The sequence below is a fragment of the Paenarthrobacter sp. R1 genome (genome assembly GCF_030264015.1).
GTDB lineage: Bacteria > Actinomycetota > Actinomycetes > Actinomycetales > Micrococcaceae > Arthrobacter > Arthrobacter ureafaciens.
This window is the reverse complement of the sequence record NZ_CP127116.1, coordinates 1-56,249: the sequence shown is the minus strand read 5'-3', so window position 1 is coordinate 56,249 and position 56,249 is coordinate 1. Positions and strand designations below refer to the sequence as shown.

At 61.9% G+C, this 56,249-nt stretch carries 52 protein-coding genes and 6 pseudogenes (1 of these 58 running past the window's edge); 27 read left to right on the top strand and 31 right to left on the bottom strand.

All coding sequences use genetic code 11. From position 1 onward, the window contains the following. The 3 genes from QN084_RS22940 to QN084_RS22930 all read left to right on the top strand — a co-directional run. Positions 1 to 523: the 3' portion of an ATP-dependent 6-phosphofructokinase gene (locus QN084_RS22940; protein ID WP_028271809.1), read on the top strand. Its footprint begins 503 nt before the window's first position; 523 of the gene's 1,026 nt are visible here — the last part of the coding sequence; its start codon lies beyond the left edge, outside the window; its stop codon occupies positions 521 to 523. Positions 524 to 592: 69 nt separating this feature from the next. After that, positions 593 to 865, top strand: coding sequence for a hypothetical protein (locus QN084_RS22935; protein WP_166842944.1), 273 nt, complete (start codon positions 593 to 595; stop codon positions 863 to 865). A gap of 225 nt (positions 866 to 1,090) precedes the next feature. Next, a complete protein-coding gene (locus QN084_RS22930; RefSeq protein WP_142940118.1) occupies positions 1,091 to 1,657 on the top strand; it encodes a recombinase family protein in 567 nt (188 codons plus the stop codon). 194 nt (positions 1,658 to 1,851) lie between these two features. Here QN084_RS22930 and QN084_RS22925 read toward each other — a convergent pair whose 3' ends face one another. The 3 genes from QN084_RS22925 to QN084_RS22915 all read right to left on the bottom strand — a co-directional run bounded on the left by QN084_RS22925 (position 1,852) and on the right by QN084_RS22915 (position 4,784). Beyond that, positions 1,852 to 2,919 (bottom strand): site-specific integrase, encoded by a 1,068-nt coding sequence (locus QN084_RS22925; protein ID WP_243753404.1) that lies wholly within the window; start codon positions 2,917 to 2,919, stop codon positions 1,852 to 1,854. A 435-nt stretch (positions 2,920 to 3,354) separates the two neighbouring features. Continuing rightward, positions 3,355 to 3,693: a helix-turn-helix domain-containing protein gene (locus tag QN084_RS22920; protein ID WP_166842945.1), complete on the bottom strand. Its 339-nt coding sequence runs from the start codon at positions 3,691 to 3,693 to the stop codon at positions 3,355 to 3,357. Beyond that, entirely contained in the window at positions 3,690 to 4,784 is a 1,095-nt protein-coding gene (locus QN084_RS22915; RefSeq protein ID WP_166842946.1) for a tyrosine-type recombinase/integrase, read from the bottom strand. The genes QN084_RS22920 and QN084_RS22915 overlap by 4 nt, the downstream gene beginning before the upstream one ends. Before the next feature lie 555 nt (positions 4,785 to 5,339). Between QN084_RS22915 and QN084_RS22910 the strand changes: the two genes are divergently transcribed. Next, positions 5,340 to 6,506, top strand: a complete 1,167-nt coding sequence (locus QN084_RS22910) for a hypothetical protein (RefSeq protein ID WP_166842947.1) — start codon at positions 5,340 to 5,342, stop codon at positions 6,504 to 6,506. 106 nt (positions 6,507 to 6,612) lie between these two features. Here the strand turns inward: QN084_RS22910 and QN084_RS22905 are convergent, their stop codons facing one another. The 11 genes from QN084_RS22905 to QN084_RS22855 form a co-directional block, all read right to left on the bottom strand. Then, on the bottom strand, positions 6,613 to 7,788 hold the full coding sequence (locus QN084_RS22905; protein ID WP_166842948.1) for a DUF4062 domain-containing protein: 1,176 nt from the start codon (positions 7,786 to 7,788) through the stop codon (positions 6,613 to 6,615). 189 nt (positions 7,789 to 7,977) lie between these two features. Beyond that, positions 7,978 to 8,562, bottom strand: a complete 585-nt coding sequence (locus tag QN084_RS22900) for a hypothetical protein (protein WP_166842949.1) — start codon at positions 8,560 to 8,562, stop codon at positions 7,978 to 7,980. Further along, positions 8,559 to 9,638: a peptidoglycan DD-metalloendopeptidase family protein gene (locus QN084_RS22895; protein WP_166842950.1), complete on the bottom strand. Its 1,080-nt coding sequence runs from the start codon at positions 9,636 to 9,638 to the stop codon at positions 8,559 to 8,561. Before QN084_RS22895 ends, QN084_RS22900 begins: the two co-directional genes overlap by 4 nt. Continuing rightward, complete coding sequence (locus tag QN084_RS22890; RefSeq protein WP_166842951.1) at positions 9,631 to 10,299, bottom strand: hypothetical protein; 669 nt, start codon at positions 10,297 to 10,299, stop codon at positions 9,631 to 9,633. The genes QN084_RS22895 and QN084_RS22890 overlap by 8 nt, the downstream gene beginning before the upstream one ends. Next, complete coding sequence (locus QN084_RS22885; RefSeq protein WP_166842952.1) at positions 10,296 to 12,119, bottom strand: type IV secretory system conjugative DNA transfer family protein; 1,824 nt, start codon at positions 12,117 to 12,119, stop codon at positions 10,296 to 10,298. The genes QN084_RS22890 and QN084_RS22885 overlap by 4 nt, the downstream gene beginning before the upstream one ends. Positions 12,120 to 12,130: 11 nt before the next feature. After that, positions 12,131 to 13,714, bottom strand: a complete 1,584-nt coding sequence (locus tag QN084_RS22880; RefSeq protein ID WP_166842953.1) for a putative type IV secretion/conjugal transfer ATPase — start codon at positions 13,712 to 13,714, stop codon at positions 12,131 to 12,133. Next, entirely contained in the window at positions 13,714 to 15,333 is a 1,620-nt protein-coding gene (locus QN084_RS22875) for a hypothetical protein (RefSeq protein WP_166842954.1), read from the bottom strand. The genes QN084_RS22880 and QN084_RS22875 overlap by 1 nt, the downstream gene beginning before the upstream one ends. 3 nt (positions 15,334 to 15,336) lie before the next feature. Further along, positions 15,337 to 16,854 (bottom strand): hypothetical protein, encoded by a 1,518-nt coding sequence (locus QN084_RS22870; protein ID WP_166842955.1) that lies wholly within the window; start codon positions 16,852 to 16,854, stop codon positions 15,337 to 15,339. 21 nt (positions 16,855 to 16,875) lie between these two features. Beyond that, the gene (locus QN084_RS22865) at positions 16,876 to 17,544 is read right to left on the bottom strand and encodes a hypothetical protein (protein ID WP_166842956.1); all 669 of its coding nucleotides are present in this window, start codon (positions 17,542 to 17,544) and stop codon (positions 16,876 to 16,878) included. Continuing rightward, positions 17,544 to 17,903: a hypothetical protein gene (locus tag QN084_RS22860; RefSeq protein WP_243753405.1), complete on the bottom strand. Its 360-nt coding sequence runs from the start codon at positions 17,901 to 17,903 to the stop codon at positions 17,544 to 17,546. The genes QN084_RS22865 and QN084_RS22860 overlap by 1 nt, the downstream gene beginning before the upstream one ends. Continuing rightward, positions 17,900 to 19,069, bottom strand: a complete 1,170-nt coding sequence (locus tag QN084_RS22855; protein WP_166842957.1) for a MinD/ParA family ATP-binding protein — start codon at positions 19,067 to 19,069, stop codon at positions 17,900 to 17,902. The genes QN084_RS22860 and QN084_RS22855 overlap by 4 nt, the downstream gene beginning before the upstream one ends. 312 nt (positions 19,070 to 19,381) lie before the next feature. On the opposite strand from QN084_RS22855, the gene QN084_RS22850 reads away from it, so the two are divergent. The 6 genes from QN084_RS22850 (at position 19,382) to QN084_RS22825 (ending at position 24,489) form a co-directional block, all read left to right on the top strand. Beyond that, a complete protein-coding gene (locus QN084_RS22850; RefSeq protein WP_166842958.1) occupies positions 19,382 to 19,657 on the top strand; it encodes an HTH domain-containing protein in 276 nt (91 codons plus the stop codon). A gap of 89 nt (positions 19,658 to 19,746) precedes the next feature. Further along, the gene (locus QN084_RS22845) at positions 19,747 to 19,980 is read left to right on the top strand and encodes a hypothetical protein (protein WP_166842959.1); all 234 of its coding nucleotides are present in this window, start codon (positions 19,747 to 19,749) and stop codon (positions 19,978 to 19,980) included. Positions 19,981 to 20,286: 306 nt separating this feature from the next. After that, the gene (locus QN084_RS22840) at positions 20,287 to 21,975 is read left to right on the top strand and encodes a hypothetical protein (RefSeq protein WP_285751961.1); all 1,689 of its coding nucleotides are present in this window, start codon (positions 20,287 to 20,289) and stop codon (positions 21,973 to 21,975) included. An 818-nt stretch (positions 21,976 to 22,793) separates the two neighbouring features. Then, positions 22,794 to 23,429, top strand: coding sequence for an AAA family ATPase (locus QN084_RS22835; protein ID WP_166842961.1), 636 nt, complete (start codon positions 22,794 to 22,796; stop codon positions 23,427 to 23,429). Further along, positions 23,423 to 23,710 (top strand): hypothetical protein, encoded by a 288-nt coding sequence (locus tag QN084_RS22830; RefSeq protein ID WP_166842962.1) that lies wholly within the window; start codon positions 23,423 to 23,425, stop codon positions 23,708 to 23,710. Before QN084_RS22835 ends, QN084_RS22830 begins: the two co-directional genes overlap by 7 nt. A 26-nt stretch (positions 23,711 to 23,736) precedes the next feature. After that, a complete protein-coding gene (locus tag QN084_RS22825) occupies positions 23,737 to 24,489 on the top strand; it encodes a hypothetical protein (protein ID WP_264450145.1) in 753 nt (250 codons plus the stop codon). Positions 24,490 to 24,704: 215 nt separating this feature from the next. On the opposite strand, the gene QN084_RS22820 is transcribed toward QN084_RS22825, so the two are convergent. The 3 genes from QN084_RS22820 to QN084_RS22810 are packed head-to-tail and all read right to left on the bottom strand — an operon-like array spanning position 24,705 to position 27,030. Further along, entirely contained in the window at positions 24,705 to 24,944 is a 240-nt protein-coding gene (locus QN084_RS22820) for a DUF3817 domain-containing protein (protein ID WP_069696258.1), read from the bottom strand. Further along, entirely contained in the window at positions 24,941 to 25,513 is a 573-nt protein-coding gene (locus QN084_RS22815) for a TetR/AcrR family transcriptional regulator (protein WP_069696259.1), read from the bottom strand. Before QN084_RS22815 ends, QN084_RS22820 begins: the two co-directional genes overlap by 4 nt. A gap of 17 nt (positions 25,514 to 25,530) precedes the next feature. Continuing rightward, positions 25,531 to 27,030 (bottom strand): MFS transporter, encoded by a 1,500-nt coding sequence (locus QN084_RS22810; protein ID WP_069696260.1) that lies wholly within the window; start codon positions 27,028 to 27,030, stop codon positions 25,531 to 25,533. A gap of 193 nt (positions 27,031 to 27,223) precedes the next feature. On the opposite strand from QN084_RS22810, the gene istA reads away from it, so the two are divergent. Then, entirely contained in the window at positions 27,224 to 28,918 is a 1,695-nt protein-coding gene (gene istA / locus QN084_RS22805; RefSeq protein ID WP_054686999.1) for an IS21 family transposase, read from the top strand. Then, positions 28,915 to 29,715, top strand: coding sequence for an IS21-like element helper ATPase IstB (istB, locus tag QN084_RS22800; RefSeq protein WP_054682946.1), 801 nt, complete (start codon positions 28,915 to 28,917; stop codon positions 29,713 to 29,715). Before istA ends, istB begins: the two co-directional genes overlap by 4 nt. 14 nt (positions 29,716 to 29,729) lie before the next feature. On the opposite strand, the gene QN084_RS22795 is transcribed toward istB, so the two are convergent. After that, on the bottom strand, positions 29,730 to 30,119 hold the full coding sequence (locus QN084_RS22795; protein WP_054682943.1) for a heavy metal-responsive transcriptional regulator: 390 nt from the start codon (positions 30,117 to 30,119) through the stop codon (positions 29,730 to 29,732). Positions 30,120 to 30,218: 99 nt separating this feature from the next. Here QN084_RS22795 and merA point away from each other — a divergent pair, with 99 nt between their 5' ends. Continuing rightward, complete coding sequence (gene merA, locus QN084_RS22790) at positions 30,219 to 31,595, top strand: mercury(II) reductase (RefSeq protein ID WP_069696261.1); 1,377 nt, start codon at positions 30,219 to 30,221, stop codon at positions 31,593 to 31,595. Between the two features lie 32 nt (positions 31,596 to 31,627). Here merA and QN084_RS22785 read toward each other — a convergent pair. Beyond that, positions 31,628 to 32,522, bottom strand: a protein-coding gene (locus QN084_RS22785; protein WP_182263965.1) for an IS5 family transposase whose coding sequence is annotated in 2 segments (ribosomal slippage) — positions 31,628 to 32,135 and positions 32,134 to 32,522 — 897 coding nt in all. Because the reading frame shifts where the segments join, the coding sequence is not laid out codon by codon here. A gap of 347 nt (positions 32,523 to 32,869) precedes the next feature. On the opposite strand from QN084_RS22785, the gene QN084_RS22780 reads away from it, so the two are divergent. The 3 genes and pseudogenes from QN084_RS22780 to QN084_RS22770 all read left to right on the top strand — a co-directional run. Next, positions 32,870 to 33,472: a recombinase family protein gene (locus tag QN084_RS22780; RefSeq protein WP_064847476.1), complete on the top strand. Its 603-nt coding sequence runs from the start codon at positions 32,870 to 32,872 to the stop codon at positions 33,470 to 33,472. A 1-nt stretch (position 33,473) separates the two neighbouring features. After that, positions 33,474 to 34,880 carry a TnsB C-terminal domain-containing protein gene (locus QN084_RS22775; RefSeq protein WP_139126915.1) on the top strand — a complete coding sequence of 469 codons (1,407 nt, stop codon included), beginning with the start codon at positions 33,474 to 33,476 and terminating at the stop codon, positions 34,878 to 34,880. Further along, positions 34,877 to 35,059, top strand: a pseudogene (locus QN084_RS22770) (AAA family ATPase); the annotation flags it as partial. The gene QN084_RS22775 and the pseudogene QN084_RS22770, both read left to right, overlap by 4 nt. A 145-nt stretch (positions 35,060 to 35,204) precedes the next feature. Here QN084_RS22770 and QN084_RS22765 read toward each other — a convergent pair. From QN084_RS22765 to sul1, 3 genes are all read right to left on the bottom strand, one after another. Next, complete coding sequence (locus QN084_RS22765) at positions 35,205 to 35,765, bottom strand: YceI family protein (protein ID WP_069696721.1); 561 nt, start codon at positions 35,763 to 35,765, stop codon at positions 35,205 to 35,207. Between the two features lie 218 nt (positions 35,766 to 35,983). Then, positions 35,984 to 36,748: an IS6-like element IS6100 family transposase gene (locus QN084_RS22760; protein ID WP_001389365.1), complete on the bottom strand. Its 765-nt coding sequence runs from the start codon at positions 36,746 to 36,748 to the stop codon at positions 35,984 to 35,986. Next, positions 36,714 to 37,631, bottom strand: a complete 918-nt coding sequence (gene sul1, locus QN084_RS22755) for a sulfonamide-resistant dihydropteroate synthase Sul1 (protein ID WP_264450154.1) — start codon at positions 37,629 to 37,631, stop codon at positions 36,714 to 36,716. Before sul1 ends, QN084_RS22760 begins: the two co-directional genes overlap by 35 nt. A 101-nt stretch (positions 37,632 to 37,732) precedes the next feature. On the opposite strand from sul1, the pseudogene intI1 reads away from it, so the two are divergent. Beyond that, positions 37,733 to 38,314, top strand: a pseudogene (intI1, locus tag QN084_RS22750) (class 1 integron integrase IntI1); the annotation flags it as partial. Positions 38,315 to 38,369: 55 nt separating this feature from the next. Here intI1 and QN084_RS22745 read toward each other — a convergent pair. Beyond that, positions 38,370 to 38,975, bottom strand: a pseudogene (locus tag QN084_RS22745) (IS6-like element IS6100 family transposase); the annotation flags it as partial. 150 nt (positions 38,976 to 39,125) lie between these two features. On the opposite strand from QN084_RS22745, the gene QN084_RS22740 reads away from it, so the two are divergent. Then, positions 39,126 to 40,364, top strand: a complete 1,239-nt coding sequence (locus QN084_RS22740) for an IS256 family transposase (protein ID WP_168529793.1) — start codon at positions 39,126 to 39,128, stop codon at positions 40,362 to 40,364. 120 nt (positions 40,365 to 40,484) lie between these two features. Next, positions 40,485 to 42,725 (top strand): class I SAM-dependent DNA methyltransferase, encoded by a 2,241-nt coding sequence (locus QN084_RS22735; RefSeq protein WP_069696669.1) that lies wholly within the window; start codon positions 40,485 to 40,487, stop codon positions 42,723 to 42,725. A gap of 53 nt (positions 42,726 to 42,778) precedes the next feature. Here QN084_RS22735 and QN084_RS22730 read toward each other — a convergent pair whose 3' ends face one another. The 3 genes from QN084_RS22730 to QN084_RS22720 form a co-directional block, all read right to left on the bottom strand. Then, positions 42,779 to 43,114: a hypothetical protein gene (locus tag QN084_RS22730; RefSeq protein ID WP_139126909.1), complete on the bottom strand. Its 336-nt coding sequence runs from the start codon at positions 43,112 to 43,114 to the stop codon at positions 42,779 to 42,781. Further along, positions 43,111 to 43,341, bottom strand: coding sequence for a hypothetical protein (locus tag QN084_RS22725; protein WP_069696671.1), 231 nt, complete (start codon positions 43,339 to 43,341; stop codon positions 43,111 to 43,113). Before QN084_RS22725 ends, QN084_RS22730 begins: the two co-directional genes overlap by 4 nt. A 73-nt stretch (positions 43,342 to 43,414) precedes the next feature. Next, positions 43,415 to 44,179 carry an IS6-like element IS6100 family transposase gene (locus QN084_RS22720; RefSeq protein WP_001389365.1) on the bottom strand — a complete coding sequence of 255 codons (765 nt, stop codon included), beginning with the start codon at positions 44,177 to 44,179 and terminating at the stop codon, positions 43,415 to 43,417. A gap of 491 nt (positions 44,180 to 44,670) precedes the next feature. On the opposite strand from QN084_RS22720, the gene QN084_RS22715 reads away from it, so the two are divergent. Both QN084_RS22715 and QN084_RS22710 read left to right on the top strand, forming a co-directional pair. Further along, a complete protein-coding gene (locus QN084_RS22715) occupies positions 44,671 to 45,915 on the top strand; it encodes an acyl-CoA dehydrogenase family protein (protein WP_083262059.1) in 1,245 nt (414 codons plus the stop codon). A 28-nt stretch (positions 45,916 to 45,943) separates the two neighbouring features. Further along, the gene (locus tag QN084_RS22710; protein ID WP_069694882.1) at positions 45,944 to 46,504 is read left to right on the top strand and encodes a YceI family protein; all 561 of its coding nucleotides are present in this window, start codon (positions 45,944 to 45,946) and stop codon (positions 46,502 to 46,504) included. Between the two features lie 154 nt (positions 46,505 to 46,658). Here the strand turns inward: QN084_RS22710 and QN084_RS22705 are convergent, their stop codons facing one another. After that, entirely contained in the window at positions 46,659 to 48,065 is a 1,407-nt protein-coding gene (locus QN084_RS22705) for an IS1380 family transposase (protein WP_069694881.1), read from the bottom strand. 55 nt (positions 48,066 to 48,120) lie between these two features. Between QN084_RS22705 and QN084_RS22700 the strand changes: the two genes are divergently transcribed. The 4 genes and pseudogenes from QN084_RS22700 to QN084_RS24210 form a co-directional block, all read left to right on the top strand. Further along, positions 48,121 to 49,134, top strand: coding sequence for a transposase (locus QN084_RS22700; RefSeq protein WP_318255052.1), 1,014 nt, complete (start codon positions 48,121 to 48,123; stop codon positions 49,132 to 49,134). A 25-nt stretch (positions 49,135 to 49,159) separates the two neighbouring features. Further along, positions 49,160 to 49,393: pseudogene (locus tag QN084_RS22695) on the top strand (IS3 family transposase); the annotation flags it as partial. Positions 49,394 to 49,457: 64 nt separating this feature from the next. Next, a complete protein-coding gene (locus QN084_RS22690) occupies positions 49,458 to 49,763 on the top strand; it encodes a transposase (RefSeq protein WP_069694883.1) in 306 nt (101 codons plus the stop codon). A 234-nt stretch (positions 49,764 to 49,997) separates the two neighbouring features. Then, a pseudogene (locus QN084_RS24210) lies at positions 49,998 to 50,189 on the top strand (IS3-like element ISAar24 family transposase); the annotation flags it as partial. A 98-nt stretch (positions 50,190 to 50,287) separates the two neighbouring features. Here the strand turns inward: QN084_RS24210 and QN084_RS22680 are convergent. Beyond that, entirely contained in the window at positions 50,288 to 51,052 is a 765-nt protein-coding gene (locus QN084_RS22680) for an IS6-like element IS6100 family transposase (RefSeq protein ID WP_001389365.1), read from the bottom strand. A gap of 150 nt (positions 51,053 to 51,202) precedes the next feature. Next, positions 51,203 to 51,967, bottom strand: coding sequence for an IS6-like element IS6100 family transposase (locus QN084_RS22675; RefSeq protein WP_001389365.1), 765 nt, complete (start codon positions 51,965 to 51,967; stop codon positions 51,203 to 51,205). A 491-nt stretch (positions 51,968 to 52,458) separates the two neighbouring features. On the opposite strand from QN084_RS22675, the gene QN084_RS22670 reads away from it, so the two are divergent. After that, positions 52,459 to 53,703, top strand: a complete 1,245-nt coding sequence (locus tag QN084_RS22670) for an acyl-CoA dehydrogenase family protein (protein ID WP_083262059.1) — start codon at positions 52,459 to 52,461, stop codon at positions 53,701 to 53,703. 28 nt (positions 53,704 to 53,731) lie between these two features. After that, entirely contained in the window at positions 53,732 to 54,292 is a 561-nt protein-coding gene (locus tag QN084_RS22665) for a YceI family protein (RefSeq protein WP_069694882.1), read from the top strand. A 154-nt stretch (positions 54,293 to 54,446) separates the two neighbouring features. On the opposite strand, the pseudogene QN084_RS22660 reads toward QN084_RS22665, so the two are convergent. Continuing rightward, positions 54,447 to 55,851: pseudogene (locus QN084_RS22660) on the bottom strand (IS1380 family transposase). Positions 55,852 to 55,929: 78 nt separating this feature from the next. Further along, the gene (locus QN084_RS22655) at positions 55,930 to 56,091 is read right to left on the bottom strand and encodes a hypothetical protein (protein WP_285751944.1); all 162 of its coding nucleotides are present in this window, start codon (positions 56,089 to 56,091) and stop codon (positions 55,930 to 55,932) included. Between the last annotated feature and the right edge of the window lie 158 nt (positions 56,092 to 56,249).

Sequence of the window (56,249 nt, the reverse complement as noted above, 5' to 3'; positions counted from 1 at the left end):
GATGGGCCGCCACGTGGGCTGGATCGCGCTGCACGCCGGCATGGCCGCAGGCGCCCACGCCATCCTGATCCCGGAACAAAAAGTCAGCATCGAGCAAATCACCCAGTGGGTAAAGGAAGCCCACCACCGCGGCCGCGCACCCCTGGTGGTCGTCGCCGAAGGCTTCGTTCCCGAGCATATGGATGAGGCCCATTCTGAACGGGGCCTGGACGCCTTCGGCCGCCCCCGGCTTGGCGGCATCGCGGACCAGCTGGTCCCGGAGCTGGAAGCCCGCACCGGCATCGAAACCCGTGCCACGATCCTTGGCCACATCCAGCGCGGCGGCGTCCCCTCAGCCTTCGACCGGGTCCTTGCCACCCGGCTGGGCATGGCCGCCATCGACTCCGTGGTCGAAGGCTACTGGGGCACCATGGTCGCCCTGAAGGGAACAGACATCCAACATGTCGCCTTCGAGGAGGCCCTGGGCCAGCTCAAGACCGTCCCACAAAACCGCTACGACGAAGCAGCCGTCCTGTTCGGCTAAGCGCTCAAAATACAAACATCATCCGAACGCTTTGCTACCCGTCACAAATTTGCTCAGCATCCTGCTGCTATGAAGCTCGAGGACGAGATGCCAACAAGCATGACGCCGAATCAAGACCAAACAAACATCCACTCTTTCGCATCGTGGCAGCCTATTGACGACTGGACTGTGCTGACCGGCCAAGACGTCGAAGTTCACACTCGCGGCAGCGTAACCGACCGCGGCCGCGTCGAAGCTGTCATGGCCGACGGATCTCTACTGTGGCTGATGCAGGACGGAGCCCACAGCCGGCGCGTCGTAGAACAACAACCAGGAACGTACATCCGCCGTACCTGGATCTGACGGCGATCGTGTTGGGGGGAACTAGATCTGCGCACTCAAGCTTCAACCGCCCGCGGCGCATTCGGATGGTGTAACTCCGAGGGCTTCTCGTCAGTGAAGGGCACACCCCAACCTGACGTCAGGCTGACGGCCCAGAGTGTCAGAATAGGATCATTCCTAACCTTCTTGACAGCATGTTGCGCGGCACCTAGATTCAAACCTGACACTGATTTGGGAGTGTGTACCATGGCTGGTCAGCGGATCGGGTACGTGAGAGTCAGCAGCTTGGATCAAAACGAGCAACGCCAGCTTGATGGGCAAGCCCTCGACAGAACCTTCACCGATAAGGCTTCGGGCAGGGACACCAACCGCCCAGAACTGGCCGAGTTGCTGCGATTCGCCCGCGAGGGAGACACCGTCGTTGTGCATAGTATGGACCGGCTGGCACGGAATCTGGATGACCTCCGCTTCGTCGTCAAAGCTCTCACGGGCAAGGGCGTGCAGGTAGAGTTCGTCAAGGAGCACTTGCTCTTCACCGGTGAGGACTCCCCCATGGCCAACCTCATGCTCTCCGTCATGGGGGCCTTCGCTGAGTTCGAACGCTCACTCATCAGGGAACGCCAAAGGGAAGGCATTGCCCTCGCCAAACAACGCGGAGCCTACCGTGGCCGCAGAAAGGCACTTACCCAAGACCAAGCCAACGAATTGGCAAGAAGGGCGGCTAGCGGAACACCTAAATCAATCCTCGCGAAGGACTACGGGATCAGCCGGGAAACGGTGTATCAATACCTGCGGCATGCCGTACCTTCCTGACTCTGCTGCTCCACCTTCAGTTAGGCCAATAGGCTACTGGCACCCCTGCGTATCTTATGTGGGCGTATTCCCACGCTGGACGCCATGGAAAGGGCTGAGTGGCATGCGGGATTCAGGTGCCATGCATTCAACGCGCTCAGGGAATCATGGGGTGGATATGTCGATCCTGTGGGCGTGGCCGATCGGGCCCTAGGTCAAGCGCGATTGGCGATGTAGCGGGACCACGTGTCACCAGCAGCTTCGGCATGCCGATGGGCGACTTCGTAGCTGTAACCGAGTGCGTCGGCGATCAAGGGCGCTGGTGTCGCGATGACGTGTTGGTCCAAGGCGGTGTTTCGAGCTCCACGCAGATCCAGACCGAGGTCGAGAAGACGCTCGGCGAGTGTGTTGGGGCTTAGGTGTTGGCCTGCCCGGCCTCCAGGGAAGAGCCAGGGGCTTTGAGCGCCTGTGCCTGTTCCTAGGTTGGGACGCTTTCGTATGTGTTGTTTGAGGAGTTCAGCGAATGGCTGTGGGACCGGCAGCGGGTGCTTACCTAACGTTATCCGGACCGCGCCTGTGATGTCGTTGACGGTGACGGCGCTTATCCGGAGCGCAGCCACTCTCGTGAGGGGCTGGGCATAGAGAAGTAACAGTATTCCGGCGATTCTGTAGGGCAGGGAATCACGGTTGTCTTCAAGTAATTCGCGTAACCAGTTGAGGCGTTGTTGGGGTGTTATGAAGGGCCGGTGGCTGGTGTCGTAGCGGCCAACGCGGATCTGTGTGTTTGCGCCGGTTTTCTTGGCGAATGTGAAGAATGTCCGGATGGCTTTCCTCGTTGTGGGTCCTGACGCTTGCCAGGTGTCTACGTCCTGTTGTGTGCAGCTGGCCGCGGTGCGTTCGTGGGTCTGCCAGAGCCATTTGAGGAATTTGATCGTCTCGGTGACCTCTTGTTTGGCTGAGTGCACTTGACGTTGGAGGTTGCGTTCCGGCGATTCCAAGGGGCGGATGCGTCGGAGATGGTGCCATTTGGCGAATTGTTCAACCGGTCTCGCGACTTCTGATGGTAGTAGGAGGATCTGGTTCTGGATCCAGAGCTCGAAACGAACCAGGTAGAGGTCTCGGTGCGGCAGAAGACCGTGGTGCATGAGTATGGCCCGTAAGTGGTTGGCCTCCCGGCCCGCTGTGCCCTGATGGCTGTCGAGACCTTCGTGTGTCAGAGGGGTCTGACCACTGAAGACAGACTCCAACAATGCCATGACCTTGGCTGAGCGTTTCCACGTCATGATGCTTTCCGGACGGGCCGCCAAGCAAAGAATTCCAACGAGTCGGGGTCCGGCTGCAGAACCATTTTGACTGCTGATCACCAGGGCATTGAGATCCTCCCGGAGGGCGCAACGCGCGCAGATGCCTTTGCGGTAGAACTCGCCCTCGTGACCGCAACGGCAACACCGGAAATCCTGAAGGATTCCAGCGCACGGGGCGCATCGCGGCGCCCCTCTACTCGGGGCGGGCGGCCCGGGCAGCAGTCTTTGATGACCACACTCGGGGCAGATGCCACTAGTTCGTGTCGCTGTTGTGAAACAGGGTCCGCAGATTCGGCCCTCGGGCCAATTCGCCCGCGTTCGACGGACGCCCGCCCGCATCGGGCACAGGTGACGGACCCCTCTGTGCGTGGTCGCCCGCGGACGATGTTGCGCGGGGTGAGTCCGTCTGGATTGTCACTTGTCATTGTTGATGATGCGCGCCCGGCGAGGGCGAACGGTTCGGTTGAGGTCCACAACCTTCGGCGAATTGACGGCGCCGGTCTTGCGGGCACGGACATCTGCTGCGGTCACGGTGATCAGGTCCTCGGGTCCGCAGGAGAAAATGTCGCAGATCGCGGCGATAACCTGTAACGAGACCCGTTCGGGTCGTTGATTGACCATGCGGTAAACCTGCGGCCGGGACAGATCAATTCCGCGTTCTGCCAGCAAAGGGATCAGATCTGTCGTGTTATGCAGGCCTCGGGCCGCCATCAACTCGGCGAGCCGCCACGTGTACTCAACCTGGCGTTTCATCGACCAGTCTCCAGAGCCTCTTCAACGGTGCGGTTCAGGGCCGACTGCAATGTCCGAACTCGAAAGTCATCGCTGACGAACTGATAGATACCTGTGGTGGACGCATACTCGTGCCCCATTTGATCCTGCACGAACCTAGAATGCCATCCATCCTCCGCCAGATGGGTGGCGTACGAACGTCGCAGGGAATGCAGGTCCAGTCCGTCCGAAGGCATGTCCAATTCTTCCAGATAACGACGGAGCCGCCTTAGCAGGGTTGATTCGACAATCAAGCCGCCACGTTCGCTGGGAAAAAGGTCCAGAGTGTGGAGCGTTCCGCGGCCGTTGGCAAGCCAATCCTCAAGGATGCCCGGCGTCCATTCGAAGACCGTCAGCACACTGCGGGACTTCGGCGGCGATCCTTTCCGGGACTTACCGAACCGGACCTTGCAGATACCTACCTTCCCGAATCGTCGCATATGCGGGTTGATGGCGAAATCCACGGTTTGCAGATGCCGCAGCTCATTGAACCTCAGCCCATAGGAGTAAGCGATCTTGAGCATTACGGAGTCGCGGTAGGCAGCTTTCCAGCCCTTCTTACCGGAGGCTTGAATGGCCTCGACTTGGTCGTCCGCGTAGTCGAAAAGTCTTTGCAGCTCTTCCTTGGTGAAGGGGCGTTTGCTGGGCCGGCCTTCGAACTCCTGAGCATGTGTTGCAGTGTTCCACTCATAGAAGACCTGGGCAGGATGGCTCCCAAACCTTTGCTCGCAAACAACGTCCCAACCGTAGTCGGGGTTGGCGACGTAAGAGTTGAATTGCCTGAGGGCAGACTGGTGGCCACGCAGCGTTGAGTGGCTCAATTTCCGAATCGAGCGCAGGTCTCCGAAGTACTCCTCAACATGGGCCGGAGTCCAATGCCAAGGGAACTCGTTGAGGTGCTCCATGAAGCGCTGAACATACCGAATGCGCTGATCAATCGTGCCGAACTGAAGATTCCGTGACAGTTGCTGATTGCGCCAGCCGCTCAGCATCTCCTCGAACGTCTGCTGCTCGGGATGAAGCAAAGGCAAAGAGCCCACGAGATAAACACGGCCCGATCCATCAACACTCATTTTGCCTCCAACATCGCTTTCAAATTTTGAATCAATGATTCATCAAATGCATCATTAATACAAACATGCAGGTCAGAGGCTCTTTAAGAGCTGGCCACGAGTGCCGGCCCTACATCCAAGCAAGCACGTGGAAAGGCCGCCATCGACACCGATGGCCCTGACTTGGCGCTAAAAAACAGGGAAAATGACCTGCCCCTGGCGCCAAGCCAAATATCCCAGGATTGATTCATCTGATGAGATACGCAGAGGAAAACGCGACATATGGGTGCTTATCGGCCTGAGGCGACTCGAACGCTAAAGCCCCCTGCTCGTGTAGACCACCTGCGGCTGGTTCTCTCGGTGGTTCGGCACCGGACTCTCCCCCACCGTGTGCTCGTCGTTCCACCGGCATCCCCAAGTGCCGTAAATGTGCCACAGCCTGTGGCACATTTGAGAGCTGCTTCCGCTGTTCAGCGCGACACATTTGAGTTGGTTAGAGGTTTCCGGCGAGGGACCGCCAAGGCTGGGGCCGGGCCGCCCGGTAGGCTGTAGGCTTCCGACGAAGAAGGCAGGGGCATGGGGGGAATGCATGGCTTTGGCCTCACGGACAAAGCCTTGGCAGAGTTGTATCGGACCACGACGGGGCCTGTGGCGTACATCGATGAGTCCTACCGGGAACCGCTGCACTCCGATGAACGGCCCTTCTATTCAATGTCGGCCGTCATCGTCGGCCGCGACCAGGGAGCCCTTGTCCGGGACGTCCTGATGGACATCCCTGGAAGCACCTACTGGCACACCACAGAGGCCTACCGCAGCGAGGCAGGCAAGCGCGTCATTAAAGAGATGATCGACTACATTGCCGACGCCGCGGAGTACAACATCGTCACGGTGCAGACGCAGATCCGCAAAGACGATCCGACCATGAAAACCGCGCGACATGAATGCCTGGGTGCTTTGACCAAGGAACTCACCCGCGGTTCAGGCCCGAACGCCGTAAGGCTCTTGGTGGTTGAGTCACGAAACGCGAGGGTCCACCCTCGCGGGGACGCTGATGACGCGCACGTGATCAAGCAGCTGCGGTCCGCGGGAAGTATCGATCGTAACGTCAATGTCCACCACACATCCCCAGGCAGGGAACCATTGCTGTGGGCCGCTGACCTGAGTGTGTGGGCTTTCAGACGGAACCTGGCCGTCGGAGACAAGCAATGGTTCGAACCCTTGCAGGGTATCTCCACGGTGCTGCACGTGGACGGAGCCGATGTGTCCGTTAAACGAAGCAACCCCCATCTGCCGCAGCCAAGTCCGGGGGTCCAGCAGACTGTCTCCCATGAATCCGGCCTTAGCCGGGGCAGAGGGCCCGCTGTTGCTTCTACCACCAGTGTAGTGTTTGACGGCTCCGAAAGCGAAGCTCTGGCACGGATACGGCGCATCGCCGGAGCCGCTGGGAAGAACGTTGAGCAGGAGGTGACGTTGGCCGTGGCCACCAACGAACCCCGGCGTCTTGTCGCGGCCGCGAACGCCTACCTAAGACAGTCACGCCAACCCGGCGCGCCAGCGAAACCGCGCACGGAAGAGGCCATCGACCAGGCGGCGCAGACCATTATGAAACCCGAAGGCTCTCAGAAGGTCAAAGCAGCGTTGGAGCAGCTGCGCCAGCAACGTGCGGCCGAGGCAGAGAGCCGCGGCATCGATCCAGCGGCCCCGAAACAGCAAAGAGACCACCGCCCCGGCTATCAGCGGTAACCGGGACGATGGACTCTATCCCTCCCTGTGACGGGAACATGAATGGCGAGAAGAAGATAGATTCATGCCGTTAGTGCCGAAACGCGCCCAACGAGGGCAAGAGACCTCAAACAGGGACCTGTTCCAGTTCTTCGGTCCCCGCCGATGTTTCGATTTCCGTCAGCGTTGAGCGGCGCTTGGCACGAAGCATGAGTAGCTGGTCGTGGCCACGGTCGGTGAGTTTCCAATATGTGCTGGTGTCACTCCCTAGCCGGCGCTTGCTGCCCTTTTCAATGAGGCGCAGCGCATTCAGATGCACCTTGACGTCGTTGAAGCTATCGAGGGTTATTTCTGCTTCGTAAATACGTCCTACGGCGCGGTCATCATCGTCACTTTCTTCGGGTTCTTCTGCGCCCTCAGAATCTTTGTCCTCAGTTTTGAGGAGCTCTTCACGCGCGAGCTTAAGGCAAAGCGTAGACAGGCTCTCTTTCATCAGGTCCTCCGTTGCCTCGTCCATCAGCTCGGGTCCTAAGTGCGTAAATACTTCGTTCCACGTGGGGAAAACTGTCCAAGCAGCCGTTGTCATGTTGGACGTGTAGGCCTTGCCGCTGTCGATGGTGTCCTGCCAGTGGAGGTCCAAGTGGCAAGTTATTTCTGCTTGTTCTTCCCCTTGGACTAGTTCGGAAGGATCAATAACGTTGCCTTGGTGCTTCTTGTCAGCTTCCAGTTCGGAAGTGAGCTCACGGACTCTTGCTCGCAGTTCTGCAAGTTCGGCCTTAACTTCCGGGGTCATTGCCTGACCAGCCCGAATCCACCCTTCGGCCGGATGTGTCTTGCGGATCTGCATGATCGCCAGGGCAACTTGGCCGGGAAGATCGCGTGGCTGGTGCCAATACTTCACCATTTTCTGTTCGATTTTGGCCCTGAACGCGTCCAGCTTCTTCCTATGGCCGGCATTCAGGTCGAGTTTCTCACCTGGAATCTTTCCAGGGTCGCCGTGAAGAAACCCGAGTACTGGTTTCTTTGTTTTCACGGCGTAATCGAATTCCATCTCGGTATACGAAAGCTGCTCTTGGGCATCAACGCTTCCGTAACGTCCGCCGACGATGACCACGTAGTAGTCGCAGAGGTCGATAACCCGCTTGATGAGGTCAAATTTCTCATCATCGGAGGCTGGGAATAACTCCATTCCGGCAGGAATGCAGTCAGCCTCAAGAAGTGTTTGAAGCACAGCGCGGCGTTCCTCGACTAAGTCCTTGAATGTGGAGCTGATGAAAACCTGTTCGCGCTTCTCTACAACCATAGGGCTGATTGTATCCAGCTGAGCTTCGCAGGACGGGGCTGCCTGCCTCTGTCGAATGCCTCTTAAGAAGAGACCATCGTCCCGGCTATCAGCGATAACCGGGACGATGGTCTCTACCCCTCCCTGTGACAGGAGAGGGACGAAGAGCCGGCAGAAGGTGGGATGGTGCCGGCCCTCCGGGACTATGGGTTAGGCGGTGAGGTCTTCAGTGACGTAGTCGGCCACCGACCACGCACCGTTGCTGCGCGTAAGGACCAGGAAGATGTTCCGTTTCCGTTCGTCCGCTTTGAGGTGCTTCCCGTCGGCGTCCTGCCATGTCCAGGTGGCGGTGAAGTTCCGGTAAGCCACGTCTTCGGTGTCTGTGCCTTCCTCGGCGTCCACCGGTACGCCGGGGCCGATCGTAGGTTCGGAGAACGCTCCCAGTGGTGCCAGCTCCAGCCACAACGCCTGTGAGGCGTTCCGCTGAGGCTCCACGGTCCGCTTGGCCAGATCCGGGATCATCAACGGGTGTGCACGTACCGCGGCGGCCGTTTCGGTCCTGTCTTTCGCAACATCCCAGCGCGTGATGAGCTCTGCGAATGCGGCAGCTACTTTGTCCGGGTGCGCCCGGTCGACGTCGAGCAGCTGCTTCACCGTGACGTCCATGGCGGCGGGTTTCGGTGTTGCCGTTGCAGTCGGTGACGGCGCTGGCTCTTGGTTGCTGCCCTGACCACACCCGGCCAGCGGCAGTGCCATTGCCAGAACGATGACGGCCAGTGTCTTGGGGAGCCTCATAGAACGCCCTTGCCTTTCAGGATGGGTGTCGGATCAATAGGTTTCACTTCGCCCAGCTTGGGATCCACCGCACCAAGACGGGGATCCACGGGTGCGCCGGAGTACATTTCGAAATGCAGGTGGCGTCCGGACACGTTGCCGGTGGCACCCTCAGTGCCCAGAGGTGTGCCAGCGGATACCGTGTCGCCTTCCTTCACCCGCAAAGATCCGGCTTCCATGTGCGAGTAGGTTGCCGTCAGCTTCCCATCAAGGCTGACCCCGGCGACCCAGGTTCCGCTGCTGGACTGCATCTCGTGGGCGACGACAATTTTCATGTCCATCACGGCCAGCACAGTTCCGCCAGCTCCCGGAGTGGAGAAGTCGATGCCGTAGTGGAAGTTCCCGCCGATGTTCAGCGTCCCAGGAGGCGTCGGGCGGGCACCATACCCGGAGGTAAACGTCGATCCCGGCAGCGGGTGGGACCACTTGCCGGTCAGCGCACCGATTTCAACGCCGCTAGCGGGGCAGGACTCGCCGTACTTCGTTTGGGCGGTGTCCATGATCTTGTCCACGTAAGCGCGGGTCTCCGCGAACGGCGGGATTCCCTTGTGGGTCTCGACCGCGCCGGGGCCGGCGTTGTAACCGGCCAAGGCAAGCTTGATGATGTCCGCGTTGCTGCTCTTGGCCAACGGAAGCAGCTGCTTGACCAGCGCTGCCATGTACCGGCCCTGCGCGGCGATTGCATGCTCCGGGTTCCGGACGTCCCCGCCTTCGCCGTAGCTGGCCCACGTCGCCGGCATGAACTGAGCCAAGCCCGAAGCCCCTACCTGAGAGGTCACGTTAGGGTTCCAGTTGCTTTCGGCTTCCAGCTGCGCGGCGAGGACGGACGCAGGCACACCGGCAACGCCGGCGGCCTTGGAAACGAGCGGTCCCCAACCGTTGGGCACTTCCTTCTCGTTGAAGGTTTTACCGTTGACGTTGACGCAGGCGGCGGCCTGCGCCGGGGAGGCGTTGCCGCCGACGGAAATCAGGGCAACACCGACCAGGCCTATGACAAGCAGGATCGGAAGTGCGAGAACGAAGAGGACTTTACGCATCAGCCGGTTCCGTCTGCTCGCTCTCGGAGACAGCTGTCTCCTCCTCCACGAACGCCGTGAAATCATCGCTTGCAGCAGTGAGTTCAAGCCCGGCACCGGTGGCATCGTAATGTCCCTGGTTTTCCATGCAGTTCTTGAAGGTCAAGCGCTTCTCGAAGGTTTCCATCGTTGGCCACAGTGCGCGGCTGAACCATTCGGTGAGTTCAAAACTCGGTTTCTTTGACTTGGCCCGGTAGGCAGCTTTGTGGGCCACCATCAACGCGGTCAACATTTCCACCGCGTCAGGGTGGCGGTACCAGCACGCAGGGACCCAGCCCGCCGAGTTTGACCAGTGACGCAGAATCCGGTTCTGCAGCCAAACCACAAAGCCGTCCAGCTCGGCCCACAGTTCCTTGCGTTGTTCAGAGTTCAGCTCTTCCCAGAACCACGGACCGCCAGCTGGGTAGCTTGTCAGTTCTTCAAACAGGTTCGCGGCCAGCTCTTCAACGCTGTCCATCCGGTCCAGGAGGTCGGGAAGGACCTCCAAACCGGGTGCATCCTCTGTCAATTCGCCAGTGTTGGTGTCCACCCCCGCCGGAGCCGGAGCCGGGGCCGCGTCCTGGGGCGGTATCCACTCTTCGTCCGGCATACCTTCGTCCTCGGGGAACGGTTCTCCGCTCATGAGGCAGCCGCCAGATTCGCTTCGGCGGCCGTCTCGGCCGCTGCGGCCTTTGCTGCGCTCTCAGCGGTGATGCCTTCCTGCTCCAGGCACCACACACGGGATGCCTTGAACTTCGCGCTGTCGGGCCGTTCCCACCAAGGAACAACGTTGACCACGGCTTCAATCTCGCGGTACATCAGCAAGACCTTGCCCTGGGAAAGCTTGCGGATCTCATCGACGCGCATCTTAGTATCGAGCTGCTTGGTCTTGGAGGTGCTGACCGATGGCACCCCATCCTTGCCGGTCGATGAGGACGTGGAGGTGTGTTCCACCCAGTGCTTCCCGATCAGATCGGAAATCTTGGTCAGGAACTTCACATCGGAGATACCACCGAAGATGGTCTTGGCGGCCGCCGAATCGAAGATCGTTTCCGCGCCTTCCTCGCCCCAACGGTTCACCAGCTGCGAATAGGTCTGGACGAACACGGAAGTGTGGATACCGTTGCCGCCACCTTCGGACATCAACGACGGCAGCGACGGCAGCGCACAGGTGTTCGCTGCCTCATCCAGGATCACGGACAGCGGAACGTTCAGTTTTCCAGACGCCATGGCACCGGACTTGCGGATCGCTGCCTGAACGAGGGACTCAACCAGCGCCGTAACGATCGGGGCGGTGGAGGCGTTCATCGAGACGCGGGTAAGGCAGTACAGGCTGTTTGGTGCGTCGGTGAAGGTGTTCAGGTCGATGCCGGGATCATCATCTGTGGCGCACAGCATGGAAAGAACGTTCTCGTTCTTCATCGGGCCGGTGATCTTGCCCAAAGTGGTCTTGGTGTTACCGATGGTGTCCGGGTTGTTCTGACGGCACCACTCATCAAGGTTCCCTGCCCAAGTCTTCACTGACGGTGACTTGGTGCGGAGGATGTTGGCCGGCTCGTGCTCGGCGAAGTTCTGCGACCAACGAATCACGTCACGCATGGAACCGCCTTCTTTCAGCGCGGCAGCGTGCAGAAGCGCTTCCAGAATCATCACGCAACCGGAATCAAAGTACCGGTCAGCTGAGGACGGCGCACCGGTCCTGGGCATGGCATTCACCATGGCCGAAGCACGTTCAGAGGCTACTTGCGGATCCTCGCAGCCACCCACCATGTGCCAGCGGAGCTTGTGCGGGTACTGGCTCAGGCCGTCGAAGTCAGCGACGTAAACCGTGCCCAGGTCCTTCCGCACACCCACCGTCAGGCGCAGCACGTCAGGACGGGTGCTGGTAGTGATCACAGCACCGGCAGCGTCAGCGACCATACCGGCAACCATGTACGTGGTCTTTCCCCACTTCGGCGGGGCCACAGTGCAGGCGGTGTCTTCGGTACGGATGGCGATCTCCATACCGTCGAGAACATACACCGCAGGAGCCAGGGAGGACTTCTCAGCGCCCTCGATGCGGCTCTTGAGCCCCTTGGCGGTGCTCAAGCCCTTTTCACCTGTCTTGGCCTTCTTGAGGCGGGCACGGAGGGCTTTGAGTCCAAACAGAGCCCCGATGTAGGCCGCGATGAGCAGCACTACAAGGATGATCCAAACGGTGACGGGCCAGCCCCACTGATCGGGCGGGTTGCCGTTCACGGCAACCGGAGACGTGGCCCTCTCGGGTGCGATCAGCCCGATGAGCGAGCCGATGAGTGCCTTCCAGGTCTCCATCCAATTGGAGAAGGCAAGACCCGTCGTCCAGACCAGGGCAACGTGCCACAGGCCGGCGGAGAGGATGGCCAGGACAATCATTTCACGCTCGGTCTTCTTGACTGTCGAGCCGGACGGGCTGTGCTTTTCCACGGTGATGTTCTCGGTCATGGTCTTCCCCTTTAGGCCACGTCCGCGTAAGCGGAGTCGGTTTCGCGTAGTGCCGAGTCGGTGTCGGTCATTTCCACTTCCCAAGCGGAACGGACGTGCTCAATCTCCACTTCGGGTGCGTCCGCGCCGGACTTGAGCAGGTGGTGGCCGTTGCGCAGGACCATGATGTCGTTCGCGGAGTCCGGGTTCAGACCGAATGTCCTGACGCACCACTGGGCAGCCTCGGGCTTGTCCTGCCGGAAGATGTGCACTGTCTGAGCCTCTTCAATCACGGCCATGCCCGGGGATCCCGGAGGCACGTCGGTAGCGCCCTTGTGGATGTTGTAAATGTTCGACAGGCCAAGGCCACGGGAGAGCTTGATGTTCGAGCGCTGCTGTACGGCCAGCGGACCGCCCAGGATGTGTCCGGCCTCTTCGTTGATCACGTTCGTTCGGATGCCCCGGTATTCAGGGCGGCGGACCGTGCCCAACAGCCACAGGTTAGCCAAACCCATCACCATGGGAATGGCCGGGCCGGTGTCAGGCAGCTGGGAAATGTCGAACGAGGTCAGGGTCTTGTTCAGGCGCACGTCCTCGGAGGTTTCGCCATCAAAGATCGACCCGTAGGTTTCGAGCAGTTCGTTGAAGCAGAACCGCATCGAGATTCCTGCTTCATGGAGCCGTTCCAGCGTTGCTGTGCTCATGCCGGCCAGGGTGGCATCTGCCGGGTTGATGACGCCGAGAAGATCGTGCAGATCCGCCGTGGTGGGGGTCCTGCTTGCCTCGAAGTTTCGCATCATGGTCCGGTAGGCCAGACGCAGTGCCTTCCGCTCCCATTCGTCCGGGCCGTTACCTTCGCGGATCAGGGCAGGAATGGTGTTCAGGTAAACGAGCTGGTTGTTCAACCCGTCATCGTTCACTCCCGAAATGGCAGGGTCCATGATGTTGAAAATGACGCCCGTGCCGTCCATGCGGAACCTGATGTGGTCACCCTTGAACTCCCGCACGATGGGTGAGTATTCACCCTCGCCCTTCTCATTCTTCTTATCGAAAACCACTGCGCGGCGGTTCCGCAGGATCAACGGGCGGATCACGTACACCGTCTTGGTGTACGCGGACTTACCAGCTCCCACATCCCCGACGACCAGGACGTTCGTCGAGGTGACCCGGCGCGGAACGGCGTTGTAATCGGTGAACGGGTCCTTGCTGATGGCCGTCTGCGAGAGCACGTCCCGGCCAGCCGCAACGCCTTCAACACCCGTAGGCGCTGCAATCAGAGCCGTGTTCAGGATCTCCGCTTGTCGCGTCGTCGTCGGAGCGCCCTGGAAGGCAGGAGCATAGAACCCGCTCTTGGCCTTACGTTCGTTCACCCTCAACCGGGTGCCCTGCTCCGTGTACGGAGGCCACTCCCCCGATTCCAGAAGCCGAACTTCTTCGATGACAGGGGCGGAAAACATCCTGACGATGCCGCCCACAATCGGCACCCTCTGGATCCAGGAACCTTTGGCTCCAGGATCATCGATGACGACTTTCTGTTCCGCCTCGGGAATCAGCGGAAACCCCAGCTCGCGAGGTTCGGTAATGGCTTCCCTGCTAAGTTCTTCAACCGCGCCCATCAGGCCACCTTCTCTTCCTTCTCGCCACGTCCTGCAAGCTGGTTCATCATCTTGGCTCCAAGCGTTGGTACCGCCGGACGCGTACCCCTGTAAATGGGCCACGTGGTTCCGGCTGCCGCGGACTGGTACGTGTCCAGCCACTCAAGTTTCTGGATCCCGGCCGACTGTCCAGCCGTTTCCTCCAAGCGACGGGCGGCCTCAGTCAGGCCGGCCTGCGTCTGGGCGGAAATGGTGATGAAACCAACCCAGTTCACGCCGTGCTGACCGGTTCCCGGCATCAAGTCCGCACCCCGGGCCCTTGCCGACTTCAAGTTCACGTCGGTTGCCGGATCCACCAGTTGGCCCTTCTTCTGCTTCGCGATCACCGCGGCCATGTCCCTCACGACATCTTTTGAGGCCAGCTGACGTGCCTGCTCAGCCGGAACTGTTTCCAGCTGGAAGCTCAACGTCCGTGCCCCCGAACCGGCGTTGTGCAACAACGACAGCAGCCAGTACGGGGTCCGTTCCCCGGTCTCCATGTTCTCTGCGGTGATCATGGCCGTCCGGTGACCCCACACGACCTCTTCACCGGTAATCGGGTTCGTTCCTTGGACCCAGGTGGAGTTCCACTGGTCCTGGGACGGGAGGCCCATCTGATCGGCCTTGACGCCTGAAACCATCAACGGCGGCCGCGACGGATTTTGCTGATGCAACATCATGGCCACCACCGCACGGGCGGTCAACGGCCGTACCGTTCCCAGCTTCGCCGCCCGCAGCGCCCGGGCAAGGGAAGAGATTTCAGCGTCCATCAACCGACGCCAACCTTCCCGCCCCTCGCCATACCGGGCGGCCGTGGCATAGAAATCCGGAGTCAACGGCCAACGGCCGACGACCAAGTGCCGCTGCACGAACGTGCCCCGGCCAGTCCTTTCAAGGACCTCCTGGTAAGAACCAACTGCTTTAGGGTGAGCGTCTGCGGACAGGTGATCCTGAACCCACACTTCATTCAGCGCAAGATCCGGAGGAAGGACACGAGTAAGGCCCTGAACACCGCTGACAAGCTTCGACGCCGGAGCAAACCCCGCCAGCATCGAACCAAAGCCCGCCTGGGCCTGATCCTGCTTGCGCTGGGACTCAGCCCCGCGCAACTGCCCGGACACTTCAAACGCCACCGACAAATACGGCTCTTCACCAATCGGCGCGTGCCAGGCAACGCCGGGCTTGCCAGTAAGGGCAACAAGCCATCCCATGCCATCGGCCCCGTCCGGACGAGACCGGACAGCGGCCATGACCCTGGCCTTTTCGTCCTTGCTCGTCGCCATGTCCGCCAAAGCACTGGCCTCTTCCCAAGCAGCTGCGCTGTACGGGATAAACCGGTCAGTGCCAGCCTTCTGCCGTTCCTTCCAACGAACCCGGCGCTTGCGCCGCTCCCAGTAGGAGCCGCGGTGCGTCGATGCCGTGGCCAAGTACACGACCACAGCGGCCAGCACTCCAGCTACCAAGCCCGGCCACCCGGTGAACATCATTCCGAAGAAGCCGCCCACCACGCACAGCGCCAAACCAACCAGCTGCGTCTTGGACTTGATGCCACCAAAGAAACTCCGGTGCCCCGATTCCCCACCAATGAATCGTGTAGCCATCGTCTATCCCCCGTACCGTTCGGTTTCGTCTTCCATTCCACCGGCCGCGTACTCTCCACCAGCTGCACCAAGACGCGTTGCGGCCTCACCGGCTTCCTTGGCCTTCTCAGCGGCCGCCATGGCACCGGCAGCAAGCAGCGTAGGAACGCCAATCGCTGCACCAACACCAGTCGATGATTCAGCAGCGCCAGCCGCTGCCATGCCCTCAGCGCCTCCAGCTGCCGCGCCACCAGCCCCAGCCCCGGCGCCTGCACCAACACCCGGCTTGGGAATGCCAGCACCGGGCGTGGAAGCACCTCCACCAAGTGTTGGCGAAGAACCGGCCGGCTCAGCTGCAGGAGTGCCGGCGGTGCCGCCCGGGGTTGATCCCGCGTCGGCCTGGGAACCACCGTTCAGCTCGCGGAGCTTACGGACAAGAGACCTTTCGTCCGGGCTTGCTGCCTGATTCTGGGATGCCGAACCTTGGTTAGAGGAGGACGAACCGCCGTCGGAGGAATCACTTCCCGCCGAGTCGCCGCGGTTCATGTTCTTTACGTCCTGCATGCTCTGAGGCCCGTATTCCTTCTGGGGAGGAGTAAGCGAAGGACCGTTCTGACCAGCTGCACCTGAAGGGATGACCGGGGCGAATTTCAGCAACATCATGGGAGCCAAACCGGCGATCATCAGGGCGATAAAGGACGCGATGATGTTCATCAGTGTCCCCAGCCCGTCGCTCCACTTCATCCAGGAAGCGGACGCTGCAATCATGTTGTAGGCAATGCCGAGCATGAAGAACAGCAGTGGATGGCAGGCAAGGATCCCGAACCACAGAAGGGGAATTTTGCGGCCGAACGATCCGTGCTGGGCAGAGGTGAACCACACCATGCCCAGGGGGGCGAGAACGCCCGAGAAATACAAGGTCACCAACATCACGGCCAGCATGATCACGACGACGAACAGGCCGATGATCATGCAGACCATCAGCAGGATGCCCACGATCACACCGCCGGGAATGGCAGCGGCATCGGTTTTGAGCATTGAGTCCATGGTGTCGAGCATCCGTTCGGATGAGGACACGATCCCCCAGGAGATGAGACTGTCGGACAGGGCACCGAGAGCCTTGATGATCATGACCCCGATGAGGGGTCCGAAAAGTGCGCCCCCGAAGAACAGCCCACTTTTCGTTGTCAAGACTTCTGCGAATTCCTGACCGGCCAGAGTCCCCCGGGCAACGGCGATGAACTGGAACAGCAGTAGAAAGCCCCACACGATGATCGACAAGGCAAAGCTGATCGCGTAGGCCCTGATAAACCAATCAGCGGTGAGATCCGGCTCTGTTGCATGGGACAGTGCCGGCAGCAGGTCCTTTGCGAGGCCCTGAGCACCCGCACGGGTGGCAGTGAAAATGGCACCCAGTGGATCAGCAGCGAAATTCACCGCGCCGCTAATAGCGTCCGCGGCAGGCTTAGCCGCGTTGGCGGCTCCAACGGCAGCATCAATCAAACCGCCTACTAGCCCTCCACCGCCCGGATTATCTTCCATCGGAATCAGCATGAACATGGATCAGCAACCCCCAGAAAACGCGGAACCACTTGCAAAGAGCTCATCGAGAGTCCGCTCGGTTCCATCACTGCGGACCTTCCAAACACTGTCTTCCCAAACCAGCGTGACCGTCGAAGCAATCTTCTGGTCAGTGGGTTTGCCGTTACGAACCTCAGCACCTCCTACGGTGACGCGCACCATGTCCGGAGTGGTTTCCTCGACTACATACCGGCCGTCAGCAAAGTTCAGGGAACCGGAGGTTACGCCTGTCAACGGCTTGGCTGCGGCCAAGTTCTCAGCCAAGTTGGCGACTGTACCCGTCGCACCGTTGGCAAGAATGGCTGCCGAAACGGAAGTACCATCACCGACGCTGGGCCGGGGGTACTGGGCAATCCAACGCAGGACAGCAGCGGCAAAACCTACTGCACCCGCCTCACTATGGGGTGCTTCCTTCTGAGCTTTCAAAAGAGCGGCAGCGTCGTTGGACGTACCCGCAAGGCACCCGTTAGGTATGGCCGCGACGTCGCTAGTTGCGGACGGAGTGGGCGCAGGACCACCAGCTTGAGGGTTGCCCTGGTACCACGCGGCAACGCCACCGACCAGGGCAACGACCAGAACGGCCCCGACAACGAACCATGCCCAGCGCGGGAATCCGCGCCGGGCAGTGGCAGTCGAGCTGCGGCGAACCATTAGCCCGCCACCGCGAGGATTGCACCGATGATGACGCCCAACCCTGCCAAGCAGGCCAAACCGATACCGGCACCTCCGGCCTTCTTCTTGCCCTCCGCGTGCGCATGGGGGTTGTTCGCATCAGCCTTGGCCATGGCGAGCAAACCGATAACCAGGTAGGCGCCGGCCACGACGATGGCAAGACCCCAGAGCACGGCGAAGAGACGCTGCCACCACTCGGTGAATCGGCCGCCCAGAGACGTGAAGTCAGGGATGCCGGGGAACGGGTTGTCGATCATCGGTACAGGGCCGGCCTGGACGATGGTGGACGGGTCAACACTCGTTGACAGTTCTGCCAAGGTCGAAAGAATGACGCTCATCGGTTCTGATCCTTTTCAAAGACGTTCTGGTTGGTTTGGGCGACAACGCCAGCTGCGATGGCGGTCAAAGCCTGACGGGTGGCCGGGGCAAGCTTGTCCAGCGTGAGCGCTCCGCGCTCAGCGATGTGGGAGTCATACGGGACCGAGTAGATGTGGTCCTCGGCGATGCCCTTGTCCATGAACTGCTTCTTCAGCTTGGACGCCTTGAACTCCGGGCGGCCGTCGGACATCATCACCACGATTGCTGTCCGGGCAAGTCGGGCAGCGTCCGCGCCCTGGTGTTCCAGGAACTCCAACAGCTCCAGAGCCTCGGAGACGGCGTCCTGGGCCAGCATGGTTGGGATCACCAGCACGTCAGCGACCTCCACGGCAGCACCAAACGGGCCTGAGCTGTACTGGTTGCCGGTGTCCATGACTCGGATGGTGAAGTGCTCATCCACGATGGAGGCGACATCGAGCACGTTTTCCCGAGTCAGCGGCGGCCGCCATTTGGGCGTGGACCCGATCACCGAAGCGAAGCTTGTCTGCGTCACGGTGTAGCCGCGCAGCTGCGACTGGGTGCGGACGTTCGAGATGTTGGCAACGAGTTCTCCCATGCCAAGCTGAGGATCACCCTCAGCGCGGTATGCCAACTGGCCCTTGTCATCCGAAGTTTCAAGGATCGCTACGGACCCGCCGCGGATCGCTGCCAGCACCCCGCCAAGAAGGATCGAAGCCGGCGTCTTACCAGCTGTGCCCTTCTTGTTGGCCACGAGCACGCCGACCGCGCGAGTCCACGTGGACTGGCGGATCAGATCCTCAAAGCGGCCCTGGGAGGCTGTCATTTCCCGCTCAGTCAGTTCCTTGGCTGAAGGAGCAAGCTTGAACAGACCCCCGAAGAGCTGATTCAGGAAACCGTTGAATCCGTCCTTGGCAGGAGCGACCGGCTCAGCATCCTCATCATCCGTGACCGGCTTCGCGGCCGGTTCTACCGTCTTTGCCTTACCAACAGGAGCGGCATCCTTCTTAGGCGTTTGGGCCGGAGCTGCCTCAACCTCGTCAGGCTCAACAAACGGGTCAGCCGGTTCCTCCAACGCTTCTGTGGCCACCGCAGCCGGTTCCGGCCGTTCTTCTGTTTCTACGTACATGTCCGAGCGTCGAGCACCCGGGAAATTCACTTCAGTCATTGGAAAGGTCCCACCTTCCTAGATCCCCAAACAAGGCTCAAACGAGCCCTGCACCTTACAAACACAGCTACCTCCACCCGTACCAAGAGGCACCGACAAAATGTCCATCGAGTGGATCAGCCGTGCCGATTGTCCCGGACCCGACCAGCATTTGCATGTCAAGTCATGTATTAGTGACGGGTCTCACGTGATCCGCGATGGACCATGTCATATCGCATTATATGGCATATCATCATAAGTGCACAGTTGGTAGACAATAGGGAGGTGCCAAAATATGTCCCACTCGCGATTCCTGGCCTCATGGAGGAGTCCTTGAACATGCTCGGAGTTAACGCGCTCCGGACATCGATCCTCAGATACCTCGCTCTACACCCCGAGGGAGCCACTTCGGGCGCGATCGGACGCGACCTCGACGTCGACTACCGGACCGTCTGGAGATACCTCAAGGAAATCGAGACGCAGGGCGGCGTCACCTCAGAACAGGCAGAAGGAAAAGGGCAGTCCGACCGGTGGCGCGTCTACAAGCTGAATGTGGATGCGCGGGAAGAGGCAATCCAGACCTACCTAAAGTTTCTGCGAGGAAGCTAACGTTGCCATGTCGCACTTAAGGGCACAGCATGATGCTTTTGGCGTGTCGCTACGCAAACGAAAGACACATACATAGTTAAGTGGGTTTCATGGCAGCTCGCAGACTACCCCGAGGCACACGGCTCAACCCTGTACGTCTTGGGTGGGCGATCGAAGAAGAGCGCAAGGAACTGATCGACAACCTGGCCGATAGGGCAGGAGTCTCCAGCGCAGTCATTCTCGAAGCGATCATTGACCACGTCCGGAAGGACATACCCGACGGTGGTCTTCCTCCATGGATGCTAGGAAACCAAGGAGTGCTGCCTTTGCCGCAAGCGTCTTAAAATACGAAGGCCCGCACTAGGCGGGCCTTCAACAAGTAATGCGTTCAGATCTCGTTCTTGGCGGGACCACGATCTGAACTTTTCAAGCTCCCTCTACGAGGTAGCTCCCTTTGTCGTACCTTCGAGAACGAAAGGCAACTGCTGTCTATGGTACCGGAACCGGTTACCGCGTCAACGCATGCATTCGCGAGTGTCGGCGCGCCGACCACACCTGAACAGGCTTGGAGCCTTGCTCCCCTGATCGCGGGTGAGCCTTCTTACAGGCCGGGCCGCTGGATCGGTCAGAAGTTTCAGTACCCTCGTCCGGTGCAGGCTCCCAAGATCACACTGACACTGCCTGACCGCCCAGCGGCGGTGACGCTTCACGGCCCCGATGGCCGAGTCTCCACTCTCTGTTTGGACCTGGACACCTCGAAGGCACTGAAACACGTCGTAGACACCGATGCAGAGCAGCTGGCAAATGGGCTCAGGAAAGCCGGCGTGAGTTTCGTCGAGGACTTCTCCCCCAGCGGAGGCCGGCACCTTTACATCCCGCTACGGGAACGCATGGACGCGGCCGAAGCTCGCGAACTTGTAGAAGCCTTCTCGCTGATGGCCACGAGCCTTGACCCGAGCCCGCACCAGAACCCCACGGATGGCTGCATCCGTGTCCCAGGATCCGTGCACAAGTCCGGCGGCCACCAAACCCTCATCACTCCCCTGACCCAGGCTTACGACGTCCTGCGCCGCAGGAACTCCATGGCCGCCATCCGTTCCCTCAAAGCCGCACTGGCACCAGAGCTGGCCCGCAACCGTGCGCGAAAAGCTCGTGAAACCAAGATGATAGCCGCTCAGCGCTCTGCAGCTGCATGGCCCCGTTCCACAGCTGCAGGGAGCGACTCCCCGCTACGCAGGGTGGCCCGTACAGGGCTCTATGACACGGCCCGCTACAAGAGCCCCTCAGAGGCCCGCATGGCCGTCCTGAACCACTTCGCAGCCTGCCGCTGGACCCTTGAACAGGTCCAGAACGAACTAGCCGGCCGGTTCGCCGGCTTGGCTGGCCTGTACGGCACAGCCAGCAAGCAGGAACGCCTCCTGCCCACCGAGTGGGCCAAAGCCCACGCCTTTACGGCCAACCGCGCAGCGCCTCAAGGCACCCTCGGAGAAGCAGGGAAAAAGACTGCACTTATTAACAACACAAGCCTCACAGAACTCACAGGGGGGGCACTCAAACCCAGTCCCGCAGCAATCCACCAGCTTGTGAACGATTTGGAAAACATCGTTTTTGCGGTCCTTGACCACAGACTTCAAACACGCGGCCGGGAAAGCCTCGGACTAAGACTTTTGATGCGCGGATTGCTCGGTTACATGCGGACTATGCAAACGGACGTTCTCGACGTCGGTTGCCGCACCCTCGCTGTGGCCATGGGAAAACACCACGTCACCATTGCCCGACTCCTGCCCATCCTGGCAAAAGCCTCGGACGGCATCCTGACTAAAGTCGCTGACGCACGACACAAGGTTGCCGACGTCTATGTCATCCAACTACCCGAGCACTACCAACAACTTGCCCGGGAACTCACCTGGCGTAAAGGACAAGCTCACGCTGTGAGGCCCGTGTTCCGGGCCCTCGGTGATGTCGCAGCGCTCATCTACGAAGCAATCGAACGCGGCCGGCACTCCCCCACCACAGCAGACCTCGTGCGAACTACGGGCATCAGCCGCAACGCGGTCGCGACAGCACTGACGGAAATGGAGGCCCTGGCCATGATCAAACGCCACGGCCGCCACTGGAAAGTCACAACGGTGAACCTGACCAACTTGGCTGCACGACTGGGTGTGCTGGACGACTACCAGGCCCACATCAGCCGCAACCGACGGGAACGCGCCGCCTGGCACGCCTACCTAGACCGCTTTCGGGATCAGCAAATGAACGAAACAGATCTGTACGACGCCGAGCGCGACGAATATTGGCTTCCCCCGGACGACGAGCCGGCCTTATGGCTCGCAGCCTAAAACGCGCGACCGCCAAATACCAAGTCAGACTGTCCTGGGGATCGTCGGGGACTACTGGCGTCCCCAGCGCTCATGTGCAGCCTGTCTCGTGATTCCGGCCGAGGCTCCTATCTTTGCCCAGGAGACGCCGGCCGCTCTGGCTTGAAGTACTTTGCGGTTGAGTCGTTCCTGAGCGTGTTTTAAGGCTTCCGCGGCTGCTTTCAGTTCTCCGACTGCATCAGCGGGGCCGGCGTGAGCCATCCACTCTGAGCGTATTGCTGCCTCCACGTCGACGGAGGGACTGGCAACACCTAAAAACGGCACGAAGGCCCTGCGCCGGAGAAGGTTCGCTGTCCCCCGGTCGGTGACACGCCGCCATAACGGACCTTCCCAGCCGCAGGAACAAAGAGCGCGCCAGCCCGTAATGTCATCATCCGGAACTATCTCGTGGTCCCGAAGATCTGGATGCCGCTGGTAACCGCCAGTTACACCGAGGACAAGGACGATCCCATCCCGCAGATCTAAAGAGCTCCGGCCGTCCGGCACCGTGGCGACCAACGAACCCTCGTGGGGTGTGCTTTCCACTGTCGATACCACTCCCCTACGCGTTCAAAACGTCAGGATATCCTGACAAGCGGGTAGCTTTGACGCGTTTGTTTGATTCGGCGTCATGACTCGGTTTTGCTAATACCGGGCTCCCGCGCTTCGGTACCACACTGATACCACACCAGTATCAACTTAAAGTGGTATCGCAGTGATACCACGCCGATACTAGTGTGTAACTGATGTGTAACTAGTGTGGTATTGACACTGGTTCGGTACCACACTAGTGTGGTGACATGATTATTCTTGTAGCCCACCTGAAGGGCGGCGTAGGTAAATCGACCCTCACCGTGAACATCGCCACCGAACTGCAGCGGCAGGGCAAGGACGTTCTGATACTGGAAGCGGATCCCACCGTGCGAACAGTTTCAAACTGGGCCAAGGACAGGGAAGAGAGCGGGCACCCACGTATTCAGTGCGTGCAACAGACTGGCAATCTGCATAGCGTGCTGAAAGACCTGGACAAGCGCTATGACGTCGTATTGGTTGACGCCGCAGGAAAAGACAGCAAGGAAATGCGTACCGCAATGACAGCAGCGCACGTCCTCCTTGCCCCTATGCAGCCAAACCAAACAGACCTCGACGTGACAGAATCCTTAGTTGAGACCATCGAGCAAGCCCGCGATTTCAATCCGGAACTTAGAGTTCTCGGTCTTCTCAACCGCGCCAGCACCCACATCTTCGCCACGGATGTAAAAGACAGCCGCGCCTATCTGGACGAGTACCCCGAATTGCCGATTGCCAACACCGTGGTTTACGACCGTGGCGCATTCCAGAAGTGCATGGACGACGGTAGGGGAGTGGTGGAAATGAAGGATCGGAAAGCCATGGCCGAAATCCAGCTGCTCACCCAGGAGGTTATGGGATGGTAAAGCCCCGCTCCCGCACGGTCCAACCTACCGAACAAGAAATCGAAGCCTTTGGCAACATGGCGGAACAGCCTCGCCAGCCTGTAGATGCGTCGCCGCTCCCTGCTCTCGCTACGGTGCCCAAGAAGCGCAAGGAGCCGAAAGTAACCGGTTACAACTTCCGTATGTCAGCGTCTGAGAAGAAGCTTTTGAGCTATGCGAGCGAAGTTGAAGACATTAGCGAGCAGAAAATCCTCGAACGCCTCGTCTGGCCTGCCCTCAAGGAACGATACGGAAACCAGTGATTCCTCGCCCCTCAGATCTTCCGATCTTGAGCAAGCAGGCTTTGTGGCTTCAACGAGCCTTACTCCGTCCTGTATGGACGATAATTGCGCTCGGCGTCATTGCTTTTACCATTGAAGTTTGCCAACAGTGGCCAGAGTTCTTCTTCCCCGGGCACGCCATAGGCGAGGTTGTTCGTAACCTCGCATACGCGCTAATTGGTGCTGTCCTCTTCAACTGGATACTCATTGAGATTCCGGCGCAGCGTCGTAGGCGCATTGCCTACCCGAGGCACAGGCTGGCCTTTCAACTGTTGGTTCAGAGTGGAGCGCATATGCTCGCCTATTACCGAGGTGCCGCCCATCTTCTTGACGCAGAGACGCGCACCCTCGATGCATGGAACCGAGAAACCATTGAGGCATGTGTTTACTCGATCTACGAGAAGGTTCCGGCGATAGTCGATGAACGGCGACAACTTCTTGCCGTTCACATCATGGGCCTTCAAGCAGCCTTGGACGGCTTGGAAGCGGCAACGGAATTCCTCGACCCCGATGTCGCCATGGCTCTTGCCCTGTTTCCCGCTGCAAAAGGCTTTCAGCAGCTACAGCCGCCTGAGGCTAGCGATCCCCAACCCTGGCAGCGAGAAGCGCACATCGCCTGGGAGCTTCTGGAGGGGAGTAGAAGGCTGTACCAAGCACTGCAGGCGAACGCACCACAGATCGATCTTGAAGTTGAAGAGGGCGTAGTCAGTTTCAGCTACGGGTCGACATGGCATGTAAACCTTAGCGATCTAGTGCGCTGACGCGACGCATCCTTTGTCTCATAAATCTAAAGGTTTACGAGAGATCCAGGCCGTAGGTTGGAATGTCGTCAGGCAGGAAATTGTGACTTTCGCCGGTAAATGGCGGTGCTTTGTCGCTGCTTCGTGGCGGTCGCCTCAGCTGGTGGTGCTGATGACGAGGGGGCTCTGGGCGGTTTCGATGACGTCGTTGGTGATGGTGTCGAGCTCGTTAATCTTCAGGACCATGGCCACCGCAAGGTGACGGCGGTGATGAGCACTAGGGCGAGGTACATGAAAAACATGCCGCCGTGTGGTGCGCCGGAGATCCTGACACCGACGTCGGTCGTGCCCGTCACGTACTTGAGGAACATCCTCGCAAGCAGACCGGCCCAGGTGAAGGTCTCGAGGAAGGCCGCCACGACGAAGGCTCTGGTAGCGGGCGGAAGGCGGTCGCACTGCTGGGTGAGTGCGCTCATTGGTTCGCCTCGTTGCACTGGATTGCGGTTGCCTCCGCGACGGAGCGGGCGAGGTGCTCTGCCAGCGCGGCGCGCAGTTCGTGGGGGAGGGGGACGGCGCCGACGGATTCGCTGAGCCAAAGCCCGTCGGCGGCGAGGTACGCGACCATCTTTTGTAGGGCCCGAGGGTCGGTCGGGTCGATGTTGGCGGGGTTGGGGATCCAGCGGGTGATGACTCGTTTCCACGGTTTGCTGAGCTCGCTGTCGGTGCTCGCTTCGAGCATGAGCAGTAATTCAGGGCCGGTGGCGCTGCGTGCGCTGACTCGGGCATAGGCAGCGAGTCGCTCGTCCTGCGACGCCTCATCTAGGTCTTTGCCGAGCGCGTCGATCATTTCGTCGTCCCAGTGCTGCGCTTGATATTCGTGCAGCGCGAGGATCATGGCGTCCCTTGAGGGGAAGTGGTAGAGCAATCCGCCTTTGGTGAGTCCGGATGCGGCGGCGACGGATTCGTACGTAACGGCCGTGACGCCGTCGGTCTCGACAACGCTGAGGGCGGCCTGGAGGATCGTGTCCCGTTTGCTGGGCCGCATGGGCGGTCCTTTCGTGGTCAGTGCTCGGAGTGCAGCTGTGACTGGGTGCCCGGCAAGTACCGGCGCAGAAGTACCCCGGTGACGAGCGCGCCCGCCGCGAGAACGGCAGCGACGACCAGCATCACGACGAGGTACGCGGAGTCGAAGGCTGTCGCGGCCGCCTGGATGATGTCTGCGTCGCCCTGCGCGACAGCCTGTGCCTCGGCGATGCTGTCACCAGCCGCATCCGGCGCGCCGTCGGGAAGGACGACACGGGCGCTGTAGATAGCCGTGAGCAGGCTCCCAAGCACGGACACGGCGATGAGGCTGCCGAACTCGTAGGAGACCTCTTCCAGGGAAGCGGCCATCCCGGCTCGGCGCACCGGCACGTTCCCGATGATCGCGGTGGAGGCCACCGACATGGCGGCTCCGAGACCGGCACCGGTCAGCAGCAGTCCGAGGACCAGCACGCCGAGGGACGACTGGAACCCGATTGCTGTTACCACGACGCCGCCGGTGGCGAAGGCGAGACCGCCGGTGATGAGCGCGAGCAGTCCGATGCGGTGCAGGAATGCGCCACCCAGGAGCGCTGTCGGCAACGAGCCCACTGCGATCGCGGCAACCAAGAGCCCAGCCTCCAGCGGGCTGAATCCGGCGACCTGCTGGAAGCGTTGCGTGGTGACGAGCTGGATGCCCCCGATCGCGAACATCGCGAACGTCGCGGCGAGCACGCCTGCGCTGAACGCCGGGTTGCGGAAGATGGAGAAATCCAACAGCGGCTGCTCCATACGTCGCTGACGGCGCACGAAGAGCCAGAACCCGATGGCAGCAACGAGCAGCGCAACAATAATGGTCGTTGTCGACGGCGGCGCGTGACCGATCTCCTTGATAGCCACCACCATTCCGACAAGCCCGATCATCGCCAATATCGAGGAGACGGCATCCCATCGCTTCGAGGGGTCCGGGTCGTTGGCCGGGCGGATCAGCCAGGTAGCAACCAGCGCCAGCACCACCACGGGCACGTTGACGAGGAACACCGAGCCCCACCAGAAAAACTCAAGGAGTGTGCCGCCGAGAATCGGGCCGAGGGCAAACCCTACGACCGACAGGCTGCCCCAGACCGCGATGGCGAGATTCCGCTCGCGTTCAACCGTGAAATAGGTGCGGATCAGCGCAAGGGTGGCCGGCATCATCGCTGCCGCACCGACAGCGAGCACAGCACGCGCCGCGATCAGGACCTCGGGCGTAGGGGCGAAGGCAGCGAGCAGCGACGCCAGTCCGAAGATCACCAGACCGACGACGAACATCCGCGTGTGGCCGATTCGATCACCGAGGGTTCCGCTACCCAGCAGCAGGCCCGCCATTACCAAGGGGTAGGCGTTGATGATCCAGAGGCTCTGCGTGCTCGAAGCCTGGAGATCCTCGGTCAGTGTCGGCAGTGCCGTGTAGAGAATCGAGTTGTCGATGGTGATCAGTAGGAGCCCAGCTCCGACCGTCACCAGCAGCGACCAGCGTCGCCGTTTCGTCATCGTGGACATGCGCGTCTTCCCCTCGTAGTGAACGGCATAACTGTACCGGATGGAAGGTATAGTTATGACAACCACGAGAGAGACTCGTGGCTCTGTCAGTCTGTTTTGGCCCCGGAGTGACGGCTAGGAGTGGCCCCACTTTCTGACTTGCCGGGGCGGTTCTGACGGTTTGATCTGGCCCCACCTGAGCGTGTGTTTCGTGTTGCTTCAGGATGAGCGGGCCCGGCAGGGGTCGAAAGTGGAATTGTTCGCGGATATCCGCCGTGCCTCGCGCGTCGACGGGCTATCGGTGCGCGCGTTGGCAGACAGGTTCGGGGTCCACCGTCGCACGGTGCGGCAGGCCTTGGCGTCGCCAATTCCGCCGCCGCGGAAGATACCGTCACGGATGTCTCCACGGCTGGGGCCGTACAAGGCGGTGATCGACGCGATGCTCACTCAGGATCTGGACGCGCCTCGTAAGCAGCGGCACACGGCGACAAGGGTTCTCGCGCGGCTGGTCGACGAGCACGAAGCGGCGGGACTGTCGTACTCGACGGTCCGCGACTACGTGCGCGTACGTCGTGCCCAGATCGATGCCGCAGCCGGGCGCCGCGTCGAGGTGTTCGTCCCACAGGAACACGCACCTGGTGAGGAAGCCGAAGTCGATTTCGGCGAGGTCTGGGTGATCCTTGGCGGGGTGAAAACGAAGTGCCACATGTTCACGTTCCGGCTCTCGCACTCGGGGAAGGCGGTGCACCGGGTGTACTCGACGCAATCGCAGGAAGCGTTCCTGGAAGGACATATCGACGCGTTCGACGAGATAGGTGGGATCCCGACCCGGCACATCCGGTACGACAATCTCACTGCCGCGGTACAGACGGTGCTGTATGGGAAGGGCCGTAGCCGAGTAGAGAACGACCGATGGGTACTGTTCCGCTCGCACTACGGGTTCGACTCGTTCTATTGCCAGCCCGGAATCGACGGCGCCCACGAGAAGGGTGGCGTCGAAGGCGAAGTTGGTCGGTTTCGCCGCACCTGGCTGTCGCCGATGCCGGTCATCGACTCGCTCGCCGAGTTGAACGAGCAGATCCGCCGGTGGGACGCCCGCGACAACGAGCGACGCATCAACACCCGGATCCGCACTGTCGGGCAAGACTTCATCGACGAACAAGCCCGCCTTACGCCATTGCCAGGCGAGCGGTTCGATCCTGGCCTGGTGCTCTACCCGCGGGTAGACCGCTCGAGCCTGATCACCGTGCGGATGGCGAGGTACTCCGTGCCCGCCCGTCTGATCGGGCGGAAGGTGCGGGTCTCGTTGCGGGCGTCTGAACTCGTGGTGTTCGACGGCCACGCCGAGGTCGCTCGGCACGAGCGGGTCGTGGCCCGCGGCGGGGAGTCGATCAACCTTGACCACTACCTCGAGGTCCTCAGGCGCAAGCCCGGCGCGTTGCCCGGGTCCACCGCGCTGGCCCGTGCACGCGAAGCCGGCGTGTTCACGACAGCGCATGACGCGTTCTGGCAGCAAGCGCGGAAGGTCGATGGCGACAGCGCCGGCACAAGGGCTCTGATCGATGTGCTCCTGCTCCACAGGACCATGCGAACCGTCGACGTGATCGCGGGGATCCGTGCCGCCCTCACGGTCGGGGCGGTGTCCGCCGACGTCGTCGCGGTCGAAGCCCGACTGCACGCCGCCGGGCCCGAGTCAGACCGTCATCGCGTTGAACAACCACGACGTGACGTGCAACGAGTTGTCAGCCTGACCCAGCGTCGCCTCATGGATCCGGCCGCGGTGATCGCCGGACTCCCAGCCGACCGGCGGCCACTGCCATCCGTCGCGCACTACGACGAACTCCTTAACCGACGTTCCGAACCAGAACCGCCGGTCACCGATGAGAGAGAAGGAATCGCCGGATCATGAGCAACCCCACGAATGTCACCACGACCCTGCGTCGGCAGCGCGGGCTGACCGAAGAAGCCGCCGCGGCCGCAGTTGACCAAGCCTGCCGCAGGCTCCGTTTACCCACCATGCGGGCGGTGATGCACGAAGCGATCACGGCCGCGGAACGTGAGCAGCTGACCTACCAAGGGTTCCTTGCCGAGCTCCTCCTCGCCGAGTGCGACGACCGGGACCGCCGGTCCGTTGTCCGCCGCGTGTCGGCAGCCGGGTTCCCGAGGAACAAGTGGCTCGGGGACTTCGATTTCGACGCGAATCCGAACGTCAACCCTGCAACGATCCATACGCTCGCGAACGGGGACTGGATCCGCCGCGGCGATCCGCTGTGTCTGATCGGGGACTCCGGCACCGGGAAGTCGCATCTCCTCATCGGCCTCGGCACCGCCGCTGCAGAGAAGGGCTTCCGCGTCCGGTACACCCTGGCGACGAAGCTCGTGAACGAGCTCGTTGAAGCCGCCGACGAGAAACAACTCACCCGCACCATCAACCGGTACGGACGCGTTGACCTGCTCCTGATCGACGAGCTCGGCTACATGGAACTCGACCGACGCGGCGCCGAACTCCTGTTCCAGGTCCTCACAGAGCGGGAAGAGAAGAACTCCGTCGCGATCGCATCCAACGAGTCGTTCAGCGGGTGGACGAAGACCTTCACTGACCCGCGCCTGTGTGCGGCAATCGTCGACCGGCTCACGTTCAACGGCACCATCATCGAAACCGGCACCACCTCGTACCGCCTCAACCACACCCGTCAGCGGCAGTAGCGATCCGAAAGTCATCAGAGGTAGCGGCAGATGGACTCCGGCGTGCAGGCTTCGGACGCCGTTGCCGTCGCGTGCGCCCGAAGCTCGACGATGCTCCCTCGTAGGGCGCGCAGCTGCTCGAGCTGCTCATCAATCTCCACGAGCCGGCGGTCAAGGAGATCCAGCACGTGAGCGCACGGCGAACCACCCGTGTCGCGAACATCGAGGATCTCCGCGGTCTGCGCAAGGGTGAGCCCCGCCGCGCGAGCCCGATCGATGAACTCGAGCCGCTGCACCGTCTCGTCACCATAGCTGCGGTACCCGGCCGGGGTGCGCTCCGGCGGTTGCAGCAGCCCGCGCTCCTCGTAGTACCGCAGCGTCGACGGTCTCGTCCTCGCCTTCTCCGCGAGTTCTCCGATCCGCATCGTGACACCTCCACCGTCAGTTTGACCTTCAAGCATGCTTGAAGGTCCATTCTGTCGCATAGGGCCGCACGTGCGGCCCGGTCCACCCGAGGAGGCATCATGACTCAGCACAACGAGTTCGATCTTGCGGTGGTCGGGACGGGCGGCGCGGCGATGTCCGCGGCGATCCACGCCCGACTCGAGGGGGCGAGCGTGGTCGCCATCGAATCGGGCACGCTCGGTGGCACCTGCGTGAACGTGGGTTGCGTGCCCTCCAAGACCCTCCTCGCGGCCGCGCACACCCGCCACGCCGCGCTCACGAACCCGTTCCCCGGCGCCGCCACCTCCGCTGGGGCCGTCGACCTCGGCGCGCTCGTGCAGCAGAAGGATGAGCTGGTCGGCATGCTCCGCCAGACCAAGTACGCCGACATCGCCGCCGCCTACGGGTTCGACATCCTCCCCGGCACCGCAACATTCACCGATCCCTCAACACTGCTCGTCGATGGACGACCGGTTCGCGCCAAGTCGTATCTCATCGCCACCGGCGCCGAACCGACCATCCCAACGATCCCCGGCCTCGAGCAGATCGATTACCTCACGTCGACCACGGCGATGGAACTCACCGAGCTGCCCGCTTCGCTCGTGGTGATCGGCGGCGGATTCGTCGGCCTCGAACAGGCCCAGCTGTTCGCCCGGCTCGGGGTCGAGGTCACCATCATCGGCCGGCTCGCCCCGCACGCCGAACCAGAACTCTCCTCCGAGCTCCGCAAAGCCTTCCTGACCGACGGAATCACCGTCATAGGCGACCGCGCCGCAACGATCACCCCACACGACGACCTGGTCCGAGTCCTCACCCGCACCGGGAAAGTAGCTACCGGTGAACGCGTCCTCGTCGCCACCGGCCGCACCCCCCGCACCGACGGGCTCGGCCTCGCCACTGCGGGCATCGCGACCGACACCCGCGGCTTCATCATTGTCGACGAACAACAGCGGACCACGAACCCGGCGGTGTTCGCCGCCGGCGACGTCACCGACGTGCCCCAGTACGTGTACGTCGCCGCGAGGACCGGGAAGATCGCCGCACACAACGCCCTCGGTCACTCTGAGCAGGTCGACTACACCGGGTTGCCCTCCGTCCTGTTCACCTCACCCCAACTCGCCTCGGCCGGGATCACCGAAGCCGAAGCCCTCGCCGCCGGCTACCGATGCGCCTGCCGCTACCTCCGACTGTCCGACGTGCCCAGAGCCATCGCCAACCACAACACCCGCGGCGGCATCAAGATCGTCGCCGACGCCGACACGGGCAAAGTCCTCGGCGTCCACGCCCTCGCCGACACCGCCGGCGAGATGATGCTCGCCGCGACCTACGCGATCAAAGCCGGATTCACCGTCACCCAACTCGCCGACACCTGGGCCCCGTACCTCACCATGGCCGAAGGCATCCGACTCACCGCGAACCTCTTCCGCAACGAACTCCCCACCTCCTGCTGCGCCTAACAGCAAACAGCAGCACACACCCGGGGCCAGTTCTAGGCCGTGTTGATCAAGTCGCTTTTGATCCAGATCAGGGTGGTGGCGAGGCTGATGGCGGCTCGGTAGCTGCGGGCGGTCTTGTCTGATCGCATGGCGATGCCGCGCCACTGTTTGAGCTTGTTGAAGGAGCGTTCGACGACGTTGCGGCCGCGGTAGCGGAGCTTCTGCTCGTCGCCGAAGTCGATCGGGCGTCCCGGCTTCTTGCGGCGGTGAGCGATCTGGTCGTCACGCTCCGGGATGGTCGCGGCGATCCCTCGCTGACGCAGCCAGGCACGGTTCGTCTTCGACGGGTAGCCCTTGTCGGCGAGGACTCGATCTGGTCGCGTTCGTGGTCTTCCGACGCCTGGGCGGGGGACACGGATGTGTTCGAGGGTGGTCGCCAGCATCGTGGTGTCGTTGATGTTGCCGCCGGTGAGCACCCATCCCAGCGGCCGCCCCTTGCCATCGGCGACCAGGTGAATCTTGCAGGTCAACCCGCCACGGGACCGGCCAATCGCGTGGTCAGGCGGCTCGAACCACGGATTCTTGTGATTCGGTGGAGCCCCCTGTGTCCCGGGCGAGGGTCGCACCGTGCTGATGCACGCGGGTGATCGTGGAGTCGATCGACACCACCCAATCGAGCCGGCCCGCCGCGTCGGACTGCCGCTGCACCTCGGCGAGCAGCCTGTCCCAGGTGCCGTCGTGCGCCCACCGGGTGAACCGCTTATAGACCGAGTTCCACTTCCCGAACCGCTCCGGCAGATCACGCCACGGCGCACCCGTCCGGTACTTCCACGCCATCCCCTCAACCGCGAGACGATGATCCGTCCACGGCCGCGACCTCCCCGTCACCGTCGGCATCAACGGCTCCAGAACGGTCCACACCTCGTCAGAGACCTCGCGACGCGTCATCCCTCAAGACTCGCCCATCGACCACCGAAACCACTTGATCAACACGGCCTAGCCGTCACCCCGGGGCCAAATCAGGTTGACAAAATCAGACTCGCGTCACTCGCTGCGCATGGCGTGCTGGCGACCAAGCCTCAAGGGTTTCGAGCGGAGGCGGGGCACTTCGATGTAGGTAAGGCCGGGCGATCTGGTGCCTCATTTGGGTATAGGTTGATTAGACGTTCAGCGCGCGGTTGGCCTCAGGTTCATTCCCTGCGTGAATGGGCACCCGGAAGTGTCTCGCTAAGTCGTCTCGACGAAAAGCGCCTCAGGGTGGTGACTTCCAGGACTTTCTGCACCATGCTGGGGGTATGAGGCAGCTGGGATACACCCGAGTGAGTACGGCAACTCAGGATGCGCAGCTGCAAGTCGATGCGCTGGTGGATGCCGGGGTGCAGAAGCGGGACGTGTTCTCGGATGTGACCTCGGGTAGCCGGACCGCGATCGAGCGACCGGGGATGAAGCGGCTGCTCGACTACGCCCAGGACGGTGACACCGTGGTGGTCTGGCGTATCGACCGGCTCGGCCGGTCCCTCATCGATGTCCTGAACACGGTCACGCTGCTACGCGGGCAAGGCGTGAAGATTAGATCGGTCTCGGACGGAATCGACCCGGAGACGACGTCGGGCCGGATGATGATGGGCATGCTCGCCACGTTGGCCGAGTATGAGCGCGAGCTGATCACCGAACGTGTCAATGCCGGGATCGCCGCGGCGAAGCAGAACGGTACCCGCTTCGGCCGACCTCCGGTCGACCCGGCCGTGGTCGCAGAGAAGCTCGACATCGCCGCCGATGCGCGCGCGAAGGGCCGCACCGCCGAAGACGCCGCCCGACTCGTCGGCTGGTCGCGGGCGACGCTGTATCGCCACCAGCAGGCGGCCCGCGCCCGAGCAGCTGTCGCCGAGCAGGTGTGAGATGGACGGGGCGGCGCGGTGGCGCATCCTGCGGCTGCACGTCGAGGACGGCATCGCGCTGACCGCCCTGGCCCGCGAGACCGGGATCGGGCTGCGCACCTTGGAGCGCTGGCACGCCCGCTACCGCATTGACGGGTATGCGGGCCTGAGCACAGGACAGCGCTCGGATGCCGGTACTCACCATCTTCCCGCGGAGCTCGTGCGGTTGATCGAGGGCCTGGCGCTGAGCAAACCCCGCCCCGCGATCGCCACTCTCCACCGCAGGGTCACCCGTATCTGCGGTACCCGAGGGTGGCCGGTGCCTTCCTACGGCGTGGTCCGCTCGATCGTGGCGGCCCTGGATCCGGGAATGGTCACTCTCGCCCTGGAGGGCGCGGGGTCCTACCGTGACAAGTACGAGCTGGTGTTGCGCCGGCAGGCCGAGCACCCGAATGCGATGTGGCAGAGCGACCACACGTTGCTCGACATCCTCGTGGTGGGCACCGACGGCAAGCCCGCCCGGCCGTGGCTGACGGCGATCATTGACGATTGCTCCCGCGCGATCTGCGGCTACACCGTCTTTCTCGGTGCGCCCTCGGCGATGAACACTGCGCTGGCGCTGAGGCAGGCGATCTGGCACAAGCCCGACCCGGCGTGGCCGATGTGCGGCCTGCCGGACGTGCTCTACGTCGACCACGGCAGCGACTTCATCAGCCACCACCTCACCCGCACCACCGTCGACCTCCATATCCGGCTGATCCACTCCACCGTCGCCCGCCCCCAGGGCCGCGGCAAGATCGAACGGTTCTTCGGCACCGTCAACACCGAGCTTCTCGCTGACCTGCCCGGCTACATCACCGAGGACCACCTTGCTCCGACGCCGAAGCTGTCGCTGGCCGAGCTCGACAGCGCCCTGGAGGGGTTCGTGGCCACCTACAACGACCGGTCGCACAGCGAGCTTGACACCTCGCCGCGCAGTGCGTGGATCGCCGAGGGCTGGCTGCCGCGCATGCCCGAGAGCCTCGAAGACCTCGACGGGCTGCTGCTCACGGTTGCCCAGTCCCGGGTGGTGCAGCGCGATGGCATCCGCTTCCAGGGGCTGCGCTACGTCTCCCCGACGCTGGCCGGCTACGTCGGACGGCCCGTGGTGATCCGCTACGACCCGCGCGACATCACCGAGATCCGCGTCTTTGACCATGACGAGTTCCTCTGCAAGGCCGTGAACCAGGAGCACCAGGCCCAGAAGATCGGCCTCAAGGAGATCCAGGCTGCCCGCAACGCCCGCCGCCGAGCCCTGCGCCAAGGTATCAATGAACGCATCGCCGTCGTAGCCGCACACACCACCGAGGCGCCGCCGACAGCCGAGCCGCCGGCCCCCGCGCCAGCACCGAGGCGGAAGCTGAAGGTCTACAGGGAGGACCTGATGTGAGCCAGCGCTTCATCGTCACCAAGGAGCACCGCCGCTTCACCGAGTTCGCCGACGCTGTGCGCCGCGGCCACACCATCGGCCTGTGCTTCGGACCGGCCGGGGTGGGTAAGACGCTGTCTGCGCGTCGCTACGCACACTGGGAAAAGGCCTACGACCTGCTGACCAACTGGAGGCCGCAAGATCATCACACCTGATCGTTGTGTTGGGGGACACCGAAACCACTCGAGCGAATGAATCGAGGTCGTAGCTGGGCACGTCGTCGTAACCCTGGAAGCCAACCTGGCCGGAATGAAATCCGCAGGGTGCGAGCACATCCCACTCAAGTCACTCTTCGGTGAGAAAAGCTTCCAACTCCAGGAGAATCGTCACTTCTTTCCCAACCACAAGCCCACCTGTCTCGAGCGTCGCGCTCCAGGTCAGGCCAAAATCCTCTCGATCGATGGTTGTCTTCGCAGAAGCGCCTGCTCGATACACCTTGTCCGTGTCATAGCCAAATCCGCCCAGCTCGACCTGAAATGTAATAGACCGAGTCACATCGCGGATCGTCAATTCGCCATCGACGAGAAACTCATCACCGCTCACTCGAGCGCCGCTTGATACAAATTCCATCGTCGGGAATCGTGCGACGTCGAGAAAGTCGACCGATCGAAGATGGTCGTCGCGGATCTGCAAGTTCGTATTTACGGATGCTGCGTCGACCGTAGCGTGGAGGATGAAATCCAAGGGATTGTCAGACGCAATCAGAGTGGCTGATTTTACACCAAAAGCGCCCCGAACCTTCGAGACCATCATGTGACGAACGTGGAAGCCTACTTCGCTGTGAGTTGGGTCGAGAACCCACTTACCTGCGCGAAAGCCAGGAACCTCGGTGTTGGTCAGCGTCATTGATCTTCCTCTCCATGAAGGGACGGCGGCGCTCACATGAGCCGCTCGGGCAGGCGAGGCAACTACTTCGACTGGGACGAAGCACGTCAGCGTCCAAATTTTGTTTATGTTCGCAGAACACTCTGTTGGTTGTCAAGAACCACTGAACGGTGCGGCTTGCAAGCGGCTCTGTTGCAAAGATTGGCGGCAGTCAGAGGTAGGCTGTCGCTCTGCGCCGATCAGGCGGCTGCTGCGAAATGGTGGTTGAGCATGCCCATGGCCTCCGTCAGCGCCGAGGGCCCAATGCCAAAAGCTCTCTCCACAAGGCGCACCTCGCCCCTGATGCCGGGCTGCAGGCACCAGGGGCGAGCCTGTCCTTTGCGCAGGGCTCGCATGACTTCGAATCCCTTGATCGTGGCATAGGCCGTGGGGATCGATTTGAAACCGCGCACCGGCTTGATCAGTATCTTGAGCTTTCCGTGATCGGCCTCGATCACGTTATTGAGATACTTCACCTGCCGGTGGGCCGTCTCCCGGTCCAGCTTTCCTTCGCGCTTCAATTCGGTGATCGCTGCACCATAGCTCGGCGCTTTGTCGGTATTGAGCGTGGCAGGCTTTTCCCAGTGCTTCAGGCCTCGCAGGGCCTTGCCCAGGAACCGCTTCGCTGCCTTGGCGCTGCGGGTCGGCGACAGGTAGAAATCGATCGTGTCGCCCCGCTTGTCGACTGCCCGGTACAGGTAGGTCCACTTGCCCCGCACCTTGACGTAGGTTTCATCCAGGCGCCAGCTCGGATCAAAGCCACGCCGCCAGAACCAGCGCAGCCGCTTCTCCATCTCCGGGGCGTAGCACTGGACCCAGCGATAGATCGTCGTATGGTCGACCGAAATGCCGCGTTCCGCCAGCATTTCCTCAAGGTCGCGATAGCTGATCGGATAGCGACAATACCAGCGCACCGCCCACAGGATCACATCACCCTGGAAATGGCGCCACTTGAAATCCGTCATCGTTCCGTCCGTCCAATCTCCGCCAAGCATGCTCAAGCTTCACGATTTTTGCAACAGAGCCGTCGCGACTGCGAAATTTCGCGAGGGTTTCCGAGAAGGTGATTGCGCTTCGCAGATCTCCAGGCGCGTGGGTGCGGACGTAGTCAGCGCCATTGCCGATCGCGTGAAGTTCCGCCGCAAGGCTCGCTGGACCCAGATCCTTTACAGGAAGGCCAACGGTGGCGCCCAAGAAGGATTTCCGCGACACCGAGACCAATAGCGGAAGCCCCAACGCCGACTTCAGCTTTTGAAGGTTCGACAGCACGTGCAGCGATGTTTCCGGTGCGGGGCTCAAGAAAAATCCCATCCCCGGATCGAGGATGAGCCGGTCGGCAGCGACCCCGCTCCGTCGCAAGGCGGAAACCCGCGCCTCGAAGAACCGCACAATCTCGTCGAGCGCGTCTTCGGGTCGAAGGTGACCGGTGCGGGTGGCGATGCCATCCCGCTGCGCTGAGTGCATAACCACCAGCCTGCAGTCCGCCTCAGCAATATCGGGATAGAGCGCAGGGTCAGGAAATCCTTGGATATCGTTCAGGTAGCCCACGCCGCGCTTGAGCGCATAGCGCTGGGTTTCCGGTTGGAAGCTGTCGATTGAAACACGGTGCATCTGATCGGACAGGGCGTCTAAGAGCGGCGCAATACGTCTGATCTCATCGGCCGGCGATACAGGCCTCGCGTCCGGATGGCTGGCGGCCGGTCCGACATCCACGACGTCTGATCCGACTCGCAGCATTTCGATCGCCGCGGTGACAGCGCCGGCGGGGTCTAGCCGCCGGCTCTCATCGAAGAAGGAGTCCTCGGTGAGATTCAGAATGCCGAACACCGTCACCCTGCTGCGTAACATCGTTGCTGCTCCATAACATCAAACATCGACCCACGGCGTAACGCGCTTGCTGCTTGGATGCCCGAGGCATAGACTGTACAAAAAAACAGTCATAACAAGCCATGAAAACCGCCACTGCGCCGTTACCACCGCTGCGTTCGGTCAAGGTTCTGGACCAGTTGCGTGAGCGCATACGCTACTTGCATTACAGCTTACGAACCGAACAGGCTTATGTCCACTGGGTTCGTGCCTTCATCCGTTTCCACGGTGTGCGTCACCCGGCAACCTTGGGCAGCAGCGAAGTCGAGGCATTTCTGTCCTGGCTGGCGAACGAGCGCAAGGTTTCGGTCTCCACGCATCGTCAGGCATTGGCGGCCTTGCTGTTCTTCTACGGCAAGGTGCTGTGCACGGATCTGCCCTGGCTTCAGGAGATCGGAAGACCTCGGCCGTCGCGGCGCTTGCCGGTGGTGCTGACCCCGGATGAAGTGGTTCGCATCCTCGGTTTTCTGGAAGGCGAGCATCGTTTGTTCGCCCAGCTTCTGTATGGAACGGGCATGCGGATCAGTGAGGGTTTGCAACTGCGGGTCAAGGATCTGGATTTCGATCACGGCACGATCATCGTGCGGGAGGGCAAGGGCTCCAAGGGTCGGGCCTTGATGTTACCCGAGAGCTTGGCACCCAGCCTGCGCGAGCAGCTGTCGCGTGGGCTCTGTTGCAAAGATTGGCGGCAGTCAGAGGTAGGCTGTCGCTCTGCGCCGATCAGGCGGCTGCTGCGAAATGGTGGTTGAGCATGCCCATGGCCTCCGTCAGCGCCGAGGGCCCAATGCCAAAAGCTCTCTCCACAAGGCGCACCTCGCCCCTGATGCCGGGCTGCAGGCACCAGGGGCGAGCCTGTCCTTTGCGCAGGGCTCGCATGACTTCGAATCCCTTGATCGTGGCATAGGCCGTGGGGATCGATTTGAAACCGCGCACCGGCTTGATCAGTATCTTGAGCTTTCCGTGATCGGCCTCGATCACGTTATTGAGATACTTCACCTGCCGGTGGGCCGTCTCCCGGTCCAGCTTTCCTTCGCGCTTCAATTCGGTGATCGCTGCACCATAGCTCGGCGCTTTGTCGGTATTGAGCGTGGCAGGCTTTTCCCAGTGCTTCAGGCCTCGCAGGGCCTTGCCCAGGAACCGCTTCGCTGCCTTGGCGCTGCGGGTCGGCGACAGGTAGAAATCGATCGTGTCGCCCCGCTTGTCGACTGCCCGGTACAGGTAGGTCCACTTGCCCCGCACCTTGACGTAGGTTTCATCCAGGCGCCAGCTCGGATCAAAGCCACGCCGCCAGAACCAGCGCAGCCGCTTCTCCATCTCCGGTTTATGACGCGTACCTGACTTGTGTCTTTTGCCGCTCGTTGGCGACGAAATTCGATGGCTCATTGTTGGTCGAGCTGCCCAAATGGGGACTGTCTGATTAACGGTGGATCTGGTCTGGCCTGACCGAAAGGAAGGGCGATGACCGATGTCATCGAGATGATCGATCCTGTGACGGGAGAGATCATCGATGAGCAGCAGCTCGCGGAGCAGCTGCTGAAGCAGGCGAAGGAACAGGGTGTCGACCTCGTCGGCCCCGACGGGGTGCTGAACGGGCTCACCAAGCGGGTGCTGGAGACAGCGCTCGAGGCGGAGATGACCGAGCATCTTGGCTACGAGAAGCACGGCAACACGATCGCCGAGAACGCTCGCAACGGGATCCGATCGAAGACGGTGCTGACCGAGGTCGGTCCCGTCGAGATCGACGTTCCCAGAGACCGTGAGGGGTCGTTCGAACCGAAGATCGTCAAGAAGCGGCAGCGGCGCCTGACCGGCGTCGATGAGATCGTGCTGTCGTTGACCGCGCGGGGGCTGACGACCGGCGAGGTCGCGGCGCACTTCGACGATGTCTACGGGGCGTCGGTGTCGAAGGACACGATCTCGAGGATCACCGACAAGGTCATCGAGGAGATGACCGAATGGCAGAACCGTCCGCTGGATCGCGTCTACCCGGTGGTGTTCATCGATGCTCTGGTGGTGAAGGTCCGAGACGGCCAGGTGCGGAACAAGCCGTTCTATATCGCCGTGGGCGTTACTGTGAACGGGGAGCGCGACATCCTCGGGATCTGGGCCGGCGATGGCGGGGAGGGGGCGAAGTTCTGGCTCGGCGTGTTGACGGAGATCAAGAACCGTGGCGCCGAGGACGTGTGCATCGTCGTCTGTGACGGGCTGAAGGGTCTGCCGGAATCGATCAACACCGCCTGGCCGCTCGCGACGGTGCAGACCTGCATCATCCATCTGATCCGCAACACGTTCCGGTTCGCGTCCCGCCACTACTGGGAAGAGATGGGCAAGGACCTGCGTCCTGTCTACACGGCGCCGACCGAAGCGGCCGCTCGTGAGCGATTCGTGGAGTTCGACGCGAAATGGGGTCAACAGTATCCGGCGATCAGCAAGCTCTGGCAGAACGCCTGGTCCGAGTTCGTGCCGTTCCTGGACTGGGACGTGGAAATCCGCCGGATCATCTGCAGCACGAACGCGATCGAGTCACTCAACGCCCGGTACCGCAGAGCAGTCCGGGCGCGCGGGCACTTCCCGAACGACGCCGCCGCGCTGAAATGCCTCTACCTCGTGACCCGCTCGCTTGACCCGACCGGGCGCGGCAGGGCACGCTGGGCGACGAGATGGAAGCCGGCGCTGAACGCGTTCGCGATCGCATTCGAAGGCCGAATCAACTAATGAACGCCAAACCAGATCCACCGTTTATCGGACACACCCCTCGCGTTCCTCGCCGGATACCAGACCCGCTCATTCGGGTCAGGTGAACAAGAAGCCGCGTCGATCAAAGCCGCCAGAATCATGGCCGACCTATACGAAGCGCTCGAAGGGTCAGGGTACGACGACCACGAAGCCTCGATCTTCCTCGTGCGCGTCCTGTTCGCTCTCTACGCCGACGACTCGGGCATATGGGAGCGTGACCTATTCACCGAGTTCATCGAGCTGCGCACCAGCACCGACGGCAGCGACCTCGGCGCACAGCTCACCATGCTGTTCCAAGTGATGAACCAGCCCAAGGAACGCCGCGCCTCCACCCTTGACGAACTGCTCGCACGATTCCCCTACGTCAACGGCCGCGTGTTCGCTGAACCACTCTCGATTCCCTCATTCGACCGAGTGATGCGTGACAAACTCGTCTCTGCGTGCGCGTTCAACTGGGCAAGCATCAGCCCCGCGATCTTCGGCTCCCTCTTCCAAGCAGTCAAGTCACCCGAGGCGCGCCGCGAACTCGGAGAGCACTACACCACCGAAACGAACATTCGGAAGACCATCGACCCGCTGTTCTTTGACGAACTCACCGAGAAGTTCGAAGCCGCACAACACGACACTAAAGCGCTCAAGAAACTGCGCGGCGAGCTGGCAGAGCTGCGGCTGCTCGACCCGGCGTGCGGGTGCGGTAACTTCCTCGTCGTCGCCTACCGTGACCTGCGCGCCCTTGAGCTGCGCATCCTGCTGCGGCTACAAGAACTCGGTGACACGTCGCAGATCCCGTTATTCTTCCAACGCGATGACCTCGCGGTGAAGCTTGAGCACATGGCCGGGATCGAGGTGGAAGAATGGCCTGCCAGAATCGCCTCGACCGCGCTGCGCCTCGTTGACCACCAAGCCAACATGCAAATGGAGCTTGCACTAGGCAAAGCCCCCGACACGTTACCGCTGGATACCATCACCGTTATTCACGTCGGTAACGCGCTGCGCATGGACTGGAACGAGATCGTTCCCGAGTCAGACGCAACCATCATTATGGGCAACCCACCCTTTATCGGCATGTCGTGGATGTCGAAAGAACAGCAAGCCGACAACCGGCACGTATTCGCACCCATCAGCGCCGCAAAAGGGCTGCGCACCGGCAGACTCGACTACGTGGCGTGCTGGTACGCGAAAGCCGCCGAGCTGGTCACCCTGCGCCCACAATCGCGGGTAGCGTTCGTGTCTACGAACTCAATCACCCAAGGCGAGCAAGCCCGCACCATGGTGCCACTGTTGGCCGGGATGGGGTGCGAAGTGGACTTCGGGCACCGCACCTTCAAATGGACTTCCGAAGCCCCCGGAGCGGCAGCGGTGCACTGCGTCATCGTCGGCTTTTCCAGCACACAACGCCCGAACAAGCGTCACCGCTTGTTCAGCTACCCCCGTATCACCGGGCAACCCATCGAGACCGTACCCGACCGGCTCAACTTCTACCTGTTCGACGGAGCCGACTACGTACCCGTGAAGCTCACCAAGCCGCTGATCGAGGGGATGCCGAACGCGCACAAGGGATCGCAACCGACGGACGGCGGGCATCTGTTGCTTGATGAAGCCGCGATGCGTGAAGCGGTGCAGATTCCCGAGGTAGCGCCCTACGTGAAGCGGTTCGTGCAAGCTCGCGACATGCTGCAAGGCTCACCCCTGCGCTGGTGCCTCTGGCTCGTTGACGCACAGCCTCAACACCTACGGCACCCGTTCATCCGGCAGCGCCTCGACCTCGTAGCCGAGTCGCGCCTGAAATCCCCCACCGTTTCGGTGCAGGAATACGCGGCCAAGCCCGCACTGTTCACCCAAAACCGTCAACCCGAGGGCAGCTACTTTGCCCTGCCCGAAGTGTCCTCAGAAAACCGGCGCTGGATACCCGGCCAGTTCTTCGACACCGACGTGATCGCAGGCAACAAGCTCATCATCTTCCCCGACGCGAAACCCTGGCACGCGGCACTCTTGCAATCGTCCATGTTCATGGCCTGGGTCGAAACCTTCGCCGGACGCCTTAAATCCGATATTTCTCTCTCGCCCGGCCTTGCGTACTTCCCGATCCCGTGGCCCGAACTCGACCAGCGGGCACAGCAGCAATTCACCGACCGCATCGACCAGGTATTCGAGGCGCGGGAGGCCTACCCCGAAGCGACGCTCGCAGACCTCTACGACCCCGCAGCGATGCCCGCGCAGCTCATCGACGCACACACCGCACTCGACCGCACCGTCGATAAAGCATTCGGTGCGGCCGCACTCCTGCGCTCCAACGACGAACGCCTTGCCCTGATCTTCGAGCGCAACAACACCCCATAGAACCGTGCTCATGTGCACGTGTGCACATGAGCACGGGCGAGTGTGGCAGCGCTCTACTCTCCCGCTGGTGTGAAGATTTCGCTAATCGGAATCATCGACCCCGCCCCGTCAAACGGGCACGCGCACGTCTCTTGCGTGAGCGCGGGAACCGGGGCAATGTAGATGCCCTTGATGCCACACGGCATACAGCCCCACAGCCGCACACCGTACCCGATAGGTTCAAGCCCGAGCTGCGCCAGACGCTCCGGCATGGCCGCGCAATCCCCCAGCGCAACCAGCATGCCCTCGTCTGCGTCGTCGGCCTCGACCTCGATCAGCACCGTCGGGTAGTGCGTTCCATCCGGAGCAACCGTGCCGCCCTCGTGAATCCTTCCCTTGCGCTCACTCATGAGTTCTCGCCCACCGGCGGCAGTGCTTCACGCAGCCGGGTAAACTCGTCAGTCTTCGCGCGCACAAGGTCTTTGTCTTGCGGGTCAACCGCGCGCACATCATCGTCGACGCGGTACTGAGCATCACGCCACCGCTGCTTCTCGGTGGCGTCCTGTGCGGCACGCTCGCGCGCCAGGTACTCCCCTTGCAGCCAGTTCGCCGCCTCACGCATCACGTCGTACACCATCGGGTTACGCGCGCTCGGAGGCTCTGTTGCAAAGATTGGCGGCAGTCAGAGGTAGGCTGTCGCTCTGCGCCGATCAGGCGGCTGCTGCGAAATGGTGGTTGAGCATGCCCATGGCCTCCGTCAGCGCCGAGGGCCCAATGCCAAAAGCTCTCTCCACAAGGCGCACCTCGCCCCTGATGCCGGGCTGCAGGCACCAGGGGCGAGCCTGTCCTTTGCGCAGGGCTCGCATGACTTCGAATCCCTTGATCGTGGCATAGGCCGTGGGGATCGATTTGAAACCGCGCACCGGCTTGATCAGTATCTTGAGCTTTCCGTGATCGGCCTCGATCACGTTATTGAGATACTTCACCTGCCGGTGGGCCGTCTCCCGGTCCAGCTTTCCTTCGCGCTTCAATTCGGTGATCGCTGCACCATAGCTCGGCGCTTTGTCGGTATTGAGCGTGGCAGGCTTTTCCCAGTGCTTCAGGCCTCGCAGGGCCTTGCCCAGGAACCGCTTCGCTGCCTTGGCGCTGCGGGTCGGCGACAGGTAGAAATCGATCGTGTCGCCCCGCTTGTCGACTGCCCGGTACAGGTAGGTCCACTTGCCCCGCACCTTGACGTAGGTTTCATCCAGGCGCCAGCTCGGATCAAAGCCACGCCGCCAGAACCAGCGCAGCCGCTTCTCCATCTCCGGGGCGTAGCACTGGACCCAGCGATAGATCGTCGTATGGTCGACCGAAATGCCGCGTTCCGCCAGCATTTCCTCAAGGTCGCGATAGCTGATCGGATAGCGACAATACCAGCGCACCGCCCACAGGATCACATCACCCTGGAAATGGCGCCACTTGAAATCCGTCATCGTTCCGTCCGTCCAATCTCCGCCAAGCATGCTCAAGCTTCACGATTTTTGCAACAGAGCCCTCGCCGCCGCACGGCGCGTCGGCGAACCCGACACCGAGGAGGTGATCGAACCCGACCTCCGAGCCCTCACCGCATAACCCCGAACACGAGGGATCACACGATCACCGATACACCCCGTCCGCGGCCTTGACCATCTGGCACGGATACGGATCTTGCGCCCAGCTCGGTTTAGCGACTGTGACATGAGTCGAGACGACGTGGCACCGCGAAGGCGAGAGTCCCACCTGGTTTGGTGGTTGGCTTCCCTCGTTAGCAGGCGTTCTGCGGCTGCTGCCCCAGCACGTTCAGCTCGCCTAACTAAATCTCGCGTTGAACACGAGATCGCCAGTAGACACTGACCGATCTGTTCATCTATCATAAACGTGATCAGTGTAGATTCATGCTGGCCGAAGATGATGGACGCGACATACTGCAGTTTCAAAGGAGAGAATGAAGATGGGATCGCCAGCCTGGACAACCGTGCCCGTAGATGTATCCGGTCCTGATTCAAGGATCTCGCAGCCGGATGCCGATCTAATGAAAAAAGCGCGGTCGCTATACCCTCTCGTTCGAGAACACGCGCTGGACAGCGATCGGGATCGCCGCGTGTCACAGGTTGTGATCGACAAGATGGAGGAGCTCGACCTATTCCAGGTTTGCACCCCGCGTCGGTACGGCGGATTCCAGGCGAACTTCCGGACCCTCTTCGACCTGACGGCGGAAATCGCGCGGGGAGACGGCGGGACTGCCTGGGCGTTCGGGTTGCTCAACTCCAATGCGTGGGACGTCGGCACCTACTCGCGACAGGCCCAGGATGAGATTTGGGGTGCCAACCCTCGCGCACGGATTACAACAGCGACCCGCCCGGCTGCCGGTCCTACTGCGTCGGCACGTCGGGTCGATGGGGGCTATCTAATCAGTGGCCGCTGGCCATATGCCTCGGGCTCGCTTCACGCGCAGTGGGCGGAGCTAGGGTTCGACGTCGAGATCGACGGTGAAACAGTGTGGATGATGACACTCCTGCCAATCAACGAAGTTACTGTCGAAGACACTTGGTACGTCGCCGGCATGCGCGGCTCGGGAAGCAACACGATCGTTGGCAGAGATCTCTTCGCGCCAGACTATCGAACTCAGACGTTCGTAGACCTGATGGAGGGTAACTACGCATCGGAGTTCGTCGACGAGGTTGAGTATCTCACGCCTCTCGCCCCCAACCACACCCTGATCCTCGTTGCGGCACAGATCGGCCTTGCGCAGGCAGCCCTCGACTTCGCCCTCGAAATCCTCCCCCAACGAGGTGTCACCAAAACGAAGTATCGAAAGGGAAGCGAAGCACCCTCCAACCAGATCGCAGTTGCCGAGGCTGCGAACGCGATCGACGTAGCACGCATGCTGGCTAAACGCGCGTGCTACGACATCGACGCGGCGGCAGTATTCAATGGCGGCGCCATCGATCTACCTACTCGCGCGCGAATTCGGATGGACACCGCATCTATCGCGGTGCAGTGTCGTGAGGCGATCGAGAGATTGTTGACCGCTGTGGGTTCGGCAGCATTCGCCTCAACAAGCCCGCTCCAGCAGATCTGGCGCGACGCAGGAACAGCGAGCCGTCATGCAATGGTCAACGTGGGTGTCTCAAAGGAGTGCTATGGAAGAACTCTCTTGGGCGACGAAGAATTCGTGATCGCAATCTGACATTCGCGTGTCTCTGAGAGGAAATAAGATGCAGAATACAGTTGGCGATCTACCCGGTTTTCGCCCGGGAGAGTGGGTTCTTGATCCCGATCACAGCGAAGTCGGATTCACTGTTCGGCACATGATGGTGTCGAAGGTGCGTGGCTCGTTCGGTGTGAAATCCGCTAGCCTGATAGCAACCGAAGACCCGCTTGTCTTCTCCCTCACGGCAACAGTCGACGCGGCGTCTGTCAACACGAATCTCGAAGCTCGCGACCTTCATCTTCGATCCGCGGAATTCCTCGATGTGGAAAACTTCCCAACCATCCAGTTTGAATCAAAGAGCGCAAGCCTTAGTAGCGACTGCTATATAGTCAATGGTGATCTGACCATCCGTGGCGTCACACGGTCTGTCGCCTTCAAGGTCGAATTCGGTGGATTCGGGCCTGACACGGACGGGCGGTATCGGGCTGGAGCATCCGCGGTGGCGACGATCAATCGAGAGGATTTCGGCCTCACCTGGAACGCAACTATCGAGACGGGTGGGCTGGTTGTAGGCAAGGAAGTGACCATCCTCCTTGAGCTCGAGGGATTCCTTTTGGAAGATTGATGACTACCACGGCTTAGCCTCGATCCACCGATGAACCTCGGTGGCGCGGTTCGTCGCGGGGGGCGCGCGGTGATGTGTTGAGGGCAGGGCTGAGTTCCGGGCATCGCATCCCGGTCGTCCACTGGGTTGTCGATCGTGCCGTGCGCGGCGATGGTCAGGTGGCTACCGATGGCGGTGGCGCGTGGGTGACGGCGAACAGTCGCGCGAACGCTGCTTCCCAGGGCCAGGTGCTCGGGAGGTGCAGTGTGATGCGGCGCGCGGAGCGCGCCAGCCGCGCCGGCACCGTGACGAGGGTGCGGCGGATGGTCGCGGTTGTCGCTTTCGCGAGCCGTCCGGCCCGGTCGGCGATGATCCCGGCGGCGCGGGTGAGGTTGAATGCGATCACGGCGAGCACGAGCCAGGCGCTGTTCGCGGTGAACACTCCGGACGGGAGGTGCGCGAGCGGGCCGGCTTTGAGGTCGGCGTGGACTTGCTCGATGATCGCGTGACCGCGGTGGGTCTTGTCTGCGACCACCGTGCCGATCGCGTTCTTCGCTGTGGTGGTGAAGAACGCGTGATGCCGGAAGACGTCGAACAGCGTCGGCTGCTCCACCCGCGTCGGGCCCAGGTCGGGGATGCGCCGGACCACGAGCCGGCCCTCGATGCGTTCGGCCTTCTTCCTCGACCGGAACGCGGTGAACGGGACCTCGGCGACCTCGGCTTTGGAGATCCACCGCCCGGTGGATTCGTCGCGGATCGCGTTCGGGTACTCGATCATCTCCCACGCATCCTCGGCGATGGTGGCGATCGCGGCTTTCACGGCCGGGTCCATCCGGACGGTGACCGACACGTCCGCGCCGGCGGTGATGGCGGTGCCGATGGTGGCGTGGCCGTAGAACGCGGAGTCCGCCCGCAGCAGCGGCCGCGCCCCGTTCCCGAGGCTCATCCGGCGCAGAGTCGCCAGGGCGTCGCCGACGATCCTCGCGGCACCCTTCGGAGACCCGGTCTTGCCCTGTCGGAGCCGCTGACCGAGGATCACCGGCGCCGACGATGACGTCGACGCTGTCGCGATCAGGGCGTTCAAGCCGCGCACGCCGGAGTACCCGAACCCCGCGCCCTGCTTCTGATACCCGTGCACCTCGATGATCGTGTCATCCAGATCCACCATCACCCGCTCCCCGTCTCGGAGCCGCAGAAGCGGCGTCTGACCGGCGAGGTTCTGAACGACGCGAGAGGAGACGGCGTCGAGCTGGCGGACGTGCCCGAAGGTGAACTCGCGCAGGAACGATCCCAGCGTCGACGGCGCATACGCCCGGTGAAACAGGCGGCCCATCCCGCCGTGGCGCAGCACGTTCATGTCGTCGATCGAGTCCGCCCCGGCGACCATCCCCGCCACCAGCGCCATCACCTTCGAACCGGCGTTGGAGCCCTTGTCCGTCGGCACGGTCAACCGCGCCTGCGCGAGCCGATCCACCCCCGCGTGCTGCGCGAGCCGGAGCATCGGGACCAGACCCGCGGCCGACACCAGATTCGGATCGTCGAAGACCGCGGACACCGCGGCCGGGGCGTGCTTGAATTGCATCTACGAGATGCCTCTCGGATCGGGCGAATAGGACCTTAGACAAGCTCTATTCTTCCTGATCAGAGGGGCATTTCCGTGTCACGGCACCCGCTCAGAACCCCGCCGCACCGGTGGATCGAGGCTTAACCACGTCGGGGCAGACGGACGGCTGATCGCCTTCGGCGTCGAGGGCACCGGCTCCTATGGTGTTGGGCTTGCCCGCTTCCTTCGCCGCCACGGCACCACGGTTCGTGAGGTTCACCGCCCACCGCGCCGCGGGGAGCGTCGCATGTCTGGCAAGAGCGACACTGTCGATGCCGAGCACACCGCCCGCCAAGTGCTTTCGGGCATGACGATGGCGCAGCCGAAGACCGCGGACGGCGAGATCGAAGCGCTGCGGTTGATCAAGATCGCCCGCGATACTGCGGTGAAATCGCGGACCACGGCGATGATCACGCTCAAAGCGACCCTCGTCACCGCGAGCGACGAACTCCGCGCCGAACTCGAGCACCTGACCGATTTCAAGCTCGTCGCCGCATGCGCGCAACTCCCGTCAAACACCTCGCTGACCGACCCGGAAGCAGCGATGCGGCACGTTCTCGGATCGCTGGCACGACGCTGGTTCGACCTCCACGAGGAAGTGAAGATCCACAGCCGGCACCTCAAGAAGCAGACCAGAGCTATCGCGCCACGCCTGGTCGAAGCCGTCGGGATCGGCCTCGACATCGCCGCCGAGATGCTCATCACCGCGGGCGACAACAGCACGCGCATCCACTCCGAGGCCGCGTTCGCGAAGATGTGTGGTGCGTGTCCCATCCCCGCCGGATCGGGCAAGACGAACGGTCGCCATCGCTTGAATCGTGGCGGTAACAGGCAGGCCAACGCCGCGCTTTATCGTGTCGTGATCGTGCGGATGCGATGGCACCAGCCAACGATCGATTACGTCACTCGACGCACTGCGGAGGGACTCTCGAAGCGGGAGATCATTCGATGCCTCAAGCGCTACCTCGCCCGCGAGATCTACCACCTGCTGCCGCCTCCGGACAGCGCGGCCACACGAGGAGAAATCGCGCTCACGTCTGCCGCCTGACAGACTTGCGAAATATAGGAGCATCAACGCGATGGCCGAGGCCGTCAACGGGCTTTATAAGACCGAACTGATCCGCCGCTGCGGCCCGTGGCGCACGGTCGAGCAGGTCGAACTCGCGACGCTCGAGTACGTGTGGTGGTGGAACAACCAGCGCCTCCACGGAGAGCTCGACATGCGCGCCCCTGCCGACGTTGAGGCCGACTACTACGCTGGCCTCGACACACCCTTGGGAACACCCGCCTCCCAAGCCGCCCGATGACGTCTAATGAGTTTCGTTCCGCTCTGTTGTGCGAATCTGGCCCCGTAGAGAGAGCCTTACGTCCATGCCTCGTCAGTACTCACCCCAGTTCCGTGAGCGCGTGCTCGCGCTTGTTCACGACGGCCGCGACGCAGGAGAGCTGGCCGCAGAGTTGCGGATCTCGGCAGCGACGATCTATCGATGGCGCCAGGAGCGCATCGATGCTGGCGATATCCCTGGCGTCGACAGCACGCTGACCGCGGAGCTGACTGATGCGCGCCGTCGAATCCGGGAGCTTGAAGAAGAGCTCTCCGCCACTCGTCTTGCCGCGTCAATATTGAAGGACGAGAGGATCCGCCCAAAAGGCGGTTCCCGGTCGTCGCGGCCCTGACCGGGCAGGGCATCAGCATCGCAACCGCTTGCCGCGTGCTCCGCGTCACCGACCGCGGCCACCGGGCAGGCGCGACAGACCGATGAGCCAGCGCACGATCTGCCACGAGATGCTCGCCGAGACGATCGCGAACATCCACCGCGCCTCCCGCGGCTGCTACGGCGCCCGCCGTGTGCACGCCGAACTCGGGCACGGGCGGAAATCCGCGTCGGCCGGGACCAGGTGGCGCGGGTGATGGCACGCACGGGCTTGCGCGGGCTGGCCGGCACCCGCAAACGGTATGTAAATCGCGAACATCTCGTAACGACCGAGGATCTGGTCAACCGCAACTTCACCGCGACCGCTCCTAACCAGCTGTGGTGCACGGACATCACCGAGCACCCCACCCGCGAAGGGAAGATCTACTGCTGCTGTGTCATCGACGTCTACTCGCGCAAGGTCGTCGGCTGGGCGATCGACATGCGCCAGACGGCTCTGTTGCAAAGATTGGCGGCAGTCAGAGGTAGGCTGTCGCTCTGCGCCGATCAGGCGGCTGCTGCGAAATGGTGGTTGAGCATGCCCATGGCCTCCGTCAGCGCCGAGGGCCCAATGCCAAAAGCTCTCTCCACAAGGCGCACCTCGCCCCTGATGCCGGGCTGCAGGCACCAGGGGCGAGCCTGTCCTTTGCGCAGGGCTCGCATGACTTCGAATCCCTTGATCGTGGCATAGGCCGTGGGGATCGATTTGAAACCGCGCACCGGCTTGATCAGTATCTTGAGCTTTCCGTGATCGGCCTCGATCACGTTATTGAGATACTTCACCTGCCGGTGGGCCGTCTCCCGGTCCAGCTTTCCTTCGCGCTTCAATTCGGTGATCGCTGCACCATAGCTCGGCGCTTTGTCGGTATTGAGCGTGGCAGGCTTTTCCCAGTGCTTCAGGCCTCGCAGGGCCTTGCCCAGGAACCGCTTCGCTGCCTTGGCGCTGCGGGTCGGCGACAGGTAGAAATCGATCGTGTCGCCCCGCTTGTCGACTGCCCGGTACAGGTAGGTCCACTTGCCCCGCACCTTGACGTAGGTTTCATCCAGGCGCCAGCTCGGATCAAAGCCACGCCGCCAGAACCAGCGCAGCCGCTTCTCCATCTCCGGGGCGTAGCACTGGACCCAGCGATAGATCGTCGTATGGTCGACCGAAATGCCGCGTTCCGCCAGCATTTCCTCAAGGTCGCGATAGCTGATCGGATAGCGACAATACCAGCGCACCGCCCACAGGATCACATCACCCTGGAAATGGCGCCACTTGAAATCCGTCATCGTTCCGTCCGTCCAATCTCCGCCAAGCATGCTCAAGCTTCACGATTTTTGCAACAGAGCCCGACTGCGAGCTGCGCGACGAGCACCTCGCCGGCGGGCTCTGTTGCAAAGATTGGCGGCAGTCAGAGGTAGGCTGTCGCTCTGCGCCGATCAGGCGGCTGCTGCGAAATGGTGGTTGAGCATGCCCATGGCCTCCGTCAGCGCCGAGGGCCCAATGCCAAAAGCTCTCTCCACAAGGCGCACCTCGCCCCTGATGCCGGGCTGCAGGCACCAGGGGCGAGCCTGTCCTTTGCGCAGGGCTCGCATGACTTCGAATCCCTTGATCGTGGCATAGGCCGTGGGGATCGATTTGAAACCGCGCACCGGCTTGATCAGTATCTTGAGCTTTCCGTGATCGGCCTCGATCACGTTATTGAGATACTTCACCTGCCGGTGGGCCGTCTCCCGGTCCAGCTTTCCTTCGCGCTTCAATTCGGTGATCGCTGCACCATAGCTCGGCGCTTTGTCGGTATTGAGCGTGGCAGGCTTTTCCCAGTGCTTCAGGCCTCGCAGGGCCTTGCCCAGGAACCGCTTCGCTGCCTTGGCGCTGCGGGTCGGCGACAGGTAGAAATCGATCGTGTCGCCCCGCTTGTCGACTGCCCGGTACAGGTAGGTCCACTTGCCCCGCACCTTGACGTAGGTTTCATCCAGGCGCCAGCTCGGATCAAAGCCACGCCGCCAGAACCAGCGCAGCCGCTTCTCCATCTCCGGGGCGTAGCACTGGACCCAGCGATAGATCGTCGTATGGTCGACCGAAATGCCGCGTTCCGCCAGCATTTCCTCAAGGTCGCGATAGCTGATCGGATAGCGACAATACCAGCGCACCGCCCACAGGATCACATCACCCTGGAAATGGCGCCACTTGAAATCCGTCATCGTTCCGTCCGTCCAATCTCCGCCAAGCATGCTCAAGCTTCACGATTTTTGCAACAGAGCCCTCGCCGCCGCACGGCGCGTCGGCGAACCCGACACCGAGGAGGTGATCGAACCCGACCTCCGAGCCCTCACCGCATAACCCCGAACACGAGGGATCACACGATCACCGATACACCCCGTCCGCGGCCTTGACCATCTGGCACGGATACGGATCTTGCGCCCAGCTCGGTTTAGCGACTGTGACATGAGTCGAGACGACGTGGCACCGCGAAGGCGAGAGTCCCACCTGGTTTGGTGGTTGGCTTCCCTCGTTAGCAGGCGTTCTGCGGCTGCTGCCCCAGCACGTTCAGCTCGCCTAACTAAATCTCGCGTTGAACACGAGATCGCCAGTAGACACTGACCGATCTGTTCATCTATCATAAACGTGATCAGTGTAGATTCATGCTGGCCGAAGATGATGGACGCGACATACTGCAGTTTCAAAGGAGAGAATGAAGATGGGATCGCCAGCCTGGACAACCGTGCCCGTAGATGTATCCGGTCCTGATTCAAGGATCTCGCAGCCGGATGCCGATCTAATGAAAAAAGCGCGGTCGCTATACCCTCTCGTTCGAGAACACGCGCTGGACAGCGATCGGGATCGCCGCGTGTCACAGGTTGTGATCGACAAGATGGAGGAGCTCGACCTATTCCAGGTTTGCACCCCGCGTCGGTACGGCGGATTCCAGGCGAACTTCCGGACCCTCTTCGACCTGACGGCGGAAATCGCGCGGGGAGACGGCGGGACTGCCTGGGCGTTCGGGTTGCTCAACTCCAATGCGTGGGACGTCGGCACCTACTCGCGACAGGCCCAGGATGAGATTTGGGGTGCCAACCCTCGCGCACGGATTACAACAGCGACCCGCCCGGCTGCCGGTCCTACTGCGTCGGCACGTCGGGTCGATGGGGGCTATCTAATCAGTGGCCGCTGGCCATATGCCTCGGGCTCGCTTCACGCGCAGTGGGCGGAGCTAGGGTTCGACGTCGAGATCGACGGTGAAACAGTGTGGATGATGACACTCCTGCCAATCAACGAAGTTACTGTCGAAGACACTTGGTACGTCGCCGGCATGCGCGGCTCGGGAAGCAACACGATCGTTGGCAGAGATCTCTTCGCGCCAGACTATCGAACTCAGACGTTCGTAGACCTGATGGAGGGTAACTACGCATCGGAGTTCGTCGACGAGGTTGAGTATCTCACGCCTCTCGCCCCCAACCACACCCTGATCCTCGTTGCGGCACAGATCGGCCTTGCGCAGGCAGCCCTCGACTTCGCCCTCGAAATCCTCCCCCAACGAGGTGTCACCAAAACGAAGTATCGAAAGGGAAGCGAAGCACCCTCCAACCAGATCGCAGTTGCCGAGGCTGCGAACGCGATCGACGTAGCACGCATGCTGGCTAAACGCGCGTGCTACGACATCGACGCGGCGGCAGTATTCAATGGCGGCGCCATCGATCTACCTACTCGCGCGCGAATTCGGATGGACACCGCATCTATCGCGGTGCAGTGTCGTGAGGCGATCGAGAGATTGTTGACCGCTGTGGGTTCGGCAGCATTCGCCTCAACAAGCCCGCTCCAGCAGATCTGGCGCGACGCAGGAACAGCGAGCCGTCATGCAATGGTCAACGTGGGTGTCTCAAAGGAGTGCTATGGAAGAACTCTCTTGGGCGACGAAGAATTCGTGATCGCAATCTGACATTCGCGTGTCTCTGAGAGGAAATAAGATGCAGAATACAGTTGGCGATCTACCCGGTTTTCGCCCGGGAGAGTGGGTTCTTGATCCCGATCACAGCGAAGTCGGATTCACTGTTCGGCACATGATGGTGTCGAAGGTGCGTGGCTCGTTCGGTGTGAAATCCGCTAGCCTGATAGCAACCGAAGACCCGCTTGTCTTCTCCCTCACGGCAACAGTCGACGCGGCGTCTGTCAACACGAATCTCGAAGCTCGCGACCTTCATCTTCGATCCGCGGAATTCCTCGATGTGGAAAACTTCCCAACCATCCAGTTTGAATCAAAGAGCGCAAGCCTTAGTAGCGACTGCTATATAGTCAATGGTGATCTGACCATCCGTGGCGTCACACGGTCTGTCGCCTTCAAGGTCGAATTCGGTGGATTCGGGCCTGACACGGACGGGCGGTATCGGGCTGGAGCATCCGCGGTGGCGACGATCAATCGAGAGGATTTCGGCCTCACCTGGAACGCAACTATCGAGACGGGTGGGCTGGTTGTAGGCAAGGAAGTGACCATCCTCCTTGAGCTCGAGGGATTCCTTTTGGAAGATTGATGACTACCACGGCTTAGCCTCGATCCACCGATGAACCTCGGTGGCGCGGTTCGTCGCGGGGGGCGCGCGGTGATGTGTTGAGGGCAGGGCTGAGTTCCGGGCATCGCATCCCGGTCGTCCACTGGGTTGTCGATCGTGCCGTGCGCGGCGATGGTCAGGTGGCTACCGATGGCGGTGGCGCGTGGGTGACGGCGAACAGTCGCGCGAACGCTGCTTCCCAGGGCCAGGTGCTCGGGAGGTGCAGTGTGATGCGGCGCGCGGAGCGCGCCAGCCGCGCCGGCACCGTGACGAGGGTGCGGCGGATGGTCGCGGTTGTCGCTTTCGCGAGCCGTCCGGCCCGGTCGGCGATGATCCCGGCGGCGCGGGTGAGGTTGAATGCGATCACGGCGAGCACGAGCCAGGCGCTGTTCGCGGTGAACACTCCGGACGGGAGGTGCGCGAGCGGGCCGGCTTTGAGGTCGGCGTGGACTTGCTCGATGATCGCGTGACCGCGGTGGGTCTTGTCTGCGACCACCGTGCCGATCGCGTTCTTCGCTGTGGTGGTGAAGAACGCGTGATGCCGGAAGACGTCGAACAGCGTCGGCTGCTCCACCCGCGTCGGGCCCAGGTCGGGGATGCGCCGGACCACGAGCCGGCCCTCGATGCGTTCGGCCTTCTTCCTCGACCGGAACGCGGTGAACGGGACCTCGGCGACCTCGGCTTTGGAGATCCACCGCCCGGTGGATTCGTCGCGGATCGCGTTCGGGTACTCGATCATCTCCCACGCATCCTCGGCGATGGTGGCGATCGCGGCTTTCGGCCGGGTCCATCCGGACGGTGACCGACACGTCCGCGCCGGCGGTGATGGCGGTGCCGATGGTGGCGTGGCCGTAGAACGCGGAGTCCGCCCGCAGCAGCGGCCGCGCCCCGTTCCCGAGGCTCATCCGGCGCAGAGTCGCCAGGGCGTCGCCGACGATCCTCGCGGCACCCTTCGGAGACCCGGTCTTGCCCTGTCGGAGCCGCTGACCGAGGATCACCGGCGCCGACGATGACGTCGACGCTGTCGCGATCAGGGCGTTCAAGCCGCGCACGCCGGAGTACCCGAACCCCGCGCCCTGCTTCTGATACCCGTGCACCTCGATGATCGTGTCATCCAGATCCACCATCACCCGCTCCCCGTCTCGGAGCCGCAGAAGCGGCGTCTGACCGGCGAGGTTCTGAACGACGCGAGAGGAGACGGCGTCGAGCTGGCGGACGTGCCCGAAGGTGAACTCGCGCAGGAACGATCCCAGCGTCGACGGCGCATACGCCCGGTGAAACAGGCGGCCCATCCCGCCGTGGCGCAGCACGTTCATGTCGTCGATCGAGTCCGCCCCGGCGACCATCCCCGCCACCAGCGCCATCACCTTCGAACCGGCGTTGGAGCCCTTGTCCGTCGGCACGGTCAACCGCGCCTGCGCGAGCCGATCCACCCCCGCGTGCTGCGCGAGCCGGAGCATCGGGACCAGACCCGCGGCCGACACCAGATTCGGATCGTCGAAGACCGCGGACACCGCGGCCGGGGCGTGCTTGAATTGCATCTACGAGATGCCTCTCGGATCGGGCGAATAGGACCTTAGACAAGCTCTATTCTTCCTGATCAGAGGGGCATTTCCGTGTCACGGCACCCGCTCAGAACCCCGCCGCACGGTGGATCGAGGCTTAACCACGTCGGGGCAGACGGACGGCTGATCGCCTTCGGCGTCGAGGGCACCGGCTCCTATGGTGTTGGGCTTGCCCGCTTCCTTCGCCGCCACGGCACCACGGTTCGTGAGGTTCACCGCCCACCGCGCCGCGGGGAGCGTCGCATGTCTGGCAAGAGCGACACTGTCGATGCCGAGCACACCGCCCGCCAAGTGCTTTCGGGCATGACGATGGCGCAGCCGAAAGACCGCGGACGGCGAGATCGAAGGCTGCGGTTGATCAAGATCGCCCGCGA

Bases quoted from the DNA above. Each gene is read 5' to 3' on its own strand.
- QN084_RS22935 (WP_166842944.1), top strand. From the start codon at position 593: ATGAAGCTCGAGGACGAGATGCCAACAAGCATGACGCCGAATCAAGAC.
- QN084_RS22930 (WP_142940118.1), top strand. From the start codon at position 1,091: ATGGCTGGTCAGCGGATCGGGTACGTGAGAGTCAGCAGCTTGGATCAA.
- QN084_RS22925 (WP_243753404.1), bottom strand. From the start codon at position 2,919: ATGACGTGGAAACGCTCAGCCAAGGTCATGGCATTGTTGGAGTCTGTC.
- QN084_RS22920 (WP_166842945.1), bottom strand. From the start codon at position 3,693: ATGAAACGCCAGGTTGAGTACACGTGGCGGCTCGCCGAGTTGATGGCG.
- QN084_RS22915 (WP_166842946.1), bottom strand. From the start codon at position 4,784: ATGAGTGTTGATGGATCGGGCCGTGTTTATCTCGTGGGCTCTTTGCCT.
- QN084_RS22910 (WP_166842947.1), top strand. From the start codon at position 5,340: ATGGGGGGAATGCATGGCTTTGGCCTCACGGACAAAGCCTTGGCAGAG.
- QN084_RS22905 (WP_166842948.1), bottom strand. From the start codon at position 7,788: ATGGTTGTAGAGAAGCGCGAACAGGTTTTCATCAGCTCCACATTCAAG.
- QN084_RS22900 (WP_166842949.1), bottom strand. From the start codon at position 8,562: ATGAGGCTCCCCAAGACACTGGCCGTCATCGTTCTGGCAATGGCACTG.
- QN084_RS22895 (WP_166842950.1), bottom strand. From the start codon at position 9,638: ATGCGTAAAGTCCTCTTCGTTCTCGCACTTCCGATCCTGCTTGTCATA.
- QN084_RS22890 (WP_166842951.1), bottom strand. From the start codon at position 10,299: ATGAGCGGAGAACCGTTCCCCGAGGACGAAGGTATGCCGGACGAAGAG.
- QN084_RS22885 (WP_166842952.1), bottom strand. From the start codon at position 12,119: ATGACCGAGAACATCACCGTGGAAAAGCACAGCCCGTCCGGCTCGACA.
- QN084_RS22880 (WP_166842953.1), bottom strand. From the start codon at position 13,714: ATGGGCGCGGTTGAAGAACTTAGCAGGGAAGCCATTACCGAACCTCGC.
- QN084_RS22875 (WP_166842954.1), bottom strand. From the start codon at position 15,333: ATGGCTACACGATTCATTGGTGGGGAATCGGGGCACCGGAGTTTCTTT.
- QN084_RS22870 (WP_166842955.1), bottom strand. From the start codon at position 16,854: ATGGAAGATAATCCGGGCGGTGGAGGGCTAGTAGGCGGTTTGATTGAT.
- QN084_RS22865 (WP_166842956.1), bottom strand. From the start codon at position 17,544: ATGGTTCGCCGCAGCTCGACTGCCACTGCCCGGCGCGGATTCCCGCGC.
- QN084_RS22860 (WP_243753405.1), bottom strand. From the start codon at position 17,903: ATGAGCGTCATTCTTTCGACCTTGGCAGAACTGTCAACGAGTGTTGAC.
- QN084_RS22855 (WP_166842957.1), bottom strand. From the start codon at position 19,069: ATGACTGAAGTGAATTTCCCGGGTGCTCGACGCTCGGACATGTACGTA.
- QN084_RS22845 (WP_166842959.1), top strand. From the start codon at position 19,747: ATGGCAGCTCGCAGACTACCCCGAGGCACACGGCTCAACCCTGTACGT.
- QN084_RS22835 (WP_166842961.1), top strand. From the start codon at position 22,794: ATGATTATTCTTGTAGCCCACCTGAAGGGCGGCGTAGGTAAATCGACC.
- QN084_RS22830 (WP_166842962.1), top strand. From the start codon at position 23,423: ATGGTAAAGCCCCGCTCCCGCACGGTCCAACCTACCGAACAAGAAATC.
- QN084_RS22820 (WP_069696258.1), bottom strand. From the start codon at position 24,944: ATGAGCGCACTCACCCAGCAGTGCGACCGCCTTCCGCCCGCTACCAGA.
- QN084_RS22815 (WP_069696259.1), bottom strand. From the start codon at position 25,513: ATGCGGCCCAGCAAACGGGACACGATCCTCCAGGCCGCCCTCAGCGTT.
- QN084_RS22810 (WP_069696260.1), bottom strand. From the start codon at position 27,030: ATGTCCACGATGACGAAACGGCGACGCTGGTCGCTGCTGGTGACGGTC.
- istB (WP_054682946.1), top strand. From the start codon at position 28,915: ATGAGCAACCCCACGAATGTCACCACGACCCTGCGTCGGCAGCGCGGG.
- QN084_RS22795 (WP_054682943.1), bottom strand. From the start codon at position 30,119: ATGCGGATCGGAGAACTCGCGGAGAAGGCGAGGACGAGACCGTCGACG.
- merA (WP_069696261.1), top strand. From the start codon at position 30,219: ATGACTCAGCACAACGAGTTCGATCTTGCGGTGGTCGGGACGGGCGGC.
- QN084_RS22780 (WP_064847476.1), top strand. From the start codon at position 32,870: ATGAGGCAGCTGGGATACACCCGAGTGAGTACGGCAACTCAGGATGCG.
- QN084_RS22775 (WP_139126915.1), top strand. From the start codon at position 33,474: ATGGACGGGGCGGCGCGGTGGCGCATCCTGCGGCTGCACGTCGAGGAC.
- QN084_RS22765 (WP_069696721.1), bottom strand. From the start codon at position 35,765: ATGACGCTGACCAACACCGAGGTTCCTGGCTTTCGCGCAGGTAAGTGG.
- QN084_RS22760 (WP_001389365.1), bottom strand. From the start codon at position 36,748: ATGACGGATTTCAAGTGGCGCCATTTCCAGGGTGATGTGATCCTGTGG.
- sul1 (WP_264450154.1), bottom strand. From the start codon at position 37,631: ATGTTACGCAGCAGGGTGACGGTGTTCGGCATTCTGAATCTCACCGAG.
- QN084_RS22740 (WP_168529793.1), top strand. From the start codon at position 39,126: ATGATCGATCCTGTGACGGGAGAGATCATCGATGAGCAGCAGCTCGCG.
- QN084_RS22735 (WP_069696669.1), top strand. From the start codon at position 40,485: ATGGCCGACCTATACGAAGCGCTCGAAGGGTCAGGGTACGACGACCAC.
- QN084_RS22730 (WP_139126909.1), bottom strand. From the start codon at position 43,114: ATGAGTGAGCGCAAGGGAAGGATTCACGAGGGCGGCACGGTTGCTCCG.
- QN084_RS22725 (WP_069696671.1), bottom strand. From the start codon at position 43,341: ATGGTGTACGACGTGATGCGTGAGGCGGCGAACTGGCTGCAAGGGGAG.
- QN084_RS22720 (WP_001389365.1), bottom strand. From the start codon at position 44,179: ATGACGGATTTCAAGTGGCGCCATTTCCAGGGTGATGTGATCCTGTGG.
- QN084_RS22715 (WP_083262059.1), top strand. From the start codon at position 44,671: ATGAAGATGGGATCGCCAGCCTGGACAACCGTGCCCGTAGATGTATCC.
- QN084_RS22710 (WP_069694882.1), top strand. From the start codon at position 45,944: ATGCAGAATACAGTTGGCGATCTACCCGGTTTTCGCCCGGGAGAGTGG.
- QN084_RS22705 (WP_069694881.1), bottom strand. From the start codon at position 48,065: ATGCAATTCAAGCACGCCCCGGCCGCGGTGTCCGCGGTCTTCGACGAT.
- QN084_RS22690 (WP_069694883.1), top strand. From the start codon at position 49,458: ATGCCTCGTCAGTACTCACCCCAGTTCCGTGAGCGCGTGCTCGCGCTT.
- QN084_RS22680 (WP_001389365.1), bottom strand. From the start codon at position 51,052: ATGACGGATTTCAAGTGGCGCCATTTCCAGGGTGATGTGATCCTGTGG.
- QN084_RS22675 (WP_001389365.1), bottom strand. From the start codon at position 51,967: ATGACGGATTTCAAGTGGCGCCATTTCCAGGGTGATGTGATCCTGTGG.
- QN084_RS22670 (WP_083262059.1), top strand. From the start codon at position 52,459: ATGAAGATGGGATCGCCAGCCTGGACAACCGTGCCCGTAGATGTATCC.
- QN084_RS22665 (WP_069694882.1), top strand. From the start codon at position 53,732: ATGCAGAATACAGTTGGCGATCTACCCGGTTTTCGCCCGGGAGAGTGG.